Genomic DNA, 56241 nt, shown 5'->3' on the forward strand with positions numbered 1-56241 from the left:
GTGCACGACGCGGCCGAGCTGGCGCGGGCCCGGGCCGACGACGACCTGCGGCGGGCGCTCGAGGAGCGGCGCGCGTCCCAGGCCGAGCGCACGGCGGCACGCGCCGAGCTCCGCGCCGCCCGCAAGCTGGCCGACGTGCGCGTCCGGCTGCTGTTGGACACGATCGTCGACGCCGCGAGCGGGCTGCGGTCGGAGCTCGCCCTGCCCCCGGTAGCGGACCTGCCCGCGGACCTGGTGGGGCCGACGGCGACCCCGGACGCGGTCCGGCGCGGCTCGCGCGGGCGGTCGGTCGACGACCCGGCCCTGCTGGACGAGCTGCTCCGCCAGCCGTGGGCGCACCTCCTCGTCGACGGCTACAACGTCTCCAAGACCGGCTTCGGCGAGCTCTCGCTGGCCGAGCAGCGACGGCGGCTGGTCGACGGCCTGGCCGGCGTCGCCGCCCGCACGGGCGCCGAGATCACGTGCTGCTTCGACGGCAAGGAGGGCCAGCAGGGTCCTCCCGGTGGGTACGCGCGCGGGGTGCGGGTGCTGTTCGCGGTGGGGGAGATCGCCGACGACCTGATCCGGCGGCTCGTGCACGCCGAGCCACCCGGCCGCGTGGTGGTCGTGGTGACCAGCGACCAGGAGGTCGTGCGCGACGTCGAGGCCGACGGCGCCTGGGTGGTGCCGTCGAGCACGCTCGTCGCGCGGCTGCAGCACCTCTGAGGCCGTCAGGCCGCCCTGTCAGTGGGCCCCGCTAGCGTCCGCGACATGATCATCGACTGCGACACCTGCATCCAGCGTGCGACCGCGTGCGCGGACTGCGTCGTGACGTTCCTGACCATCCCCGTGCGCTCCCCGGCCCCGGTCGCCGTGACGACGGGGGAGACGACGGCAGGGGCGGTCGAGCTCGACGCCGCGGAGCAGCACGCCATCGGCGTGCTCGCGGCGTCGGGTCTCGTCCCGCCCCTGCGCCTGGTGCGCGCGGTGTGAGCCGTCAGTCGCGCGCCGGGCCGTCGTAGAGGGCGTCGACCTCGCCCGCGAACGCCTTGAGCACCTCGTTGCGGCGGATGCTGAGCTTCGGCGTGAGGTAGCCGTTGGCGATCGTCAGGTCGGTGTCGAGGATCCGGTACTTGCGGATGGACTCGGCCCGCGACACCGCCTTGTTGGCTTTCTCGACCGCCTTGTCCAGCGACGCGAGGACGTCCGCGTCCTTGGCAGCCTCGGCGAGGGTCATCTCGGGCTTGCCATGCGCCGCCAGCCACCCCGGAACGCCCTCAGGGTCGAGCGTCACGAGCGCGCCGATGAACGGGCGCTGGTCGCCGACCACGACCACCTGGCTGATCAGCGGGTGCGCACGGAGACGGTCTTCCAGCACGGCGGGCGCGACGTTCTTGCCGCCGGCGGTGACGATGATCTCCTTCTTGCGCCCGGTGATCCGCAGGTAGCCCTCGTCGTCGAGCGAGCCGAGGTCGCCGGTGCGGAACCAGCCGTCGTGCATCGACTCCGCCGTGGCGGTGTCGTTGTTGTGGTAGCCGCGGAACACCTGGATGCCCTTGACCTCGACCTCGCCGTCCTCGGCGATACGGACCGCGCTGCCGGGCAGGGGGAGCCCGACGCTGCCGATCTTGGTGCCGCGACCCGGGCGGTTGACCGTGGCCGGCGCCGTCGTCTCGGTCAGGCCGTAGCCCTCCAGCACGTTGAGGCCCAGGCCGCGGTAGAAGTGACCCAGGCGCTCACCGAGGGGCGCACCGCCCGAGATGGCCCAGCGCGCCTGGCCGCCGAGCGCGTTGCGCAGGCGGTGCAGCACGAGGACGTCCGCCACCTTGTGCTGCAGGCGCAGCCACGGGCTGGGGCCGCGCGGGTTGTCCAGCGCCCGCGAGTAGACGATCGACGTCTTGGCGGCCCGCTGGAAGATCGATCCCTTGCCCGACGCCGCGGCCTTCTGCTCGGCCGAGTTGTAGACCTTCTCGAAGACGCGGGGGACGGCGAGGATGAACGTCGGGCGGAACGACGCGAGGTCCTCGAGCAGGGTGGCGGTGCTGGGGCTGTGGCCCAGCACGGCGCCGGCCGGGACGCAGAGCACCTCGATGAACCGGGCGAACACGTGCGCGAGCGGCATGAACAGGAGCGTCCGCGCGCCGGGCTCGCTGACCACCTCGTTGAGGTCGGCGACCGCGTTCACGGTGAGCTCGTAGAAGTTGCCGTGCGTGAGCTCGACGCCCTTCGGCCGGCCGGTGGTCCCCGACGTGTAGATGATGGTGGCGACGTCCGAGAGCACCGCGAGCCCGCGGCGCCGCGTGATCTCGGCGTCGGGCGTCGCGGACCCGCCGGCCACGATCGCGTCGACGGCCCCGTCGTCCAGGATCAGGACCTCGCGCAGGTGCGGTGCGTCCGCACGCACCTCGTCGACGACCGCCGCGTGCGTGGCCGTCTCGACCACGAGCACCGAGACGTCGGCGTCGGTGAGGATCCACAGGACCTGCTCGGCCGAGGACGTCTCGTACAGCGGGACCGGCACCGCGCCGGCGGCCCAGACCGCCCAGTCCAGCAGCGACCACTCGTAGCGGGTGCGGGACATGATGCCGACGCGATCGCCCGGCTGGATGCCGCGGGCGACCAGGCCCTTGGCGACGGCGACGATCTCGGCGTCGAACTCGCGCGCGGTCAGCGGGATCCAGGGGCCGTCCTGCTGGGTCTTGTGCTCGACGACCACGCGGTCGGGGGTCCCCGTGACACGCTCGGCGAGCAGGTCGTTGAGGTTGTTCGAGGGGTCGACCTCGAGACGCAACGGCGTATGGAACTCGTCCATGCTGGCTCCAGTGACAGAGGGGCGAAGTGTGCCCCGAGGATACGGGACGCGAGGTGCCGCGCAGGCAGCACCCGAATGGGTACGCTCTGCGGCGGACCGGGTGCGGCGACGTCGGCACGTGACGTCACGGGCACGCGCAGCCGGATAGCGTGGGAGCCCGCACCGGACGGTAGCGAGCACGGTACGAGCGCGTAGGAGCACACACGAACATGCACGCCATCGGTGTGGACATCGGCGGGACGAAGATCGCGGCAGGTGTCGTCGACGAGGACGGCACGATCCTCGCGAAGACGCGTCGTGACACAGCTCCCGACGACGTCGCCGGCATCGACAAGGCCATCGCCGAGGTCTACCAGGAGCTGAGCGGCTCCTACGAGGTCGGCGCCATGGGCGTCGCCGCGGCCGGGTTCGTCTCCGCCGACCGCTCCTCCGTGCTCTTCGCGCCCAACATCGCGTGGCGCGACTACCCGCTGCGCCAGAAGGTCCAGGCGATCCTCGGCGAGGACGACGTGAAGATCGTCGTGGAGAACGACGCCAACGCGGCCGGCTGGGCCGAGTTCCGGTTCGGTGCGGCGCGCGACGTCGACGACATGCTCATGCTCACCGTCGGCACGGGTCTCGGCGGCGCGATCGTCTCCAACGGCGAGCTCGTGCGCGGCGCCTGGGGCGTCGCGGCCGAGGTCGGGCACATGCGCGTGGTCCCCGGCGGCCACTACTGCGGCTGCGGCCACGAGGGCTGCTGGGAGCAGTACGCCTCGGGCAGCGCGCTGGTGCGCGACGCCCAGGCGACGGTGATCATCCAGCCCGAGCGCGCGGCCCGCCTGCTCCAGCTCGCGGGCGGCGACGTCGACAAGCTCACGGGCCCGCAGGTCACCCAGGCCGCCCAGGAGGGCGACCCGCTCGCCGTCGAGCTCCTCACCGAGCTGGGCCGTTGGCTGGGGGAGGGCGCCGCGTCGGCGACCGCCCTGCTGGACCCGGCGCTCATCGTCATCGGCGGCGGCGTCGCGGACGCCGGCGACCTCCTGCTCGCACCGGCGCGAAACGGCTTCGCGGAGCAGCTCTCCGGTCGCGGGCACCGACCCGAGGCGACGATCGTCGTCGCGTCGATGGGCAACGACGCGGGCATGGTCGGTGCGGCCGACCTCGCGCGTCTCTGACCGCGTGCCGGTCACGTCCGACCGGGTCGGTCAGACGACGGCGCCGGTGTCGTGGTCGTCGGGGTCCCGACGATGCGGCATCCGCCACACGAGCACCGCGATCCCGATGACGAACACCACGGCCGCGGCCTGCACGAGCGCGGCCGGGGCGTCCCGCCAGGCGACGAGCACCACGAGCAGGAAGATCGGCATGCCCGCCGCGGCGAACCACGCCATGGTCAGCAGCGGGTCACCGCCGAGGACAGGTCCGGGATCGGGTGGCACGAAGTGCGCCTCGGCGTCGACCGCGGCCTCGGCGTCGTCGTACTGCGACGTGCCGTCCCAGTCTCGGCCGCTGGGCTCCGGCGCCGGGGGCGTGGGTTCCTGGGCCGGGCGCACGACCCGACGCTCCGCCACCCACGGGGCGACGGGGAACGTCAGCCCGCTGCTCGGAGCCGTCGGTTCCGGCTCCGTGGGCGCCGGCGGGTCGTCCGTCCCGTCGTACCCGTCGAGCTCGCTGAGCTGGGCGACGATCGCCGCCCAGGCCTCGTCGTCCGTGGGCGCCGCGTGATCGGGCACCTCGTCGGGCGTCGGCGGCGGGACGTCCGCGCCCGCCGGCGGGACGCCGTCGTCGGGGTCGTCGGGGCGAGGTGCCATAAGAGCACTCTAGAGTCGGACCGAGCAGTCGGGGTGGCACGTGCTCGGCCCCGCCTGCCGCAGGGGGTCGTCGGGTACGAGCACAGGGGCTCGGGTGGACGGACAGTCCGTGTGTCGGGTCGAGAGGTGAACCGTTGTTCTACTGGTTGATGAAGCGGATCTTCGTCGGTCCGCTGCTGCACCTGGTCTACCGGCCGTGGGTGCGCGGCGCGGAGAACGTGCCCGAGGAGGGTGCGGCGATCTTGGCGAGCAACCACCTCGCCGTGATCGACTCGTTCTTCCTGCCCCTGGTCCTCGACCGTGAGCTCGTGTTCATCGGCAAGCAGGAGTACTTCACGGGCTCGGGCGTCAAGGGACGGCTCACCGCGGGCTTCATGCGCGGCGTCGGGACCATCCCCGTGGACCGTGGCGGCGGCAAGGCGAGCGAGGCGGCGCTGCGCACCGGCCTGCGCCGGTTGGCGGACGGCGACCTGTTCGGCATCTATCCCGAGGGCACCCGCAGCCCCGACGGTCGCCTCTACCGCGGCAAGACGGGGATCGCGCGCCTCGCGCTCGAGTCCGGCGCCCCCGTGATCCCGGTCGCGATGGTGGGCACCGACGAGGCGCAGCCCCCCGGCCGGCGGATCCCGAAGGTCATGCGCATCGGCGTCCTCATCGGCGAGCCGCTGGATTTCAGCCGGTACCAGGGCATGGAGAACGACCGGTTCATCTTGCGGTCCGTCACCGACGAGATCATGTACGCGGTGATGAGCCTGTCCGGGCAGGAGTACGTCGACGTCTACGCGGCGACCCAGAAGGCGCGCATCGCCACCGGCCACCCGGCCGTCGCCGGCGACGCGGTCGACCACCTGCCCGCGGCCCCGGGCGGGCGTCCCGTGCCGGACGTCCAGGTTCCGGTCCCGCCCGAGGGCGAGTCCGAGACGTCAGTAGGATGACGCGGTCGGCCTGAGCGCCGACTTGGGGGCGCGCCGTCGCAACGTGCGTGCCGAGGGTGTCAACGAGAGGTGTTTCTCATGTCGGTTCGTCGCGTCGCCCTCCTGACCGCAGGTGGCTTCGCCCCGTGCCTGTCGTCCGCCGTCGGCGGGCTCATCGAGCGGTACACGGAGATCGCTCCCGACATCGAGATCATCGCGTACGAGCACGGCTACTACGGGCTGCTCCGCGGCGACAAGATCGTCATCGACGACGAGACGCGCGCGAAGGCCRGCCTCCTGCACAAGTTCGGCGGCTCGCCCATCGGCAACTCGCGCGTCAAGCTCACCAACGCGGCCGACTGCGTGAAGCGCGGCCTGGTGAAGGAGGGCGAGGACCCGCTGCAGGTCGCGGCCGAGCGGCTCAAGGCGGACGGCGTGGACGTGCTGCACACCATCGGTGGCGACGACACGAACACCACGGCGGCCGACCTCGCGGCCTACCTGCACGAGAACGGCTACGAGCTGACGGTCGTCGGGCTGCCCAAGACCATCGACAACGACGTGGTGCCCATCAAGCAGTCGCTGGGCGCCTGGACCGCCGCCGAGGAGGCCGCCGGCTTCGCCGCGAACATCATCGGCGAGCATCGCTCGGGCCCCCGCATGCTCATCGTGCACGAGGTCATGGGCCGGCACTGCGGGTGGCTCACCGCCGCCGCCGCGGCGGACTACCGCACGTGGCTGGACACGCAGGAGTGGGTGCCCGGCATCGGCCTCACGCGCGAGCGCTGGGACATCCACGCCGTGTTCCTGCCCGAGCTCGCGCTGGACATCGACGCCGAGGCCGCGCGCCTGAAGCAGGTCATGGACGCGCAGGGCAACGTCAACATCTTCCTGTCCGAGGGCGCCGGCATGCACGAGATCGTCGAGCAGCTCGAGTCGTCCGGCACCGAGGTGCTGCGCGACGCGTTCGGCCACGTGCGGCTCGACACGATCAACCCGGGCCAGTGGTTCGCCAAGCAGTTCGCCGAGAAGCTGGGTGCCGAGAAGGTCATGGTGCAGAAGTCCGGCTACTACTCGCGCGCCGCGGCCGCGAACGCCGAGGACCTGCGGCTCATCAAGTCGATGACCGACCTGGCCGTCGAGTGCGCGCTGCGCGGCGAGTCCGGCGTCATCGGGCACGACGAGGAGCAGGACGACGTGCTGCGCGCCATCGAGTTCCCGCGCATCGCGGGCGGCAAGGCGTTCGACGTCTCGCAGCCGTGGTTCGGTGCGCTTCTCGAGGACATCGGCCAGCCCCTCGTCCCGGCGAGCCACTCATGAGCGTCGAGCCGGACCCGCAGGTCGTCGCGGGGCTGGACGCCTGGCGCTCGATGTCGGCGGTGCAGCAGCCGCGCTGGCCCGACGCGACCGCTCTCGAGGCCGTCACGACGCGCCTGTCAACGCTGCCGCCGTTGGTGTTCGCCGGCGAGGCGGACCACCTGCGCGCCCAGCTCGCGGCTGCCGGCCGGGGCGAGGCGTTCCTGCTCCAGGGCGGCGACTGCGCCGAGACCTTCGGCGAGGCGACGGCCGACAACATCCGCAACAAGATCAAGACGATCCTGCAGATGGCGGTCGTGCTGACCTACGGCGCCAGCCTGCCCGTCATCAAGATGGGCCGGATGGCCGGGCAGTACGCCAAGCCGCGGTCGTCCGACAGCGAGACGCGCGACGGGGTCACCCTGCCGGCGTTCCGCGGGGACATCATCAACGGCTACGAGTTCACGCCCGAGGCCCGCACGCCGGACCCGCAGCGCCTGCTCGAGGCGTACCACACGTCCGCGTCGACGCTGAACCTCATCCGCGCGTTCACCACCGGCGGCTTCGCCTCGCTGCTGCGCGTGCACGAGTGGAACCGCGGCTTCATGGCGAACCCCGCGTACTCGCGCTACGAGGAGATCGCGGCCGAGATCGACCGCGCCATCCGCTTCATGGCGGCCTGTGGGGCGGACTTCGACGCGCTGCGGTCGGTCGACTTCTTCGCCAGCCACGAGGGCCTGCTGCTCGACTACGAGCGGCCGCTGACCCGCATCGACTCGCGGACCGGCCTGCCGTACGACTGTTCCGGGCACTTCGTCTGGATCGGGGAGCGCACCCGGCAGCTCGACGGCGCGCACGTGGACTACTTCTCGCGTGTGCAGAACCCGCTCGGCATCAAGCTCGGGCCGACGACGACGGGCGACGACGCGCTCGCGCTCATCGACAAGCTGAACCCGCAGGGCGAGGCGGGGCGCATCACCTTCATCACGCGCATGGGCGCGGGCAAGGTCCGCGACCTCCTGCCCGCGCTCGTCGAGAAGGTGACCGCCGACGGGCGTCCCGTGACCTGGGTCTGCGACCCCATGCACGGCAACGGGATCACGTCGGCGTCCGGTTACAAGACGCGACGGTTCTCCGACGTCATGGACGAGGTGGCCGGCTTCTTCGAGGTGCACCGTGGGCTGGGCACCGTCCCCGGTGGCCTGCACATCGAGCTCACCGGCGACGACGTCACCGAGGTGCTCGGCGGCACCGAGGAGATCGACGACGAAGGCTTGGCGCGGCGCTACGAGACGCTCGTGGACCCGCGGCTGAACCACCAGCAGTCGCTGGAGATGGCGTTCCAGGTGGTGGAGCTGCTCCGCGCGTCCTGACGTCGCCGACCACGCCCCGGCCCGCCCCGTGCGGTCCGGGGCGTCGTCATCACCAGATGGTGACGACGACCGTGGAGCCCTTCGGGGCCTGCGAACCCGCCGCGGTGTCCTGGAAGCGGACCCGGTCGAGGATGCCGCCCAGGTACTTCTGCGCCTTGTAGATCAGCCCCGCGCCCTCGATCGCCTCCTTCGCGCCGGCGCCGTTCTTGCCCACGACGTCGGGCACGGTGACCAGCTCGGGGCCCTTGCTGACGACGACCTTGATGACGTCACCGCGGTGCCCCTCGGCGTTGGCAGCGGGGTCCTGGACGATGATCAGGCCCTTGGCCACGGTGTCGTTGAACGCCTCCGTGGGCTCGAGCGTGAGGGCGTCCGGCGCGAGCTGCGCTGTCGCGTCCTCGAGGGTCGCGCCGACGACGGACGTGATCGTCACGGGAGCCCGACCGCTGGAGATCGTGAGCTTGATGACGGCGTGGCGCAAGGTCTGCGCGCCGGGCTCGGCGGGGGAGCCGTCCGGGAGGGTCGCGCTGATGACCTTGCCGTTCTCGACGCTGTCGCTGAAGGCCGGGTCGGTGTAGTCCGTCTCGAGGTCGGCAGCCGTCAGGGTGGCCTCGGCCGCGGCCTGCATCTCGCCGACCACGCCGGCCGGGACCTGGACGTAGTCCGGGCCCTTGGAGATCGTGAACGTGACCGTGCCGTCCTTGCGGATGCGGTCGCCCTGACCAGGGTCGGCCTTGAACACCTCGCCGATCGGTGCGGTGCCGTCGAACTCGGAGACCGGTGACGCGCCGAGGCCCGCCTTGTCAAGGAGCTCCGTCGCGTGCGCCTCGTCCTGACCGATGATCGTCGGGACGGTCGTGAAGGCGCCCGGGCCCATCTGGAGGTACCACCACGCGGCGCCGCCGATCAGTGCGGCGAGCAGCGCGAGCAGGATGATCCAGCGCGCGCGGTGACGGCGCGGCGGAGCCTGCGGTGGACCACCCCGCAGCTCCGCGGCGCTGACACCGAGGCCGATCGGCAGTGCGACGGTGGAACCGCGGGCGTCGCCGGTCTCGAGGAGCGTGGTCTCGTCCTGGTCAGGGTCGGTCGCCGGTTCCGCGAGGTCGTCCGCCTCGAGGTTCTCCACCGACTCGGTCAGCTCGGCATCCAGGTCCGTCTCGGCCGGGTCGGTGGCCGCGGGCAGGACGATGGACGGTGCGACGTCCGCGTGACGGGCGAGCGTGTCCTCGTCCAGCGCGGCGCGCGTGCGGCGCAGGAGGGCGAGCGCGGCGGCGGCGTCGACGGGGCGGTCGTCCGGGTCGCGCGACGCGAGCGCGCGCACGGCGTCGTCGATCTCGATCGGGATCCAGTCGGCGAGCTCCGACGGCGCGGGGACGTCGTTGTTGACGTGCTGGAACGCGACCTGGATGGGGGTCTCGCCGGTGAAGGGCTGGCGGCCCGTGAGCATCTCGAAGAGCAGGATGCCGCACGCGTAGACGTCCGTGCGGGCGTCGCTGACGCCCCGCACGACGAGCTCGGGCGCGAGGTAGGCGACGGTGCCGAGCACGGTGCCGGTGGTGGTCGAGGTGACCTCCGTGACCGCGCGCGCCAGCCCGAAGTCGGCCAGCTTGACCCGGCCGTCGGTGGCCAGCAGGACGTTCTCGGGCTTGATGTCCCGGTGCACCAGGCCGACCCGGTGGGCCGCGGCGAGCGCGTCGAGCACGCTCTCGCCGATCCGCAGCGCCTCTCCGACGGTCAGCGCGCCCCGCTCGCCGATGTGCCGCCGCAGGTTCGCCCCGTCGATGTACTCCATCGTCAGGTAGCTGGTCTCGCCGTCGACGCCCTGGTCGTAGACGCCGACGAGCCCGGGGTGGGTGAGCCGGGCTGCGGTGCGGGCCTCGCGCCGGAAGCGGGCGACGAAGTCCGAGCCGGACGTGCCCTCCGCCAGGTGGGCGTGCATGACCTTCAGCGCGACGTCCCGGTCGAGGCGGCGGTCGACCGCCAGGTACACGGTCGCCATGCCACCGCGGGCGATGCGGGACACGACCTCGTACCGGCTGTCGACCAGGCGGCCGACGAGCGGATCGGTGACGGTGGCTCCCACGCCAGGGAGTCTACGGTCGGCGGCGCCGCGCGTCCCGCAGGCGCGACCTCAGTGGAAGCGCGTCATGTGGGTCTGGACGTTGGCGACATATCGCCGGGTGTCCGCGAACATGCCGTTCCTCTGCACCGACGTCGCGCCCTGGTAGTAGCCGGCGATCGCGGTCGGCAGGTCCGGGGCGTTGGACACGAGCGCGCGCAGGATGGCGACGCCCGCCGTCACGTTGTCGTCGGGGTCGACCAGGTTGAGCCGGCGCCCGACGAGGTCCGAGGCCCACGAGCCCGAGCTCGGGATGACCTGCATGGTGCCGATGGCGTTCGCGGGGGAGACGACGGCGTGGTTGAAACCCGACTCCTGGAACGCGATCGCCTGCGCGAGCGCCGGGTCGACGCCCATCGCCCGTGCCGTCGCGGCGATCTTGGACTGCATGGTCGCCTTCGACGGCACGCCCGAGGCGCGCAGCGTCGCCAGGTTGGCGTTGGCGGCGGCCACCACGGCCTCGGAGTACGTGCGGCCCTCGAACGTGTTGCCGACGGCCGCGGGGGCGGCGACGGGGACCGGGATCGCGAGCGTCTGACCGATCCGGATCATTGCGCGGGAGTCCAGACCGTTCGCGGCGACGATCGCGGCGACGGTGGTGCCCTTCGCGGCGGCGATCCCGATGACGGTGTCGCCCGAGCGGACCGTGTAGGCGATCGAGCTGGTGGACTGCGCGGGTGCCGCCGCGGCCGCGGCGGGTGCCGGTGCGGCGGCCGGTGCCGAGCCCCCGGGGATCGTCAGGGTCTGGCCGATGCGGATCAGGGCGCGCGAGTCGAGACCGTTGGCGGCGACGATCGCCGGCACGGACGTGCCGAGCCTCGCGGCGATGCGGCCGACGGTGTCGCCCGACACGACGGTGTACGAGCCCGCCGCGGGAGCCGCCGCGGGAGCGGGCGCGGCCGGTGCCGCGGACGACGCCGAAGGGATGGTGAGCACCTGGCCGATCCGGATGCGCGCGGCGTTGCCCAGGGCGTTGGCGCGCGTGATCGCGGCGACGGTGGTCCCGCTCCGGAGGGCGATGTGGCTGACCGTGTCGCCGGAACGGACGGTGTAGCTGTCGTCGGCGTGCGCGGCACCCCCGCTCGTGGTCACGGCGACGGCGGCGAGCGCCAGGGTCGCGCCGGTCCCGGTGGCGACGCGGCGCAGCCCGTCGGTGCGGGCGGTGGCGTGCTGCGGCATGGTGACCTCATGGTGCGAAAGTGAACGGATGGGGCCTGTGTGACTGGTGTGACAGAATGCGAACGTATCCGAATACCTCTGGTGTGGAAAGCGTGCGGGGGAATTGCGCCGGTGTAATTCCCGATTGCGTACTCTTGTCGGGTGAACGATTCCTCAGATGCCCTCGACCGACTCGTCGATGAGTGGCTCACGGTCCCTGATGTCGCCGAACGACTGGGCCTCGACACGTCGAAGGTCCGCCGGATCGTGCAGGAGCGTCGGCTCGTCGGCACCCGTCGGGGCGACCCGCGCGTGTTCTCGATCCCGGAGGCGTTCCTGGTGCCGGGCCACCTGGCCAACCCTGCTCAGCCGACCCATCCCGTCGCCGACCAGCCGTGGACCGTCCTCGCGTCCCTGCAGGGCACGCTGACGGTGCTGTCGGACGCCGGGTTCTCCGACGAGGCCGCCATCGAGTGGCTCTTCACCCCGGACGAGTCCCTGCCCGGGACACCGATCGACGCCCTGCGCGCCGGCCGCAAGACCGAGATCCGCCGACTGGCCGCCGCCGAGCTCTGAGAGACGGTCGACGCGTCCGCTGGCTCAGGCGTGGCGGTCGACCGCGGCGTGCGCCAGACCGATCAGCTGCGCCCGCGCCGGTTCGGGCCACGGCGCGTCGTCCATGAGCGCGAACGCGCGGCCGGCGAGGTCGTCGATGAGCGCCTCGACCTCGTCGGGCGCGCCCGTGTCTCGGATCGCGTCGGCGAGGACGGCGACGTCGGACTCCGTGAGCGAGCGGTCGCCGAGCCGGTCGCGCAGCAGCTTGACGGTGGTGTCGTCGGAGCGCGCCCGGGCCCCCGCGACCGCCCGCGCGGTGAGCACGGTCCGCTTCCCCTCGCGCAGGTCGTCCCCGGCCGGCTTGCCCGTGGTCGCCGGGTCACCAAACACCCCGAGCAGGTCGTCGCGCAGCTGGAACGCCTCGCCCAGCGGAAGGCCGAGCGACCGGCAGGCCTCGAGCTCGGCCTCGCCCGCGTCGGCCAGCGCCGCGCCGAGGACGATCGGGTGCTCGACGCTGTAGCGCGCGGCCTTGGCGCGGATGACCTCGCGCGCGCGCGTCTCGTCACGCTCCGGGTCGTCGCCCCACGGCAGGGCCTGGGCCAGCACGTCGAGGTACTGGCCCACGGTGACCTCGGTCCGCATGAGGTCGAACACCACGCGAGCGCGCTCGGCGCGCGCGAGCGGCTGCAGCGCGAGGGCGCCCGCGAACTCCTGCTCGCTGGCGATGAGCGTGAGGTCGCCGAGCAGGATGGCGGCGGACATGCCGAACCGGTCGGCGTCCCCGGTCAGCCCGTGGCGGGTGTGCAGGCCGGCGAACGCACGGTGCGCAGCGGGAAATCCGCGCCGCGTGTCGGAGTCGTCCATCACGTCGTCGTGGAACAGCGCCGCGGCCTGGAAGAGCTCCAGCGCCGCCCCGACACGCAGCACGGCCTCGGCCTCCGGCGTCCCCGGCACGCCGCCGTGTGCCCGCCACGACCAGTAGCAGAAGGCCGCGCGCAGGCGCTTGCCGCCCGTGAGGATCTGCGCCACGGCGTCGGCGAGGACGTCCGCGTCGTCGCTCGCCGCGGCGAGCACGGTGCGCAGCTGGGCGACGTGCCTGGTCAGCAGCGCGTCGATGCGGGGTCGGACGCCCTCGACGTCGACGAGGGTGGGGGTCGCGGCGCTCACGCGGGCAGCCTACGGCGCCGCTGCTCGCACCCGCCCACCGAGCGTCATGGTGCGCTCGTCGTCCCGGTCGAGGATGCCGACGACGAGCAGCTCCGAGCCGTCGCCGCGCGAGAAGGTCGACTGCGCGGCGAGGCCGGGCTCCGGTGCGGGCGGCGTGCCCTCGGTGAACCCGGCGGCGACCAGCGGCGCCCGGACGGCCGCGAGCAGGCCGGCGGCGTCCTGCCCCGTCCGCAGGTTGAGGCTGATCTCCGTGAGGTCCGTGCCCTCGACCGGTTCGGCCGAGGACACGAGCACGACCGCGCCGTCGGGCACGGGGACCAGCGCGGCGGGGAAGCCGGGGGCCAGCTCGCCGACGGCCGAGAGCGTGCTGTCGTCCTCGGGCAGCAGCGTCTCGGTCGGCGTCGGGGCGGGGGTGGCGAGGGCGGCTGCGCTGCCCGAGGGCGTCTCCCGGCCCGGCCCGCTGGTCGTGCACGCCGCGGCCGACGCACCGACCGCGAGCACGACGAGGACGGCGGCGAGGCCGGATCGGGCGCGCGCGCGGAGGGGCGCTGGGCGAGGCATCGGGTCAGGGTAGCCGTCGGGCGCGGCGCCTCGAGCCGCCCACATGCCCCGCGACGGGCCGTCCGGTGCACAGAACCGACGGTGCGCGTCCCGGGCCGCACCGCGGTCGGGTGGGCTGACGCCATGCAGACCACGACGCTCCGGGTGAGCGAACCTCAGGAGATCCTCGCGCTCGTGCCGCACCGGCTCGGGTTCCGGCCTCGGGACAGCGCCGTCGCGGTGAGCCTTCGACCACCACGGGGCGCGGTGGGGCTGGTCGTCCGGGTCGACCTGCCCCACCTCGCGGACGGCACCGACGGTCCGACGCTGGCTCGCGGGCTCGTCTCCCTCCTCGACCGGGACGCCGCGCGGCACGTCATCGTCGTGCTGTACACCGACCGCGACCCGCGCGGCGAGGACGGACCGGCCCAGCGCGCCGTCCGCCACTTCCGCGAGGCCGCCGCGGCGGCGTTCGGCGAGGTCCTCGTCTGGGTCGTGACACCGGAGGGCTATCTCGCCCTCGACTGCACGGACGACTGCTGCCCGCCGGGTGGACGGCCCCTGCGTGACCTCGACGGGACGCAGGTCGGGGCCACGCTCGTGCTCGCGGGCTCGGTGGTCGCCGACTCCAGGGAGGACATCGCCCGGATCCGTCCCGTGCACGGGGAGGTTCGCCGCTCGGTCGCCCGGGTGCGCCGCCGCTGGGAGCGTCGCTGGGCGGACGCGCTCGTCGCCGGGCCGGACGAGGTGACGCACTGGCGGCAGGAGTCGCTCGTCGCCTGGCGGTCTGCCGTGGCCCTCGTGTCGGCTGACGGGCCCGGATCGGGTGGCGCCCCGTGGGGTCGCCTGGAGGCTGGTCTCGCGGACACCCGGGTGCGCGACGGCGTCCTGGTGACCCTCGTCCCCGGGACGGGGGACCTTGCCGAGCGGTGCGTCCGGGAGCAGGGTCCGTCGACCGAGCTCGATGCCGCGCTCGGTGGCGCCATGTCCCTGATCATCGACCCGCGCCGCGGCGTGGTTCCCCCGGAGCGAGCCACCGCCCTCCACGAGGCGGTCCTCGAGGCGGTGGTCGCTCGCGGGCGCACCGGAGGCCAGGCGCCGGCGCTGACCCTGCTGGCGCTGCTCGCGTGGTGGCGCGGCGACGGCGCGCGTGCTCGCCTGCTGGTCGACGGATCGCTCGACGCCGAGCCCGAGTACCGCCTGGCCGGGCTGCTCGACGACGCGCTGCGGGCCGCGATCCCGCCCGGTTGGGTCCGCCACGTCGACTGACCTGCGACGAGATCCTCGCCGGTGCGCTCGTCGCGGCCCCCGCCCTCCGGTAGCGTCACGGTCACGGCGGTGTTGCCGCGGGACGAGGGGAGGACCGATGGGCATCGTGGTCGGCTATCTGGCCACTCCGGAAGGTCGGGCGGCCCTCGAGGCGGCGGTCCAGGAGGCACGGCAGCGTGACGTCCGGGTGGTGGTCGTCGTGAGCGCGCGACCTGACGAGCCGGACGAGCAGCGACGTGCGGTAGAGGAGGAGCTCGACCGGGTGCGTGCGAACCTCGCGTCGGCGGGGGTGGACCACGAGGTCCGGCTCCTGAGCGGTGGAGACGTCGCGGACGACCTCATCGCGACGGCGGAGGAGGTCGGCGCGCAGCTGGTCGTCCTGGGCCTGCGCCGGCGGAGCCCGGTGGGCAAGTTGATCCTCGGCGCCAACGCGCAGCGCGTGCTCTTCGACGCCCCGTGCCCGGTGCTCACGGTCAAGCCCGGTCCCGGCTGACGGCCCCCATCACGTCTGCCTGACGGTCGCTGCGGTCGTGCCGCGCGGCCGTTCGAGTGCGCGGGAATCTCTGGTGGTTCCCGTTCGTTGAGCACGAAGACCCCCTGAGAGCCGTCCCTGACGGGCCTGTCGTCGTGCCCATGATCGCGCCGAGCGGTCCGCGGGGTCGTTACAATGTCTATCTACCTCCCGGCCCCGTTCCGGGTGTCGCGCTGCCGAAAGGTCGTTCGTGTCGTCCCAGACCCCGCATCCCGCTCTTCCGCGTGAGTTCGAGCACCCTGCACTCCAGGACCTCGTCCTGCGTGGGCGCACCCACGGCACCGTGGGCGCCGAGGAGCTGCGCACCGCGTGCGAGCAGGCAGACGTGCAGGACGCCAAGCGTCTGCGCGCCGTGGTCCGTGGGCTCGCGACCGCCGGCATCGGCGTGCGTGAGCCGGCAGCCCCCGCCGCGCCCGCTCGTGCCGTCGCCGCCGCCGTCACCCGCTCGTCGGCCAAGACCGTCGCGAGCACCGACGAGGCACCCGCGAAGACCACCACCTCGCGCGCCGCCAAGACGACCGCACCCAAGACGGCCGCCGCCGCCAAGCCCGCCGCGGCGAAGACGGCCGCCGCGAAGACGGCCGCCGCCAAGAAGCCGGAGGCCAAGGTCGCCGGCGCCGAGCCCGTCGAGGACGAGGTCGTCGAGGGCGAGGAGATCGACATCGAGGCGATCGAGGAGGTCGTCGTCGAGGCCGTCGAGGTCGTCGAGGACACCGCAGCGGACGCCGATGACGACGACTCCGAGGACGGCGACGAGAAGAAGCCGGCGGCCAAGGAGGAGGAGTCCGAGGACAGCGGCTTCGTCTACTCCGACGCGGACGACGACGACGCTCCCGCCCAGCAGGTCGTCACGGCCGGCGCCACCGCGGACCCCGTCAAGGACTACCTCAAGCAGATCGGCAAGGTCGCGCTGCTGAACGCCGAGCAGGAGGTGGACCTCGCCAAGCGGATCGAGGCCGGCCTGTTCGCCGAGGAGCGGTTGAACGCGGGCATCACGATGGAGCCCAAGATCAAGCGCGAGCTCGAGTGGATCGCGAACGACGGCCGTCGGGCCAAGAACCACCTGCTCGAGGCCAACCTGCGCCTCGTCGTCTCCCTGGCCAAGCGCTACACGGGCCGCGGCATGCTGTTCCTGGACCTGATCCAGGAGGGCAACCTCGGTCTGATCCGCGCCGTCGAGAAGTTCGACTACACCAAGGGCTACAAGTTCTCGACGTACGCGACGTGGTGGATCCGTCAGGCCATCACGCGCGCCATGGCCGACCAGGCCCGCACCATCCGCATCCCGGTGCACATGGTCGAGGTCATCAACAAGCTCGCCCGCGTCCAGCGGCAGATGCTCCAGGACCTGGGCCGCGAGCCTACGCCCGAGGAGCTCGCCAAGGAGCTCGACATGACCCCCGAGAAGGTCGTCGAGGTCCAGAAGTACGGTCGCGAGCCCATCTCGCTGCACACGCCGCTCGGTGAGGACGGCGACAGCGAGTTCGGAGACCTCATCGAGGACTCCGAGGCCGTCGTCCCCGCGGACGCCGTGAGCTTCACGCTCCTGCAGGAGCAGCTGCACCAGGTGCTCGACACGCTCTCGGAGCGCGAGGCCGGCGTGGTGTCGATGCGGTTCGGCCTGACGGACGGGCAGCCCAAGACCCTCGACGAGATCGGCAAGGTCTACGGGGTCACGCGCGAGCGGATCCGCCAGATCGAGTCGAAGACCATGTCGAAGCTGCGCCACCCGTCGCGCTCGCAGGTCCTGCGCGACTACCTGGACTGACAGCCACCACGAAGGCCCGGACCGGACGGTCCGGGCCTTCGTCGTACCCGGGCGGTCCCGTAAACCTGCTCCGCAAGTATTGACTAACGGTTAGTGGTGGCTGACGATAGACGAGTCAGTCCGGCAGACCGGAGGTGGATCATGGGCAGTCCCGTCATGTGGTTCGAGATCACGAGCAAGGATCCCGACCGTGCGCGCACGTTCTACACACAGCTGTTCGGCTGGACGGGGGAGGCGCCGCCCGAGCTCGGCGGGTACACGCTCCTCGACACGGGCGCGCCCGCCGAGGCGGTCGGCGGCGGAATCGGTGCTGCGGACCCGGACGGACTGCCGCCGGGGATCCTGATGTACGTCCGGGTCGCCGACCTTGGTGCGACCTTGGCCAGGGCGGAGGAGCTGGGCGGATCGACCCTGACGCCGCCGACCGCGCTCCCCGCGGACAACGGGAGCATCGCGGTCCTCGCCGACCCGGAGGGACATGCGGTAGGACTGTGGGCGTGAGTCAGACGGACACGGTCCTGCGCGCGCTCGCCGAGCCGCGGCGCCGCGAGATGCTCACGCTGCTGGCCCACGACGAGCTCCCCGTGGGCCGGCTCGCGGAGGCCTTCGACGTGACCCGCTCCGCCGTGAGCCAGCACCTCAAGGTGCTCGAGGACGCGGGACTGGTCACCCGCCGGAGCGCGGGCACACGCAACTTCTACCGGTCGCGGCCGGAGGGGCTGGCCGGGCTGCGGTCCTACCTCGACGAGACGTGGGCGGCATCGCTCGACGTGGCGCGGCGGCTCGTCGAGGTCGAGGTGGGGGTCCTCGACCCCGACGGCGCCGAGAGGGACGACCGTGCGACGGCCTGAGCTCGCCCTGGCCGCCCCGCCGGTGCACCAGGCGACGACCGTGCGCGCGGACGTGACCAGGACCTTCGACGTCTTCGTCCGCGAGATCGGGGTCTGGTGGCCGGTCGAGCCGTTCTCCTCCGGCGGCGACCGGGTCCGGGACGTGACGATGGAGCAGCGCCTCGGGGGGAGCGTCGTCGAGACCTGGGACGACGGGACCACGCGCGAATGGGGCCGGCTCGTCGCGTGGGACCCGCCGCACGGCTTCACCATGTCGTGGCTGCTGACCCCGGAACCGACCGAGGTCGAGCTGCGCTTCCGGGCCCTCGGCGTCGGGCTCACGCGTGTCTCGGTCGAGCACCGGGGCTGGGAGCGGATGACCGAGGAGCAGCTCGGCGGCGCGTGCGCGCTGCCGGAGGGGTACCGCGGCGGCTCCTACGTGCGTGGCTGGGGCATGATCTTCGACCGGCTGGTCGCGCACGTCGACGCGGGATCGTCGTGACCGAGGTCAAGTACGTCGTGCTCTACGAGTCCGCACCGGACGTGCTCGCGCTGGCTCCCGTGCACATGGAGGCGCACACGGCGCACTACCTCGACTTCGCCGCGCGGGGTCTGCTGACGGCGATCGGCATGTTCGAGCAGCCCGAGGCGAACGGGTCGATGGGCGTGCTGGTCAGCCGCGAGGCCGCGGAGCAGTTCGCCGCGACGGACCCGTTCGTCGTCAACGGCGTGGTGCGGTCCTACCGGGTGCTTGCCTGGAGGGACGTGCTGGCCTGAGGGGTGACGACGGACGAGGCCCGGACCATCAGGTCCGGGCCTCGTCGCTGTCGTGGGTGGTGCCGTGGCGTCAGCTCGCGGCGCCCGCACCCGCTCCGTGCTCGGCCAGCAGGCGGTCGGTCTCGTCCTGGACGTGGGTCGCCAGCTCGGCGAACTTCGGGGCGTGCTCGCGCGCGTGGTGCGCGCAGAAGAGGAGCTCTCCCACCGGGAGGACAACTCGGACATAGGCCTGTGCGCCGCAGCGGTCGCAGCGGTCGGCCGCGGTCAGTGGATGCGTCATGGTCCCGGTCACGAATACATAGAACCATCCCGGCCGCGGATCCATCGCACCCGGAGAGGGTGGTTCGCTCACCGCGTAGCGGACTGTAACCGGCCCGCAACACGGCCGTTGCCGGCGGCATGGTGCCGCGGGGCTGTCAGGCCCGACGACTACCATCAGGGCCGTGACGACGACCTCCTCGCAGTCCGGCTACACCGCCCGGCACCTGTCCGTGCTGGAAGGGCTCGAGGCGGTGCGCAAGCGCCCGGGCATGTACATCGGCACGACCGACAGCCGCGGCCTGATGCACTGCCTGTGGGAGATCATCGACAACTCCGTCGACGAGGCCCTCGGTGGCCACGGCGACCGCATCGAGATCGTGCTGCACGCCGACGGTTCGGTCGAGGTGCGTGACAACGGACGCGGTGTGCCGGTCGACGTCGAGCCCAAGACCGGCCTGACCGGTGTCGAGGTCGTCTACACCAAGCTGCACGCGGGCGGGAAGTTCGGTGGCGGCTCGTACGGTGCCTCGGGCGGCCTGCACGGTGTCGGTGCTTCCGTCGTGAACGCCCTGTCCGCCCGTCTCGACGTCGAGGTCGACCGCAACGGCCGCACGCACACCATGACGTTCCGGCGCGGTGAGCCGGGGACGTTCGACGACCGCGGCGGCATCGGCCCGGACAGCCCGTTCGAGCCCTTCGTGTCCGGCTCGGAGCTGGCCGTCGGCGCCAAGGTTGCCCGCGCCCGCACCGGCACGCGCGTCCGCTACTGGGCGGACCCGCAGATCTTCCCCAAGACGGCCGTGTTCGGCTACGACGAGCTGGTCACGCGCGCGCGGCAGACGAGCTTCCTGGTCCCCGGCCTGACCCTGGTGGTCCGCGACGAGCGCGGCATCGCGGGCACCCCGGGCGCCGACGGGCCCCACGAGGAGACGTTCCTGCACAGCGGGGGCGTCGTCGACTTCGTCGACCACCTGGCGCCGGACACCGCCGTGACGGACACCTGGCACCTCACCGGGTCCGGCACCTTCACCGAGACCGTGCCGGTGCTCGACGACCGCGGGCACATGACCGCGCAGGAGGTGTCCCGGACCTGCGAGGTCGACATCGCGATGCGGTGGGGCACCGGCTACGAGACCGAGGTGCGCAGCTTCGTCAACATCATCTCGACGCCCAAGGGCGGCACGCACCTGGCCGGGTTCGAGGCGGGTCTGCTGCGCACGATGCGCAAGGCGGTCGACGCGAACGCCCGGAGGCTCAAGATCTCGGCGCGCGACACCTCGGAGCGGATCGAGAAGGAGGACGTGCTCGCCGGGATGACGGCGGTGGTCACCGTCCGGCTGGCCGAGCCGCAGTTCGAGGGCCAGACGAAGGAGGTGCTCGGTACCGGACCGGTCCGCGCCATCGTCGCCAGGGTCCTCGACACCGAGCTCGGCGCGATCTTCGTGTCGCCCAAGCGTGACCACAAGGCGCACTCGTCGCTGCTGCTGGACAAGGTCGTCGGAGAGATGCGCGCCCGACTGTCCGCCCGCAAGCAGAAGGAGATCTCGCGGCGCAAGAACGCGCTCGAGACGTCCTCGCTGCCCGCCAAGCTGGCCGACTGCCGCAGCGACGACGTGGAGCGCAGCGAGCTGTTCATCGTCGAGGGCGACAGCGCGCTCGGCACGGCCAAGCTCGCCCGCAGCTCGGACTTCCAGGCGCTGCTGCCCATCCGCGGCAAGATCCTCAACGTCCAGAAGGCGTCCATCACGGACATGCTGAAGAACGCCGAGTGCGCCGCGATCATCCAGGTGGTCGGTGCCGGGTCGGGTCGCTCGTTCGACCTGGAGGCCGCGCGCTACGGGAAGATCGTGCTGATGACGGACGCCGACGTGGACGGCGCGCATATCCGCACCCTGCTGCTGACGCTGCTGTTCCGGTACATGCGCCCGCTGGTGGAGGCGGGGCGGGTCTACGCCGCCGTGCCGCCGCTGCACCGCATCGAGGTCATCGGCGGTGGCGGTCGCAAGAACGAGTACGTCTACACGTACTCCGAGGCCGAGCTGGCGGCGACGCTGAAGAAGCTCGACCGGGCGGGCAAGCGCTACAAGGACGACATCCAGCGGTACAAGGGTCTGGGCGAGATGGACGCGGACCAGCTGGCGGAGACGACCATGGACCCGCGGCAGCGCACGCTGCGCCGGGTGACGGTCGAGGGTGCGCAGCGGGCCGAGGAGATCTTCGAGCTGCTCATGGGCTCGGACGTCGCCCCGCGCAAGGACTTCATCGTGGCCGGCGCCGAGGGACTGGACCGCAGCCGCATCGACGCGTGAGCGCTCCGCTCAGGGGGCGGGGTCGTCGAACAGGCGCAGCTCTTCCTCGTCGGGCGGTTGGAAGGTCGTCGCCCACGTCGCGAAGTGCTCCCGCGTGATCGGTGCGGCGGTCCACTCGCCGGTCGCGGTGCGCCGCTCGGCTCGCCGGACGAGCTCGTCGATCGGTGCGGAGAGGTAGTGCAGCTCCACCTCGGCTCCGAGGGCGCGCGCCCCGTGTCGCTTCTCGTCCCTCTCGGCCCGGGCCCAGTGTCCCCACTCGAGGATGACGCTCTGCCCCTGTCCGAGCAGGTCCTGCGTGAGGTCCCACAACAGCCGCTCGACACGCGCGCGCAGGTCGTCGTCCCACACGTCGCCGAGCCGGGTCACCCAGGTGTCCTTGTCGAGCCTGATCGCGGGCAGCTGGGCGGCCAGCCGTCGGGCGAGCGTGGACTTGCCCGTAGCAGGCAGCCCGCAGATGAGCACGAGCCGGGCAGAGGTCGTCGACACGCGAGCCATCGTGCCCGTTCCGGTGGACGGGAGTACCACCTTTTCGGTTGCCGTGACGGGGCGGCGGCGGGGAGGCTGGTCGTCGTGACCGCCACCGATCTCGCGCCCATCGCCGTGCGCGCCGCAGCGCCCGCCGACGCTCCCTTGCCGACCGACACGCCCGGCATCGCGTGGCGTCCCCTCACGCGGGACGACGTGCCGGCCCTGACCAGGCTCGTCACGGCGGTCGAGGAGGCCGACGACACGCCGTACCGAACCTCCGCCGAGGAGATCGACGAGGAGTTCGACGGCGACTGGAAGGACCCTGCGCGCGACACGCTCGCGGGCGTCGATGCCGACGACGTCATCCGGGCCTTCGCGCGCGTGAACCAGCCGCCGGGCGACGCGCGGGTCGTCCGCGCCTTCCTCGACGGCGCCGTCGACCCGCAGTGGCGCGGGCGGGGGATCGGGCGCCAGGTGCTCGCCTGGGAGGAGGCGCGCGGTCGCCAGCTGCTCGCCGCGTCGGGCAAGGACCTCCCGGGACGCCTCGCGGTGTTCACCGACGACGCGGCCGAGGCGACCGTCCGGCTCCTGAGGGCGGGCGGGTTCACGCCCGCGCGGTACTACGCCGAGATGCGGCGCCCGCTGGACGTCGAGCTCCCCGCGATCGAGGTGCCCGACGGGCTGAGCATCGTGCCGTGGAGCGCGGAGCTGGACGACCCTGTGCGGCTCGCGCACAACGAGGCGTTCGCCGACCACTGGGGGAGCGAGCCGCGCACGGCCCAGGACTGGGCGCAGGGGCGCAGCATGTTCGCCCCAGCGTGGAGCTTCGTCGCGATCGACGACGCCACGGGCGAGGTCGCCGGGTACCTGGTGTCGGGTCGGTACGAGCAGGACTGGCCGGTGATCGGCTACAAGGCCGGCTACACGGACCTGCTCGGCGTGCGGCGCGCGTGGCGGGGCAGGCGGCTCGCACCGGCGCTGCTGGCCACGGTGATGGCGGCGTACCGGGCGGACGGCATGGACATGGCCGAGCTGGGCGTCGACACCGCGAACCAGTCCGGCGCGCACCGGCTGTACGAGGGCCTGGGGTACGCCGTCTTCCACAGCTCGACGATGTTCTCGATCGAGCTCTGAGCGCGCCCGTCGAACCGTCTCGCCGGGGCGCCCGCGCGGGTTAGCATCGGCGCGGCGGGACGACGACGTCCGGCCGAAGGTGTCGCCGGACGAGGACGTCCGGCCTCGAGGAGGTCGCCGTGGGACGCTCGTTGTCCATGGCCGCGCGCACGTGGGTCGCGGTCTTCGTCGTGCTGGTGCTCGTGCAGCTCTCCGCCGAGTGGACGGGGGCGCAGGACGTCGCCCGGGTCGCCCAGTGGCTGCTCATGCCCACGCTCGCCGCCGTGGTGGCCTCCGCGACCCGCTGGCCCCGGGGTCACCTGGTGACGTGGGTGCTGGTCGCGCTGGGGTTCTCGTGGCTCGGGGACCTGGTGCCGTCCCTAGTCGGCGACGACGCCGCGTTCCTCGTGATGGTTGGCTTCTTCCTGCTCGCGCAGGTGGCCTACGTCGTGGCGTTCGCCCCGCACGTCCGGCGCTCCGTGGTCTACCGCCGCCCGCTCCTGCTGCTGCCGTACGCGGCGGTGCTCGTCGGGCTGGTCGCGGCCTGCGCGCCCGGCGCCGACAGCCTGCTGGTGCCCGTCGCGATCTACGGCGGCGTGCTCGCGGCGATGGCCGTGCTCGCCACGGGTCTCGGCCGCCTCGCGACGGTCGGCGGGGCGATCTTCCTGCTCAGCGACAGCCTCATCGCCCTCGACGCGTTCGTGCCGTCGTGGGACCTCGCGGAGCAGGGCTTCTGGGTCATGCTGACGTACGTCGTCGGGCAGGGGCTCCTGGCGTCCGCGGTGATCGTCCGGAACGCCGCCGAGCGCCGCGCGCCGGCACCGCGGCCGGTCCGCACCTACGTCCAGCGGCCGCCGGTGCCGGACAACGTGGTCGCCCTGGTCTGACGCGGCTGACTCAGCCGATCGCGTGCACCGGTGCCGCCAGCGCGGTGCCGGACATGTCCCGACGAGGGTCGAGGGGCGGCAGCTCGACGGGCTGACCGGCCGAGCCGGTGGCCCAGGCCGGCGCCGCGCCCACCCACGCAAGGATGAGCGCGTCCTCGTTGCGCAGGAACCGGTGCGCCCGGACCCCACCCGTCGCGCGGCCCTTGCCCGGGTAGACCTCGAACGGCGTGACCTTGGCCGAGCCGGCCTGGGTACCGGGCAGGGCCCCGGAGGCTCCGGCGACGGTCACGACCACCGCGTCCGCAGCCTGCTCGGCTCGGACGGCCCCGAAAGCCACCACGCGTTGGCCGGCGGCGAGCTTGATGCCCGCCATGCCACCCGCGGCCCGGCCCTGCGGCCGCACGGCGGAGGCCGGGAAGTGCAGGAGGGAGGCGTCGGAGGCGACCAGCACCAGCTCGTCGGTGTCGGTGACCGCGGCGACGCCGACCACCTCGTCGCCGTCCTTGAGCGAGATGGCCTCCCACGCGTCGCGGTTGCCGGGCACGTCGCCCGACGAGACCCGCTTGACGGTGCCCTGCACGGTGGCCAGAGCCAGCGTCGGGGCGTCCGCGGCGAGCGACGTGAGCCCGAGGACGCGCTCACGGGGCAGCAGCGTCACCACCTCGCCGAGGGGCACACCGCCGGACAGCGACGGCGCGCCGTCGGTCGGGGGCAGGCCCGGCAGGTCCAGCACCGAGACACGCACGACGCGTCCCTGCGACGTCACCACACCGATCTCGGCGCGCGCGGTCGCGGCCACCGCCGCCGAGACGACGTCGTGCTTGGCGCGACGGGCGCCCTCGACGCGGGGCGGCAGCTCTTCCGACGCCGTCCGGGCCAGCAGGCCCGTGCCGGACATGAGCACCCAGCAGGGGGTGTCGGCGATCTCGAGCGGAGCGGCGGCGCCGCGAGCGGCGGGAGCGCCGGTGATCGACGTGCCGCCGGCCGACTCGAGCAGGATCGTGCGGCGCGGCGTGCCGTAGGTCGCGGCCACCTCGGCCATCTCGTCCGAGACGAGCGCCCGCAGCCGTGCGTCGTCGGCCAGGATCTCGCGCAGCTCGGCGATCTCCTCGGCGAGCTGCTGCTGCTCCTTCTCCAGCTCGATCCGGGAGAACTTGGTCAGGCGTCGCAGGCGCAGCTCGAGGATGTACTCGGCCTGCGGCTCGGAGAGGTCGAACACGCTGCGCAGGCGCGCGCGGGCCGTGTCCGCGTCGTCGGACGTGCGGATGACCTGGATGACCTCGTCGATGTCGACGATCGCGACGAGCAGTCCCTCGACCAGGTGCAGGCGCTCGAGCCGCTTGGCCAGCCGGTACTCGGAGCGCCGCCGGACGACGACCAGGCGGTGCTCGACCCACACGACCAGCAGCTCGCGCAGGCCGAGGGTTCGGGGCTGGCCGTCGACGAGCGCGACGTTGTTGATGGAGAACGAGTCCTCGAGCGGCGTGTAGCGGTAGAGCTGCTCGAGCACGGCCTCAGGGTGGAAGCCGGTCTTGATCTCAATGACCAGGCGCAGCCCGTGCTGGCGGTCGGTGAGGTCGACGGCGTCGGAGATGCCGGAGAGCTTCTTGTTCTGGACGCCCTCCTTGATCTTCTCGATGACCTTCTCCGGGCCGACCGTGTACGGCAGCTCCGTGATGACGATGCCCTTGCGCTTGGGCGTGACGTTCTCGATCCGCGCGGTCGCCCGGGTGCGGAAGGCGCCCCGGCCGGTGCGGTAGGCGTCGCGGACGCCGTCGAGACCGACGATCTTGCCGCCGGACGGCAGGTCCGGTCCGGGCACGAACCGCAGCAGGTCCTCGAGCGTGGCGTCCGGGTGCATGACCAGGTGCCGGGCGGCCGCGACCACCTCGACCAGGTTGTGCGGCGCCATGTTGGTCGCCATGCCCACGGCGATGCCGGCCGCGCCGTTGACCAGCAGGTTCGGGATCGCGGCGGGCAGGACCTCGGGCTGGGTCAGCTTGTTGTCGTAGTTGGGCACGAAGTCGACGACGTCCTCGTCGAGCCCCGTCGTCATGGCCATCGCCGCGGGCGCCATGCGGGCCTCGGTGTACCGGGGCGCGGCGGGTCCGTCGTCGAGCGAACCGAAGTTGCCGTGGCCGTCGACCAGCGGAAGGCGCAGCGAGAACGGCTGCGCCAGGCGGACCATCGCGTCGTAGATCGCCGCGTCGCCGTGCGGGTGGAGCTTGCCCATGACCTCGCCGACGACGCGCGCCGACTTCACGTACGGGCGGTCCGGGCGCAGACCCATGTCCGACATCTGGAAGAGGATGCGGCGCTGCACGGGCTTGAGGCCGTCGCGGGCGTCGGGCAGCGCGCGCGAGTAGATGACCGAGTAGGCGTACTCGAGGAACGAGCCCTCCATCTCGGCGGCGACGTCGATGTCGACGATGCGCTCGACGAGATCCTCGGGCGGGAGGTCGGGGGTCGCGGGGCGACGCGCCATGGGTGCTGCTCCTCGGGGGCCGGTCTGCGGTGCGGCGACCATTGTGGACCGTGCGGGAGCCCGACCGGGCCGCGGCGCGCGGCATGCCGCACTACCGTGACTGACATGGTGGACGTCACGGCTGACGACCTCCCGCGACCGGTGCCTGCGTACCCGGCCTCGTGGGAGGCCGACGTCGTGCTGCACGACGGCTCGACGACGCACGTGCGACCGATCCGGCCGCAGGACGCCGCGGCGCTCCAGGCGTTCCACGTCGGTCAGTCCGAGCGGTCGACGTACCTGCGGTTCTTCGCCTCGCTCGAACGACTGCCGGAGCGCGACCTCGAGCGGCTGGTCACCGTCGACCACGTGGACCGCGTCGCCCTGGTCGCGGTGTCGAGCGGCCCGCCCACCGGCGCGGACGAGGACGCCGTCGAGCAGATCATCGGCGTCGCGCGCTACGACCGGATCGGCGACGACGAGGCCGAGGTGGCGTTCAACGTCGCCGACGCGCACCAGGGCCGCGGGCTCGGATCGGTGCTGCTCGAGCACCTCGCCGCGGCCGCGCGCGAGCGGGGGGTACGGCGGTTCGTCGCCGAGGTGCTGCCGCAGAACGGCCGGATGATCTCGGTGTTCCGCGACGCGGGGTACGCGGTGCGGCAGGTCACCGAGGACGGCATCGTCGCGGTGGGGTTCGACATCGACCCGACGGACCGGTCGCTCGCCGTGATGGCCGACCGCGAGCACCGGGCCGAGGCGCGCTCGATGCGGGATCTCCTGGACGCGAGCTCGGTGGTGGTCGTCGGACCGGGTGCGGACCCCGGGGGGACGTTGGCCGGGCTGCTGGCCGCGAGCGTGCTGGCGAACCTGCTGGCGGGCGACCCGTCCGTCGTCGTGCACGCGGTCGGGGTGCCCGGCGCGGCAGGGGACCTGCGGCTGGCGGACGTGCCTGCGCCGGTCGAGCTCGCGGTCGTCGCGGTGCCGGCGGGGGAGGCGACCGACGTGGTGCGCGAGCTGTCCCGGCTCGGCGTGCGGGGGATCGTGCTGCTCAGCGCCGGGTTCGCCGAGCAGGGTCCCGACGGGCTGGACCGGCAGCGCGCGCTGCTGCGGGCGGCGCACGGCGCCGGCATGCGCGTCGTGGGACCGAGCTCCTACGGGATCGTCGCGACGAGACCGGGCGGGCTGCAGCTCAACGCCTCGCTGGCGCGCACGCCCCCTGCGCCGGGACGCGTGGGCCTCTTCTGCCAGTCGGCCCCGCTCGCGGTGGCCGTGCTGGGGGCGGTGCGTCGCCGGGGGCTCGGGCTCTCGCAGTTCGTCTCCGCCGGGCACCGGGCGGACGTGTCGGGGAACGACCTCATGCAGTTCTGGGCCGACGACGACGGCACGGACGTGGTCGGGCTCTACCTGGAGTCGCTGGGCAACCCGCGCAAGTTCTCGCGCGTCGCGCGGCGCCTGTCGCTCATCAAGCCGGTGATCGTGGTGACCGCCGGACGGTCGGGCCAGGTGGTGCCGCCCGGCCACGCGGTCCGGCCGACGCACGCCCCGCCCCGCACGCTCGCCGAGATGCTGCGCCAGTCGGGAGTGATCCGCGTCGAGAACACGCACCAGCTGCTCGACGTCGCGCAGGTGCTCGCGCACCAGCCACTGCCCGCCGGTCGACGCACCGCCATCCTGGCCAGCTCCGCCTCGGTCGCGGCGCTGGTCGCCGAGGCATCGGCGGCCGCGGGCCTCGTCGTCAGCGGGCACGTCCAGCTCCTGCCGGAGGACGCGACGCCCGAGCGGGTCCACGCCGCCGTCGACGAGCTCTACGCAGACCCGGACAGCGACGTGGTCGTCGTCGTGCGCATCCCGACCGTCGGGGGTCCGGACGTCGCGCTGCAGCGGGCCGTGGCTGAGGCCGCCGCCCGGTCGGGACGGACCACGGTGGCCTGCATCTACGACCTGCACGGGATCACCCCGGAACTGTCGGCCGACGACCCGGCTGGCCGGTCGTGGACGGTGCCCGCCTACAGCACGCCGGAGGACGCGGCGCTCGCCCTCGGGCACGCCGCGCGCTACGCCCGGTGGCGAGCCGGTGACCGCGGGCGCCCGCTGCACCCGGTCGGTGCCGAGACGCGGGCCGCGCGCCGCCTCGTCGCCGGCTGGCTCGCCGCGGAAGCGTCGGGGGAGACCGCCCTGGCTCTCGACAGCACGCGGACCGCGGAGCTGCTCGCGACCGTCGGCGTGGCGGTCCTGCCCTCGACGCGCGTGCGCGACGCCGACGACGCCGTCGCGGCCGCGGAGCGGATCGGCTGGCCGGTCGCCCTCAAGACCACGGTGTCTGCCCTGCGGCACCGCGCGGACCTGGGTGGGGTGCGCCTCGACGTCGCCGACGAGGCGGAGCTGCGCGCGGACGTGGCCCAGGTGCTCGAGCTGGCGGCCGGCCAGGAGCCGGCGGACGGCGACGAGCCGCTCKAGGTGCAGGCGATGGCGCCGCACGGCTCGGCGTGCGTCGTGCGGTCCGTGGAGGACCCGCTCTTCGGCCCGATCATCAGCTTCGGGCTCGCCGGCGACGCCTCGGACCTGCTCGGCGACGTCGCCTACGGCGTCCCCCCGCTGACCGACGTCGACGTGGCCGAGCTGATCCGCTCGGCGCGGGCGGCGCCGCGGCTGTTCGGGTACCGCGGGCTGCCTGCGCTCGACGTCGCTGCCCTCGAGGACCTCGTCGCGCGCGTGGCGGTGCTTGCCGACGACCTGCCCGAGCTGCGCTCGCTCGAGCTCAACCCGGTCGTGGTCTCCGAGCACGGCGCGGTGGTGCTGGGCGCGCGCGTGGCGGTCTCCCGCGCGGACCGTGCCGACGCGACCCGACGCCTGTCGAGGGTGTGAGCCTGTGCACGCTCGCAGGACACGACCCTCGGGGTGGGAGGATAGGCGGGTGCCCGCTGCTGCTCCCGCCCTGCACCATGACCTCCACCGTGCCGGCTACTACCCGGAGCTCGTCGTCGACGTGCTCGACGTAGCCCTAGCCGACGAGGAGGTCGTGGCTCACCTGGTCCACCCCGAGACGACGTTCGACGCCGCCGAGGTTCGCCGCCACGTCACCGTGCTGGTGCTGACCCCCACGCGTCTGGTCGTCGCCCACGTCGACGACCACCCGGCGGACTCCGAGCACCCGTCGGCGTCCGCGTCGGCGACCACCGAGGCGGTACCGCTGGCGGAGCTGACCTCGGTCGCGCTCACCCACGTGGTGCCGCTGCCCGAGAAGCACGTGCCCGGCCAGCCGGCGCAGGAGCTGACGCTCGTCATCGGCTGGGGCGCGGTGTCCCGGGTCGACCTCGAGCCGGCCACGTGCGGCGACCCGAGCTGCGACGCCGACCACGGTCTGACCGGGACCCTGGCGCCCGACGACGTGGTCGTGCGGGTCAGCTCGGCGGCCGAGGGCGTCGACTCGGTCCGCGCCGCCACGGCCTTCGCGCGGCAGCTGTCGGCGGCGAGCGCGCGGGTCCGATGACCGACCTCGAGGTGCCGACCGCCCTGACCACCGCGTCCGCGCGGGCGCGCGCCGTGTTCGAGGCCGCGGACCTCGTCGCGCCGAGCTCGGAGTACCCGTGCCTCGGTCGGGTCCTGCCCGCGATCGCCGGCGCGGTCGGTGTCGACGCTGTCGCCGAGGCCGGGCTGGCGCAGGAGCTGCTCGGTCTGCCCTCGGCCTCGCGGGTCTGCGTCGTGCTGGTCGACGGGCTCGGCCACACCAACCTCGCCGAGCGCGCGGGGCACGCGCCGTTCCTGCGCCGTCGGCTCGGCGGCTCCACGCCGCTGACCAGCACGTTCCCGTCGACGACCGCCACCGCGATGGGAACGTTCGGGGTCGGCATGCCGCCCGGGCGCACGGGGATGCTGGGCTACACCGTCCGCGATCCCGCGACGGGCGAGCTGGGCAACCTGGTCAGCTGGACCGGGCTGCCGCCGGCCCGGCAGTGGCAGCGGGAGACGACCGTGTTCGAGCAGCTGGTCGCCGCCGGGACGACCGTCACCAGCATCGGGCCGGCCCGGTTCTCCGGGTCCGGGCTGACCGAGGCCGCCCTGCGCGGTCCGACGTACCGGGCGGCCGAGTCGCTCGCCGCCCGGGTGGACGCCACGGTCGACGCGCTCCGCAAGCCGGGCGTCGCGTACCTGTACTGGGGTGAGGTCGACAAGGCCGGGCACCACCACGGCTGGGGCTCCTGGCAGTGGGGCGACGCCCTGGCCGAGCTCGACTCCGAGCTGGGCCGGCTCGCACGGATGCTGCCCCGCGACACCGTCCTGGTGATCACCGCCGACCACGGCATGGTCGACGTGGACCGCGCCGCGCGCTGGGACGTGGCGACCGACCCGGCACTCGGCAACGGCGTCGACCTCGTCGCCGGGGAGCCGCGGGCCCTGCACCTGCACCTGGCCGCCGGCGTCGAGGCGACCGCGGTCGCGGACCGGTGGCGAGGCGTGCTCGGCGGGTCCGCGGTCGTCGCGACCCGCGACGAGGCGGCGGCGGACTCGTGGTTCGGCGAGATCTCGGAGCACGTGCTGCCCGTGATCGGCGACGTGGTGGTCGCGATGACCGGGCGGGCGACCGTGGTCGACTCGCGCACCCAGAGCCCCGCGTCCCTCGACCTGGTCGGCGTCCACGGCTCCCTGACGCGCCACGAGATGCTCGTGCCGTGCGTGGTGGTCGCCTGATGGCCGAACTGGTCTTCTTCTCGGGCACCATGGACAGCGGCAAGTCGACGCTCGCGCTGCAGATGCACCACAACCACGCGGCGCGCGGGCGAGACGGGGTGCTGTTCACGCGGCACGACCGGGCCGGCTCGGCGACCATCTCCTCCCGGCTCGGGCTCACGCAGCGCGCCCACGAGGTGGACGACTCCACCGACTTCTGGTCCGACGTCATCTCGCGCCGCACGCACGGCCGTCCCGTCGACTACCTCATCGGCGACGAGGCGCAGTTCTACACCGCCGACCAGGTGGAGCAGCTGGCCCGGGTGGTCGACGAGCTCGGCGTCGACGTCTTCGTCTTCGGCATCTCCACGGACTTCCGCGCCCGGCTCTTCCCGGGCGCCGCCCGGCTGGTCGAGCTGGCCGACCGCGTCGAGGTCCTGCAGGTCCGTGCGCTGTGCTGGTGCGGCGCCCGTGCCACCCACAACGCCCGCACGATCGGCGGTGCGATGGTGGTCGAGGGTGCCCAGGTGGTGGTCGGCGACGTCCAGCCCGGTGCCGACGAGGTCGCGTACGAGGTGCTGTGCCGTCGGCACCACATGCGCCGGATGACGGCGGCGGCCGCCCGCGCGTCCTCGGTGACCGCGCAGACCCTGACGACGTCGGTCGACGAGCTGAGTCTCTAGGTCCGACGACCTACTCGGGCTTGGCCCCGAACACGATCTCGTCCCAGCTGGGCACCTTCGCCCGGCCGCGCCGCGCTCGAGGGCGCTCGTCGTCGTCGTGCTCGGCCGCGGAGGCCGCCGGCGTCGTGACGGGCTCGGGGACGGCCGCCGGCGGGGGATAGACGACGGCCTCGTCCTGCGCGTCGGCGGGGTGGGCCCCGGGAGCCGACGTGTCCAGCCGACCGAAGTCGAAGGCGTGCTGCGGACCGAAGCCCTCGAACGCCTCGGTGTCGTCGTCATCGTCGCCCAGCTCGACCGCCTGCCGCACACCGCGGCGGCTGCGTAGGTCGTCGAGCAGGGATGCGGTCTGCTCGTGCGGGTCCGGCGTCGGCTCGACGACCTCCATAGCGGCGTCGTCGGCGCGCAGCGTCGGCCCGTCGCCACCCTGGAAGTCGAACACGACGTCGCGGACGGCTGCGAGGTGCCGCCGGGACACCGGCTCGTCCGCGATCTCGGTCTCCGACAGCCAGCGCGCCTCGTCCTCGTCGGCGACCACGGTGCGCTTCGCCGGGTCGAACGTCCAGCGGGCCTCGCGCTCGACGTCGTCGACCGCGAACCGCGCGAGCACGACCCACGGACCGGAGGCGTCGCGGGCGGCGTCCCACGCGAGCGAGGCGTGATCGACGCCCCGGGCGGCGAGCCGGTCGGTGACCAGGTCGCCCAGGGTCGGCGCACCGACGTCGCGGCCGACGCGCGTGCCTCGGGCCTGCTCGGCGATGTGCTCGCGCTCCGCCAGCACCGGGCCCTCGTACCGGCGGACGCGCTCGACGGGGAGGCCCGCGTCGTCCGCGACCTCCTGCGTCGTCGCGCCCGCGCGGATGCGGGCCTGGATCTCGCGGGGGCTCAGCGTCCCCGCGCTCTCCGCGCGCAGCTGCTCGAGCTGCGGGCGGTCCCGGCGCACGGCCGCGCGCAGCGGTTCGTCGATGCGCAGGCGGAAACGCGCCCCGTCCGGGGCCACCAGGACGAGATGCTCCCCGTCCTCGTGCAGACCCACCAGCTCCAGCTCACCCATGCGACCTCCCGGTAACTCGGCACGAGCCTGCCACCGATCGGCCGTAAGGGCGCGCACCCGGGTCGGTGCGCCGCGGAACGGCGCACCGCGAAGGTGCGCCGGGTGCCCGCGAGGCGCTGCCATGATCGCCCGCGTGGACACGGACATCCCCCTCGAACCCGTGCTCGAGCTCATCGGCGTCTTCGTCGGCGCGATGTCCGGCGCCCTGGCCGCCGTGCGCAAGCAGTTCGACGTGTTCGGCATCCTCGTGCTCGGCTGGGCCGCCGGCCTGGGCGGCGGCATCCTGCGCGACGTGCTCATCGGCGCGGTCCCGCCGGTCGGCATCTCGAACTGGCGGTTCATCGTCACGGCGGTGGCGGGCGCGACCCTCATCTACTTCTTCCACCCGCGCCTCGAGCGCGCGCGACGGTTCATCGTCGTGCTGGACGCCGGTGCGCTGGCGCTGTTCAGCGTCGTGGGCACCACCAAGGGGCTGGAGTACGGGACGACGCTCACCGCGGCCGTCGTCGTCGGCGTGATGAGCGGGGTGGGCGGGGGAGTGCTGCGCGACCTGCTCTCGGGCGAGGTCCCGGTGGTGCTGCACCACCGGCAGCTGTACGCGATACCCGCGCTGCTCGGCTCGACGGCGACGGCCGTCCTCTGGTGGCAGGACGCGCTGAGCACCGCGACGAGCGTCACGGTCGTGGTCGCGATATTCGCCCTCCGCGTCCTCGCCCTTCGCTACCAGCTCAAGGCACCCGGCCCGTGGCGCGGCACCGTCCGCTGACAGGATGGGCGCCGTGAACTCCGTTGCTCCCGACCAGGTCGGCTCGCTTGTCGACATCGCCGAGACGCTGGCTCGCGAAGCCGGTGCGCTGATCCTCGACGGCCGGCGCCGGCACGTGTCCGTCGCGGCGACGAAGTCCAGCGCGCAGGACGTGGTGACGGCGATGGACCTCGCCTCGGAGGCGCTGCTGCGGCGGCGGCTGGCCGAGCTGCGGCCCGACGACGGGATCCTGGGGGAGGAGGAGGGGTTCAAGGCGGGCACGTCGGGGATCACGTGGGTGGTCGACCCGATCGACGGCACCGTCAACTACCTCTACGGGCTGCCGGCCTACGCGGTGTCGGTCGCCGCGGTCGTCGGTCCTCCCCAGCCCGCGACCTGGACCGCGCTGGCCGGGTGCGTGTTCGCCCCGGAGGACGGCCGGACGTACACCGCCGGACGCGGGCTGGGCGCGCGGCTCGACGGGCGGCTGCTGCAGGTGAACGCGGCGCGAACGTTGATCGACTCGCTGGTGGGCACGGGCTTCGGATACACCGCGTCCCGGCGTACGTCGCAGGCGCGGATCGTGGCAGAACTGTTGCCGCGGGTACGTGATATTCGTCGCGTCGGATCGGCCGCGCTGGACCTGTGCACGCTCGCCGCAGGGGGCCTCGACCTCTACTACGAGCGCGGCCTGCAGCCGTGGGACATGGCCGCCGGCGCGCTCGTCGCCCAGGAGGCGGGTGCGCAGGTCACAGGCCTGCGGGGGCAGCCGGCGCAGGAGGCGATGACGGTGGCCGGTTCGGCCGAACGGGTGACGGAGCTGATCGCCCTGCTGGAGGGCCTCGGGGCCGATTCCGACGACTGAAAACGCTCTCACGGGTGGTGTGACGAAAATGGTCGCGCGTCCGGTTCGCTCAGGGATCGAAAGTGGTGCAGAATCCACCGCGCCGGGAACAAAAAGCACGTCGAGTGCATTGATCCGCGTACGAGATTCCATCCAGACCACGGAGTGTGACGCCACACATGGCTACCGACTACGACGCCCCGCGCAAGACCGAGGAGGACCTGAGCGAGGACTCGCTCCAGGAGCTCCAGGCTCGGCGCTCCGACAAGAACTCGGGCGTGGTGGACGAGGACGAGACCGAGGCCGCCGAAGGGTTCGAGCTCCCGGGCGCGGACCTCTCCGGCGAGGAGCTCTCCGTGCGCGTGCTGCCTCGGCAGGCGGACGAGTTCACTTGCTCGAGCTGTTTCCTGGTGCACCACCGCAGCCAGCTCGCCTACGAGCGCGACGGCCGCCCCGTGTGCTCGGAGTGCGCCGCCTGAGCGCGTTCCCTGCACCACGACCGACCTGAGGGCCGGTCACCCCGCAACCCGGGGTGACCGGCCCTCCGGCGTCGGTGCCCGCGGCGCTCAGGCCCTGAGGGCGGCGGCGAGCTCGGCCGGGTGACGGGTCGAGACCACCCAGTACGGGGTCGGGTCCTGCGGGTCGCGCAGCTCGACCCGGACCGCGGTGTGGATCCAGCCGCGCAGCACCAGGTGGGCCCGCGCGTCGAGGCGCGGCCCGAGCTCGGCCTTGGTCTCCGCGGCGTCCAGCGCCACGACGGCCCCGAGCAGGGCCGTCGGGATGTGGGCGCCGCCCGCGCGGAACGTGCCGTCCCGCACGTCGATCCGGGGCGCGGCCACCACCAGGACCGCCGCGCCGGCGACGACGACAGCCAGACCGACGACCGCGGCGAGGCGGACGTCGACGGGGACGAACGCGATCGACATCATCACCGCGAAGACCACCAGCAGCACCCAGCCGAGCGGGCCGAGCCAGAGCCGCTCGGCGTACGGGGTGGCGGGGGCGTGCCCGTCGGCGGGGGTGGGCAGCCGGGAGCGGTGGGGAGCGTCGGGCATGCACCCAGCATCCCATCCGGCGGGTAGGGTCTGGCCCCGTGACGGCCGACCCCAGCACCGAGGTGCTCCTGCTGCGCCTCGACCCCGACCTTCCCGCGCCCGCGTACGCGCACCCCGGCGACGCCGGCGCCGACCTGGTCTCCAGGATCGACGTCGTCATCCCGCCGCAGGGGCGTGTGACGGTCCCCACAGGGGTGGCCATCGCCCTGCCGGACGGGTTCGCTGCGTTCGTGCACCCGCGGTCCGGCCTGGCCATGCGGCACGGGCTCACCATCGTCAACGCGCCGGGCACCGTCGACGCCGGCTACCGCGGCGAGATCGCGGTGACGCTGCTGAACACCGACGTCGAGCACGCGCTGGAGCTTCACCGGGGCGACCGGATCGCGCAGCTGGTGGTGCAGCGCGTCGAGCGGGTGCGCTTCGTGGAGGTCGAGCACCTGCCCGGGTCGCACCGCGGCGAGGGCGGCTTCGGCTCCAGCGGCGGGTGGAAGGCTGCACCGACCGCGTAGGTCGGGACTACTGTCGACTGGTAGGCAACTGATGCGCGCGAGCGCGTCGAAGAGGAGTGAGCACGTGGCGCTGTTCCGGCGTGGTGGGAAGGATCCCGCCACCGATGACGCGGTGGAGAACGAGACCGCGAGCGACGCGGCCGTCGACGGGGTGAGCACAGACGAGCCCGAGGTCGAGGCCCCGGTGGTGGTCGAGCGGACCGGTGGTCCGTGGGACGCCTCGCAGGTCGACGACGACGTGCCGCGCGTGGACCTCGGCGCGATCCTGCTGCCGGGCGTGCAGGGCATGGAGCTCCGGATGGAGATCGACAAGGCGACGGAGGTCGTGTCCGCGGCGTCGATCCTGCTCGACGGGTCCTCGCTGCAGGTGCAGGCCTTCGCCGCGCCGCGCACCGAGGGCATCTGGGACGAGATCCGGGCGGAGATCGCGGAGTCGGTCACGCAGCAGGGTGGGTCGGCCGACGACCTGCCCGGCCCGTTCGGCCGCGAGCTGCTGGCCCGCCTGCCCGTCCGGACGCCCGAGGGGCGCACCGGTCACCGGCCCGCCCGGTTCATCGGCGCTGACGGGCCGCGGTGGTTCGTGCGCGGCGTGATGACGGGGCGCGCCGCGGTGGACCCGGCAGCCGCGACCGCTCTCGAGCAGCTCTTCGCCGGCATCGTCGTGGTGCGCGGCACCGACGCGCGCCCGCCCCGGGACCTGCTCACGCTGCGGCTGCCCGGGCCGGGCACGCCCAACCTCGAGGAGGCCGAGCCCGTCGAGGAGGCGCCGGCCACCCCCGACTTCGACCCCCTGACCCGTGGGCCCGAGATCACGGAGACCCGATGAGCCTCAAGGAACGGCTGAAGAAGGCCGTCGCGTCCCAGGCCGAGATCGAGGCCGACGAGGAGCGCGCCGACGCCCACCGGTCGGTCGGCTGCACGCCCGTCGACCAGCTGACGGACCGTTCGCGCGCGAGCGTCTCCGGCGTCATCCGGTCCGTCACGCTGCGCCCGCGCGAAGGCGTCCCCGCGCTCGAGGCGGAGCTCTACGACGGCAGCGGTTCGCTGGACCTGGTCTGGCTCGGTCGCCGCGAGATCGCCGGCGTCACCCCGGGTCGGCGCCTGAAGATCGAGGGCCTCGTGTGCCTGATCGACGGTCGGCGCACCGTGTTCAACCCGCGCTACGAGCTGCGGCCGCGTCCCGGTGAGTGAGCCGGACCAGGGATCCGACGCCGGGCCCCTCGACGCCATCGACGACGTCGTCCCGCCCGAGGAGGGCGGCCTGCGCGGGATGCGCGCGCTCACGGCCGAGCAGTTCTCCGCCGCCGACGCGGTCGGCGGCGTCCGGGGGGTCGTCGAGTCCGTCGCGCCCGGCCTGCTGTTCGTGGTCGTGTTCATCGCGTCCGGCCAGAGCCTGGCACCGGCGCTGATCGCCGCCGCGGCCGCGGCGGTGGTCGCCGTGATCGTCCGGCTGGTGCAGCGCACGCCCGTGACCCAGGCGTTCTCGGGGMTGCTGGGCGTGGGCATCGGGGTCATCTGGGCCTGGCGGTCCGGGGACGCCTCGAACTACTTCGCCTACGGGCTCTGGATCAACGTGATCTACCTCGTCGGCACGCTGGCCTCGATCCTCGTCGGCTGGCCGCTCGTCGGCCTCGTGATGGGGCTCTTCCGACCCGAGGGTCCGCTGTCGAGCAACGGCTCGTGGGGCGCAGCCGTCGCGTGGCGCGCCGATCCCGCGCTGCGTCGTCGGTATGCGCTGGCGACCTGGCCGTGGGTGGCGATGTTCGCGCTGCGGCTGGTCGTGCAGGTGCCGCTCTACCTCGCCGACGAGGTCGCGTGGCTGGGCACCGCGAAGCTCGCCATGGGTCTGCCGCTCACGGCTCTGACCCTGTGGCTCAGCTGGTCGCTGGTCCGTGGGTCAGCAGCGCTTCCAGCTCGGCCTCGTCCGCTTCCCGAGCCGTGACGAACAGCAGCTCGTCCCGGCCCTCGAGCGTGTCGTCGGGGCTGGGCGCGATCGGTCGCGCGTCGCGCACGATGCACGCGAGCACCGTGTCGGCCGGCCACTCGATCTGACCGACGCGGACGCCCGCCAGGGGCGAGTCCTCGGGCAGCGTGAGCTCGAGGATGTCCGCGCGGGACTGGTGGAACGTGAAGATCCGCACGAGGTCGCCGACGGTCACGGCCTCCTCGACCATCGCCGTCATGATCCGCGGCGTCGACACGGCGACGTCCACGCCCCAGGCCTCGTCGAACATCCACTCGTTCTTCGGGTTGTTCACGCGGGCGACCGTGCGGGGGACGCCGAACTCGGTCTTGGCCAGCAGCGAGATGACGAGGTTCGCCTTGTCGTCGCCCGTCGCGGCGACGACCACGTCGGCCTCGTCGGCCTTGACCTGGCGCAGCGTGGGGAGCTCGCACGCGTCGGCGAGCAGCCAGTCGGCGTCGGCGACCTGCGAGACCCGCATGGCGGACGGCTGCCGGTCGATGAGCGTGACCTCGTGGCCGTGCCCGAGCAGCTCGCGCGCGATCGAGCGGCCGACCGAGCCGGCGCCCGCGATGACGACCCTCACGCCTCCACCACCGGCGGCGTCGTGAGGATGCGTTCGACCTGGGCGGACGCATCCGCCCGCATGAGCACGTGCACGGTGTCGTTCTCCTGCAGGACGGTGGTGGACGTCGGCAGGATGCCGTCGCCGTAACGGGTGACGTACGCGACGCGGGCGCCGCTGGCCTCTTCGAGCGCACGCAGCGGCTTGCCCACCCAGCCGTCGTGCACGTCGATCTGCGAGAGCTGGATCTGGCCGGACGCGTCGCGGTACTCGTCGGAGGTGCCCATGGGCAGCAGCCGGCGCAGGACCTGGTGGGCGGTCCAGGTCACCGTCGCCACCGTGGGGATGCCGAGCCGCTGGTAGATCTCGGCGCGGTGGGGGTCGTAGATGCGCGCGACGACGTTCTCGATGCCGAACGTCTCGCGCACCACCCGGGCGGCCAGGATGTTCGAGTTGTCGCCGTCGGAGACCGCGGCGAACGCGAACGCGTCCTCGATGCCGGCCTGCGTGAGCGTGTCGCGGTCGAAGCCGAGGCCCGTGACCTTGTTGCCGCCGAAGTCGACCAGGCGCCGGAACGCGTCGGGGTTCTGGTCGATGACCGAGACGGAGTGTCCGTTGTCCTCGAGGCTCTTGGCGAGGGTCGCCCCCACCCGGCCGCATCCCATGATCACGAAGTGCACAGTGCGGCACGCTATACCGTGACGGGGCTCGCCGGTGCCTGTCGTGTGATGGGCCCCCGGCGGGCCTAGCATTGCGCATCGTGTCGGACCTCTCGGATGCCGCCAAACGCCTGTTGCTCGGACGTCCCGTCCGCAGCGACCTGCTCGGCCACACTCTCCTGCCGAAGCGCATCGCGCTGCCGGTGTTCGCGTCGGACGCACTCTCCTCGGTGGCCTACGCGCCCGACGAGATCCTGCTGACGCTCTCCCTCGCGGGTGCGGCCGCCCTCGTCGTCTCGCCGTGGGTCGGTCTCGCGGTCGTCTTCGTCATGGTGGTCGTGGTCGCGTCGTACCGGCAGAACGTGCACGCGTACCCCTCCGGCGGCGGCGACTACGAGGTCGCGACGACCAACCTCGGCCCCAACGCCGGCGTCACCGTGGCCAGCGCGCTGCTGGTCGACTACGTGCTCACGGTGGCCGTGTCGATCTCGTCGGGTGCCCAGTACGCCGCCACGGCCTTCCCGCCCCTACGAGGGCACGAGGCGGCGTTCGCGGTGGGGCTGGTGGTCCTGCTGACGGTGGCCAACCTGCGCGGGGTGAAGGAGTCGGGGAGCCTCTTCGCGGTCCCGGTCTACCTCTTCATGTTCGCGATCGGCGCCGTCGCCGTGGTCGGCGCGATCCAGATGGTCACGGGCAACCTGGGGATGGCGGAGAGCGCGAAGTTCGAGCTGGAGCCGTCCGCGGCCTTCGACCAGGGGCTCACGGGCATCGCCGGCTTCTTCCTCATCCTGCGCGCGTTCGCGTCGGGCTGTGCCGCCCTGACCGGTGTCGAGGCGATCAGCAACGGCGTGCCCGCGTTCAAGAAGCCCAAGTCCAAGAACGCCGCCACCACGCTGGCGCTGCTCGGTGGGCTGTCGATCACGATGATCATGGCGATCCTGCTGCTGGCGCGCGCGACGGGCGTGATGTTCGCCGACGACCCGCAGACCCAGCTGCTGGAGAACGGTGTGCCCGTCGGCGAGTCCTACGTCCAGCACCCCGTGATCAGCCAGCTCTCGTCCACCGTGTTCCACAGCGCGCCGTGGATGGCCGTGTTCGTCGCCATCGTCACGGGCCTGATCCTGGTGCTCGCGGCCAACACGGCGTTCAACGGCTTCCCGGTGCTGGGCTCGATCCTGGCGCGTGACGGGTACCTGCCCCGGCAGCTGCACACCCGCGGCGACCGGCTGGCGTACTCCAACGGCATCGTCACCCTCGCGCTGGTCGCGATCGTGCTCATCATCGCGTTCGACGCCGAGGTCACCCGCCTGATCCAGCTGTACATCGTCGGCGTGTTCGTGTCGTTCACCGTGAGCCAGCTCGGCATGGTCCGGCACTGGACCCGGCACCTGCGCACCGAGCCGGACCCCGCGACGCGCGCGCAGATGAAGCGGTCGCGCATCATCAACTCGGTCGGCCTGGTGATGACCGCKACCGTCCTCATCGTCGTCCTCATCACCAAGTTCACGCACGGCGCCTACATCGCGATCCTGGCCATGATCGTCGTGTTCGTGCTCATGCAGTCGATCCACCGGCACTACGCCCGGGTGCGGGAGGAGCTGGCTCTGGGCGCCGACGCGGAGTCCGCCCGCGCGCTGCCCAGCCGCGTGCACGCGATCGTGCTGGTCTCGCACCTGCACCGGCCGACGATGCGGGCGCTGGCGTACGCCCGCGCGTCGCGGCCGCAGGTGCTCGAGGCGGTCACGGTGGGGGTGGACCCGGAGGACGTCGTCGCGCTGCGCGAGCAGTGGGAGGCGCTGAGCATCCCGGTGCCGCTGCGCGTGCTCGACTCGCCGTTCCGCGAGATCACCCGGCCGGTGCTCACGTACGTCCGCTCGATCCGACGCGACAGCCCGCGCGACCTCGTGGTCGTCTACATCCCCGAGTACGTGGTCGGGCACTGGTGGGAGCAGCTGCTGCACAACCAGAGCGCGCTGCGGCTCAAGGGCCGCCTGCTGTTCACGCCGGGCGTCGTCGTGGCCTCCGTGCCGTGGCAGCTGGCGTCCTCCGAGGGGCAGACAGGGCTCGAGGATCCCGTCCGGGGTACCGTTCCGCGTGGCTACTGAGACTGCAGACGACCGCTCGCTCGACCTCGTCGAGCTCGAGATCGGGCCGGTGGCCCACGGCGGGCACTGCGTGGCTCGGCACGACGGGCGCGTGATCTTCGTCCGGCACACGCTGCCCGGCGAACGGGTCCGGGCACGGCTCACCGACGCCGGCGAGACCGCCAAGTTCTGGCGGGCCGACGCGGTGGAGATCCTCGAGGCGTCCCCGGACCGGGTGGAGTCGGCGTGGGCGGCGGCGGGTCCCGGCGGCGTCGGCGGGGGAGAGCTCGCGCACGTCGCGCTGCCCGCGCAGCGCGCGTGGAAGGCCGCGGTGCTGGCCGAGCAGCTGCGCCGGCTGGCCAAGCTCGACCTCGACGTGCCCGTGCAGGCGGCACCGGGCGACGACGAGCGCGGCGGCCTCGGCTGGCGCACCCGGATCGACCTGGTGACCGACGCCGAGGGTCGCGCGGGCATGCACGGCTTCCGGTCGCACGACATCCACCTGCTCGACTCCATGCCGCTGGCCAACGAGGCGATCGCGGCGCTCGACCTCTTCGGTCGGCGCTGGACCGGTGGCGCCCGTGTCGAGGCGATCGCGCCTTCCAGCGGCGACGCGCCGCTCGTCCTCGTCGACGGCGCCCCGTTCGACCTGGGCCGCGGACGCATGGACGGCCGCACCAACGCCCGCACGGCCGTCAAGGAGCACGTGCAGCGCGGCGAGGTCGGCTACGACTTCCGCGTGGCCGGCGCCGGGTTCTGGCAGGTGCACCGGGAGGCCCCGGAGCTGCTGGTCGGCGCGGTGCTGGCGGGGCTCGGGGACGTCGAGGGCGCGGCAGTGCTCGACCTCTACTCGGGCGCGGGCCTGTTCACCGCACCCCTGTCCGACGCCGTGGGCGAGACCGGCGAGGTCGTCTCGGTCGAGGGGGACGCCCGTGCCGTCAAGGACGCGCGGCGCAACCTGCACTCCCGCTCGAACGTCGAGCTGCACGCCGGCGACATCGCCCAGGTGCTCTCCGGGCGGGTCGACGCCGACTCCGACGTCGTGCACGCCGACGCGGTCGTCCTCGACCCGCCGCGCACGGGCGCCGGGCGCAAGGTCGTCGCCGGGATCACCGAGCTGCGGCCCGAGCGCGTCGTCTACGTGGCGTGCGACCCGGCGGCGCTCGCGCGGGACATCGCCCTGTTCGCCGACGCGGGATACGCCCTGGCGGACCTGCAGGCGTACGACCTGTTCCCCATGACCCACCACCTCGAGGCGGTCGCCGTCCTGACCCGTTGACTGGGTGCATGCGGGGTGGCTCCGGGCTAGCGTGGAACGCGTAGCCGGACCCGGATCGGCCCGGCAGAGGGGAGCGGCACGGTGAGCGACAAGGACGCGGTGAGCCGGCTGGCGGAGGCCAAGCGGTTGGTCACCCAGGAGCTGCACAAGCAGGGCACGCCCGACTACGACCCGCGCTCGCACCAGCGCGCGATCGAGGCCGAGCGCAAGGCGCAGGACGCCGTCGACGCCGAGCGGGCAGCCCAGAGCTGAGCTCCGCCCGCGGGCCCCGCGCACACGCGCCACGCCGAGGTGGACGCGCGTGCGCGAGGGCCCGCGAGCATGTATCTTGATGTCGAGATAAATCGCGACCCGCGGCCACCTAGGCTGAGAGGTCGCACCCCCAGCGGTCCGGGTGACTACCCATCCCCGGCAGCACCACCGGCAGACTCGCCAGCGAAGGAGCCCCCGTGAGCAGCGTCGACAGCTTCGGTTCGAAKGGAACACTCGAGGTCGGTGACGCCTCGTACGAGGTGTTCCGTCTCTCGGCCGTGCCGGGCGTGGAGAAGCTCCCGTTCAGCCTCAAGGTGCTCGCGGAGAACCTCCTGCGCACCGAGGACGGCGCCAACATCACGGCCGACCACGTGCGCGCGCTCGCCGAGTGGGACCCGGACGCCCAGCCCGACACGGAGATCCAGTTCACGCCGGCGCGCGTGATCATGCAGGACTTCACCGGCGTGCCCTGCGTGGTCGACCTGGCCACCATGCGCGAGGCCGTGGTCGACCTGGGTGGCGACGCCAGCCGCATCAACCCGCTCGCCCCGGCCGAGCTGGTCATCGACCACTCCGTGCAGATCGACGTGGCCGGCCGCGCCGACGCGTTCGAGCGCAACGTGGCGCTGGAGTACGAGCGCAACCGCGAGCGCTACCAGTTCCTGCGTTGGGGCCAGACGGCGTTCGACGACTTCAAGGTCGTCCCTCCGGGCACCGGCATCGTGCACCAGGTCAACATCGAGTACCTGGCCCGCGTCGTGATGGTCCGCGACGGTCGCGCCTACCCCGACACGTGCGTCGGCACCGACTCCCACACCACGATGGTCAACGGTCTGGGCGTGCTTGGTTGGGGCGTCGGCGGCATCGAGGCCGAGGCGGCCATGCTGGGCCAGCCCGTGTCGATGCTCATCCCGCGCGTCGTCGGCTTCAAGCTCACGGGCACCATCCCGCTCGGCGTCACCGCGACCGACATCGTGCTCACCATCACGCAGAAGCTGCGTCAGCACGGCGTCGTCGGCAAGTTCGTCGAGTTCTACGGCGAGGGCGTCGCGGCCGTGCCGCTGGCCAACCGCGCCACCATCGGCAACATGAGCCCCGAGTTCGGCTCGACCGCCGCGATCTTCCCGATCGACTCCGTGACGATCGAGTACCTGCGCCTGACCGGGCGCTCCGAGGAGCAGCTCGCGCTCGTCGGGGCGTACGCCAAGGAGCAGGGCATGTGGCTGGACCCGACCCTGGACAGCTATGTCCAGCCGGTGTTCTCCGAGTACCTCGAGCTCGACCTGTCCACGGTCGTCCCGTCGATCGCCGGCCCGAAGCGCCCGCAGGACCGCATCGAGCTGTCGCGGGCCAAGGAGCAGTTCCAGCGCGACCTGCCCACCTATGCGCCCGAGGTCACCAACGGGGTCGACGAGGCCGAGCGAGAGTCGTTCCCCGCGTCCGACTCGCCCGCGATCACGTCGTCGGCCATGCGCGTGTACCCGACGACCGACACGCAGGGCCGGTCGTTCGACCTGTTCCACGGCGCGGTCGCGATCGCGTCGATCACGAGCTGCACCAACACGTCGAACCCGTCGGTGATGATCGCCGCGGCGCTCGTCGCCAAGAAGGCCGTCGAGAAGGGCCTGACCGCCAAGCCGTGGGTCAAGACGTCGATGGCGCCCGGCTCGCAGGTGGTGACGAACTACTACGAGAAGGCAGGCCTCTGGCCGTACCTCGAGAAGCTGGGCTTCCACCTGGTCGGCTACGGCTGCGCCACCTGCATCGGCAACTCGGGCCCGCTGGACGAGAAGGTCTCGGAGACCGTGCAGGAGCACGACCTCGCCGTGGCCGCCGTGCTCTCGGGCAACCGCAACTTCGAGGGTCGCATCAACCCCGACATCAAGATGAACTACCTGGCGTCCCCGCCGCTGGTCATCGCGTACGCGCTGGCCGGGACCATGGACTTCGACTTCGAGTCGGACCCGCTGGGCCGCGACGAGGCCGGGCAGCCGATCTTCCTGCGGGACATCTGGCCGTCGCCGGACGAGGTGCAGACCACGATCGACTCGTCGATCGACCGCGCGATGTTCACCAAGGACTACGCCGACGTGTTCACCGGCGACGACCGGTGGCGCGCGCTGCCGACGCCCGAGGGTGACACCTTCGAGTGGGACACCGAGTCGACCTACGTGCGCAAGCCCCCGTACTTCGACGGCATGCAGGCCGAGCCGTCGCCGGTCGTGGACTTCCACGGCGCGCGGGTGCTGGCCAAGCTGGGCGACTCGGTGACCACCGACCACATCAGCCCGGCCGGCTCGATCAAGGCCGACAGCCCCGCCGGGCTGTACCTGGCCGAGCACGGCGTCGGGCGTCGCGACTTCAACTCCTACGGCTCGCGCCGCGGGAACCACGAGGTCATGATCCGCGGCACGTTCGCCAACATCCGGCTGCGCAACCAGCTGGTCCCCGGCGTCGAGGGCGGTTTCACCACCAACCTCCTGACGGGCGAGCAGTCGTCGATCTACGACGCTGCGCAGGCCTACCAGGAGGCCGGCATCCCGCTCGTCGTGCTCGGTGGCAAGGAGTACGGCTCCGGGTCGTCGCGCGACTGGGCCGCCAAGGGCACCAGCCTGCTGGGCGTGAAGGCCGTCATCACCGAGAGCTTCGAGCGGATCCACCGCTCCAACCTCATCGGGATGGGCGTGCTCCCGCTGCAGTTCCCGGAGGGGGAGTCGGCCGACTCGCTCGGCCTGGACGGCACCGAGACGTTCGACATCACGGGCGTCACCGCGCTGAACGAGGGCACCACGCCGAGCACCCTGGCCGTCACGGCGACCAAGGCCGACGGCACGGTCGTCGCGTTCGACGCGGTGCTGCGCATCGACACCCCCGGCGAGGCGGACTACTACCGCAACGGCGGCATCCTGCAGTACGTGCTGCGCTCGCTCGTCAAGGCCTGACGCACTCGTTCGCGAGCCCGGTCCCCGCGTGGGGTCCGGGCTCGCGGCGTTCACGGGTGGGACAGGCCTGTGACGGCCCGCCGAGCGCAGCACGCCACCGCGCTGCGCGACCTCGACGACGCCGCCGTGTGGCGGATTGGACGCGCACAGCGGGCTGCCCTGCCCCCGACGAAGAAGCGGATGCCGACGCTGCCGGGCCGGTGACTTTGTGACGGCCGTGGTCCGCGGCCTAGCCTCGGTCCATGACCGATGTGCGCCACGTCCCGTTTGGTCCCGCCCCGCGGCCCACCAGCGACGCAGAGATCGCGACTCGCGTCCGAGAGCTCCTCGTGACCGCGGGGCCGCCTGACGTCCGCGGTCTGGACCAGGTCGACATCGCGGCTCACCTGGACGGCGCCGACATCGCGTCCCTGGTCGTGGACGCCACGGGTGTCGCCGTCGGGGTCGACCGAAGCCACCCGGTGCGCCTCGGGTCGGTCGAGGTCGCGCACCGCGAGCCGGCGGTCGTCCGCACGTTCGAGCTCGCCGCGCACCCGGTATTCGTCGCGGATGTTCCCGTGGACGTCGACATCACCGCGAACAACCTGCACTTCGCCTGGGCCACGACCTCGGACGACCAGCTCGTCATCGAGATACGGCCCGCCTCCGACGACGAGCCCGTCGTGGGCTCAGTCAAGATCTCCGCACCGCGCAAGGACATCGAGAGTGCAGCGCGCACGGCACTCGGCGACGCGCTCAGGGCGAAGGGCCTCAAGCTGACGGCCCTCGACATCGAGCTCGAGAACCGTGGACCACGCGCGCTGTCTCTCCGGGCGTCCGCCAAGGTGCAGAAGAGCGTCATGCGCGCCGCCGTCACGGCGACGGCCACGGCATCCATCGACGACGCCCTGGTGCTCTCGATCAGCGACACGAGGCTGGTGGGCAGCAACCCGCTCGTGGACGGACTCCTCGCGCCGTTCCGGTCGAGGATCGCGGCCGAGGGAGAGCGCACGATCGACCTCGCCGCCCTGCTCCCCGCGGGGGTGACCGTGTCCGACGTGAGCGTCGTGGCAGGCGCCGAGAGCGTCGTCGTCTCGGTGACGCTCGGGTAGGAGTCGGGTCGTCAGGTGAGGCGGGTGCCGAACACGCCCGCCGTGACCGCGGCGTACGAGCGGCGCACGACCTCCTCGAGGACCGCGAGGTCGACGGCCTCGAGGTCCTTGACGTACAGGCAGCCCTTCCCGAGCGTGTGCGGCCCGAGGGTCGCCAGCAGGTCGGCGTGCGCCTCGACGCCGTCCGGGAAGTAGATCGTCGTCGCTGGCTTCCGGGGCGAGAAGCCCGCCGCTGCCATGTCGCCCTCGCGGCCCGACGGGTAGCGGTAGTGGTAGGTGCCGAAGCCGACGATCGTCGGTCCCCACATCACCGGAGGTTCGCCCGTCACGCGCGTCATCAGCGCGACCAGGCGCTCGGCATCGCGGCGACGCACCGGGTGCTCGACCCCCGCGAGGAACGCGGCGGCGTCGGCGTCCGTGGCGGTCGTCCTGTTCGGCTCGTCGGCCACGGTCAGACGCCCGGTCCGACGTCGATGCCGGCCGCGGCGAGCTCGTCGAGGGCGGCGACGGACGAGGCCGGCGCCACGCCGGCGACCAGGTCGGCAAGCACCCGGACCTCGAACCCGGCGTCGCGGGCGTCGAGCGCGGTCGCGCGCACGCAGTAGTCGGTCGCCAGCCCGGCGACGTCCACGCGGTCGACCCCGCGGCTGCGCAGTGTTTCGGCCAGGTCCGTGGTGCCCGCCCGTTCTGCGGCTGCGCCGAGGGACCGGCCTTGGAACCCGGAGTAGTCCTGGCGGGACTCGCCCTTGAGCACCTCGACGAGGCGGTCGGCCGGGATGTGCAGGTCGGGGTGGTACTCGGCCCCCGGCGTGCCGGCGACGCAGTGCACCGGCCAGGTGTGCACGTAGTCGGGGTTGCCGTCCGCGGCGAAGTGGCCGTCGTTGGTGTCGGGCAAGGGGGCGTGCCAGTCGCGGGTGGCGACGACGAGGTCGTACGCGTCGGGGTGCGCGGCGAGATGCCTGGTGATGCCGGCCGCGACGCCTGCACCACCCGCGACGGCGAGGGACCCGCCCTCGCAGAAGTCGTTCTGCACGTCGACGACGATCAGTGCGGTGCTCATGACGACCGGCTCCGTTCCCTCGATCCGACGATAGGCCGGTTCACTCGTCCGCGAGCCCCTGCACGACCCCGTGACGGCCGATCTCGGCGAGCGTGGGGTGATCGACGGGGTGCATCTGCAGCGTGACGGACAGGTGCAGCGCCCACGCCTGCGCCCGCCGCCACGTCGCGTCGTCGTACGTCAGCCGGTCGCGAAACGCCGCGCGCCCCTCGGGGTCGAACGTCAGCCACGCGGTCGAGAGGTCCGACGCCGGGTCGCCCGAGGTCACGTCCCCGAAGTCGATGACCGCGCGCAGGCGTCCGTCGTGGACCAGCAGGTTCGCGGGGTGGGGGTCGCCGTGCAGCCAGAGCGCGGGCCCGTCCCAGCCGGGTGCCGCGGCCAGCTCGCGCCAGCGCTCGAGGATGCGGTCGCCGTCGGGCAGCGCGAGCGCGTCGAGGCGCTCGCGCAGCGCGGGCTCGCGCGGCGCGATCGGGACGCCGCGGAACGGGTTGACAGGGGCGTTGTCGGGGGCCGGACGGTGCAGCGCGACGAAGACGTCCGCCAGGTGCGTKGCCCACGCGGTCCGGCCCGGCACGGGGGTGCGGTGCGCGGCGACGGCGTCGAACCACGGCACGACGCTCCACGCCCACGGGTAGGTCGCCGACGGCACGCCGACGCGGACCGGGACGGGCACGTCGACGGGCAGGCGCGGGCCGAGCACCGGCAGCCACTGCTGCTCGTGGCTGACCAGCGGTGCGGCCATCTCGCGCACGGGGAACCGAGCGGCCAGGCGGTCGCCCACCCGCCACAGGGCGTTGTCCCAGCCGGTGCCCGCCCAGGTCAGGGGCAGGTCGGCCAGGTCGGGGTGCTGCTCGGCCAGGAGCGACCGGACGAGGTCCGCGGTGACCTCGACCTCGGGAACGGGGTGGACCACGTCAGCGCGCCGACACGGTGCGACGGACGTCGTACGGCACCGCCCAGCCGAGCGCGTCGAACATGCGGGCCAGCACGATGCCCGTGAACCCCCACACCAGCGTCCCGTCCACCGTGAAGGCCGGGGTGCGGACCGTGCGACCCCAGCGCGAGTGCTCGACGCTGGCCCGGTTCGCCGGGTCGAGCAGGTCGGCGACGGGCACCCGGAACACGTCGACGGTCTCGGCGTGATCGACGGCGGCGACCACCGACGGGTGGGTCCACCAGGCGGGCACGGGCGTGACCAGGTGGTTGCTCACCGGGACCGGGAGCGGCGGCAGGGTGCCCAGGACCTCGACGCCGGACGCGTCCAGCCCTACCTCCTCGACCGCCTCGCGCAGCGCGGCCTCCCGCGGGCCGGCGTCGGTGGGCTCCAGTCGACCGCCCGGGAACGCGATCTGGCCGGCGTGGTGACCCAGGGTGCCCGAGCGGCGCTGCAGCAGGACGTCGAGGTCGCTGGCCACGGCGGGTGCGGCGGTCCGGGCGGGCAGCGCGTCCAGCTCCCCGAAGAGCACGAGCACCGCCGCCGGGCGCGCCGTCGAGGGGTCCTCGAGCACGCGCACGGGGTCGACGCGCCAGTCGAGGCCGCGCGCGCACAGGTCGACCAGCTCCGCGCGCGCCCCACGGACCTCCTGCGTCGGTTCCGTCATCCGCGGGTCCGCACGAGCTCCCCGAAGCCGGCGAACAGCTTCTCGGCCGCGGGGATCAGGCCGGGCAGATGCCGCGCACCCGCGGAGCGGATCTCCTCGATCTCGTCCTGCGAGAGGCCGCCGACCATGTCGGGCGTCGTGAGCCACAGGTCGAGCATCCCGGCGTCGAGCTCCGGGTGGAACTGCAGGCCAAGGGCGCTGCCCGCCCGGAAGGCCTGCACCGGGGTGGTCTCGGTCGAGGCCAGCAGGGTCGCGCCCGGGGGGAGCTCAACGGTGTCGGAGTGCCAGTGCAGTACGGTCGGTCGCGTGCCGAGGGCGCCGAGCAGCGGGTCCTCCACGTCGATGTCGACGGGCGCGAAGCCGATCTCCGTCGCGGTGCGCAGGTGCAGCCGGGCACCCAGCGCGAGCGCGAGCAGCTGCATGCCGAGGCACACGCCCAGCACGGGGACGTCGGCGTCGACCGCGGCCGCGAGCAGTGCGCGCTCGGCCGCGAGGCCCGGGTGACCCGGCACGTCGTCGGCGTCCATGGGCCCGCCCATGACGACGACGCCCGAGACCTCGTCGAGCGACGGGAGGCGCGCGTCCTCGAGGTCGAGGACGGTGCGCACCCTGATCGGCGCGTCGAGCCCGCGCGCGATCAGCCCGGGGCCCTCGTGCGGCGCGTGCATGATCACCAGAACGGGACGCATGCCGGTCACCACCCGTCGGGCAGCGGGCGCCCCTCCTCGTAGCCCGCGGCCGACTGGATGCCGACGACCGCACGCTCGTGGAGCTCGTCGATCGACGAGGCGCCGACGTACGTGGCCGCGGAGCGGACGCCCGCGGTGATGGTGTCGATGAGGTCCTCGACGCCCGGCCGGCGGGGGTCCAGGAACATGCGGGAGGACGAGATGCCCTCCTCGTACAGCCCCTTGCGCGCCCGGTCGAACGCCGAGCCGCCGCGGGTGCGGGCGGCGACGGCGCGCGCGGACGCCATGCCGAAGGACTCCTTGTAGAGGCGGCCGTTGCCGTCCTCGTGCAGGTCGCCGGGCGACTCGTGCGTGCCCGCGAACCAGGAGCCGACCATGACCTGCGACGCGCCGGCGGCCAGCGCGAGCGCGACGTCGCGGGGGTGGCGCACGCCGCCGTCGGCCCACACGTGCTTGCCCAGCTCGCGCGCCGCGGCGGCGCACTCGAGCACCGCGGAGAACTGCGGCCGGCCGACCGCGGTCATCATGCGCGTGGTGCACATGGCGCCGGGGCCGACGCCGACCTTGACGATGTCCGCGCCGGCGGCGATGAGGTCGCGCGTGCCCTCGGCCGTGACGACGTTGCCCGCGACGACCGGCACCTGCGGGTCGAGCGAGCGGACCGCGCCGAGCGCGTCGAGCATCTTGCGCTGGTGACCGTGCGCGGTGTCGACCACGAGCACGTCCACGCCGGCCTCGAGCAGCTCGAGGGCCTTCTGCTTGACGTCGCCGTTGATGCCGACGGCCGCCGCGACGCGCAGGCGCCCGTTCGCGTCCACCGCCGGCTGGTAGATCGACGAGCGCAGCGCGCCGACCTGCGTGAGCACGCCGACGAGCTCGCCGTCGCGGACCACGGGCGAGAACTTGCGGCGCGAGGCGTGCAGCTGCTCGAACGCCGCCTCGAGGCCGCGCAGGCCGGCCTGCTCGACGACCGCGAGGTCGACCGTGGTGGGCTGGGAGCTCATCACCTCGGACACCTGCGTGAACCGGTCGACGCCGCCGCAGTCGGCCTCGGTAACCACGCCGACGGGCTTGCCGTCCTCGACGACGACCGCGGCGCCGTGGGCGCGCTTGCCGATGAGCGTCAGTGCCGTGTGCACGGTGTCGTGCGGGCTGACGACGACGGCGCTCTCGATGACGGTGTGCCGGGCCTTGACCGAGGCGACCACCTCGGCGACGACGTCGGTGGGGACGTCCTGGGGCAGGACGGTGATGCCGCCGCGTCGGGCGACCGTCTCCGCCATCCGACGGCCGGCGACGGCCGTCATGTTGGCGACGACGATGGGGACGGTGGTGCCGGTCCCGTCGACGGCCGTGAGGTCGACGTCGAAGCGGGAGGCGACCTCGGAACGCGACGGGACGAGGAAGACGTCTCCGTACGTGAGGTCTGAGGTGGCCGCGTGGCCGGGCAAGAAGCGCATGGGTATACCCCTTTCCGGTCCATGGTAGTCGCTCCGCGGGCCGTCTTCACGGGGCCTCCACACCGGCCTGACCTGCGCGAGAGGGTGTCGGATGCCCGGTCGGCCTACAGTGTGGTCACAGCTTTCGGCGTCCGCACGGTGCGGCACAGTCGCCGCACCCGGAGGAGGAGGCACCACCATGGGTCTGCTCGACCACATCAGCTCCCCGGACGACGTGCGCCGGCTCACCCCGAGCCAGGCCGACGACCTCGCCGCGGAGATCCGCGCGTTCCTGGTCGACCAGGTCTCGCGCACGGGCGGCCACCTCGGGCCCAACCTCGGCGTCGTCGAGCTCACCATCGCCATGCACCGCGTGTTCGAGTCTCCGCTGGACACCATGGTGTTCGACACCGGCCACCAGGCCTACGTGCACAAGCTGCTCACGGGTCGTCGCGACTTCTCCCAGCTCCGCAGCAAGGGCGGGCTGTCGGGCTACCCCAGCCGCGCCGAGTCCGCGCACGACGTCGTCGAGAACTCGCACGCGTCGACCGCGCTCAGCTGGGCCGACGGCATCGCGAAGGCCAACCAGCTCCAGGGGCGTGCCGACCGACACGTGGTCGCGGTGATCGGTGACGGCGCCCTCACGGGTGGGATGGCCTGGGAGGCGCTCAACAACATCGCCGCCGGCCAGGACCGCAGGCTGGTGGTCGTCGTCAACGACAACGGCCGCTCGTACGCCCCGACCATCGGCGGCCTGGCGCACCACCTCGACACCCTGCGCACCACGCGCGGCTACGAGAACGTCCTGTCCTGGGGCAAGCGCACGCTGCGCCGGTCGGGCACGCCGGGACGGATGACGTACGACGCGCTGCACGGGATGAAGCAGGGCCTCAAGGACGTCCTGGTGCCGCAGGGCATGTTCGAGGACCTCGGCATCAAGTACCTCGGCCCGGTCGACGGGCACGACGTGCCGGCGGTCGAGCGGGCGCTGCGCAACGCGAAGGCGTTCGGCGGTCCCGTGATCGTGCACGTCATCACCGAGAAGGGCCGCGGCTACGTCCCGGCCGAGCAGGACGTCGCGGACCGGTTCCACGCCGTCGGCAAGATCCACCCCGAGACCGGCCTGCCGGTCGCCCCGTCGCGGTTCGAGTGGACCAGCGTGTTCGCCGACGAGCTGCTGCGGATCGGGCGTCGCCGCCCGGACGTCGTCGCCATCACGGCCGCGATGCTCCAGCCCGTCGGTCTCGCGCCGTTCGCCGCCGAGTTCCCCGAGCGCGTGTTCGACGTCGGGATCGCCGAGCAGCACGCCGCGACGTCGGCCGCCGGCATGGCGTTCGGTGGCCTGCACCCCGTCGTGGCCGTCTACGCGACGTTCCTCAACCGCGCGTTCGACCAGGTGCTCATGGACGTCGCGCTGCACAAGGCCGGCGTCACGTTCGTGCTCGACCGGGCGGGCCTCACGGGCTCCGACGGCGCGAGCCACAACGGCATGTGGGACATGGCGATGCTCGGGGTGGTGCCGGGGCTGCGGCTGGCGGCCCCGCGCGACGAGGAGACGTTGCGCGACGCGCTGCGCACCGCGGTCGACGTCGACGACGCCCCGACGGTCGTGCGCTACCCCAAGGGTGCGCTGGTCGACCCGGTGCCGGCGATCGACCACCTCGACGGCGTCGACGTCCTGGCCCGGCACGAGGGGCCCGCCGACGCGCCGCACGTGCTGGTCGTCGGGTACGGAGCCATGGCATCGACCGCGCTGGAGACGGCCGAGCTGCTCGCCGCCCACGGCGTGCGCGTCACCGTCGCGGACCCGCGGTGGGCCCTGCCGGTGTCGGCCGCTCTCATCAAGCTCGTGGGCGACCACGACCACGTCGTCACCATCGAGGACGGGATCGTGGACGGGGGCCTCGGCTCGCACGTCGCCCAGCGGGCCCGCGAGGCCGGCATCGGGACGTCCGTGCAGGCCGTCGGGATCCCGCGCACGTTCCTCGACCATGCCACCCGCGAGCAGCTGGTCACCGAGCTGCGGCTGCACCCGGCGGACATCGCTCGCGACACGATCGCCGCACTCGGGCGCACGCCCTGACCCACGTGGGGCCTTAGGTCCCGTGCTCCGTCCCCTCCACCTCCGTAGCGTCGAGGTATCGACTACGTCGGAGGAGCACGAGATGTCCACCAGCACCCTGTCCGCCAGCCAGCGCCACGAGTCAGGCGCGAACCCCGCGTGGTACGGCTTCGCCGCGGGACCGTGGGCGGACCGGATCGACGTGCGGGACTTCATCCAGCGCAACTACACGCCGTTCACCGGTGACGCGGACTTCCTCGCTGGCCCGACGGACCGCACGACCGCTCTCTGGGGGCGGCTGACGGCCATGTTCCCGGCGGAGCGCGCCCGCGGCGTCTACGACATCGACCCGCACACGCCCTCGACGATCACCTCGCACGAGCCCGGCTACATCGACCGCCACCACGAGCTGATCGTCGGCCTGCAGACCGACGCGCCGCTCAAGCGCGCGATCATGCCCAACGGCGGCTACCGGATGGTCGAGAAGGCGCTGGAGACCTACGGCGTCGCACCCGACCCGATCGTCGGCGAGATCTTCACCAAGTACCGCAAGACCCACAACGACGGCGTGTTCGACGTCTACCCGCCCGCCGTCCGCGCGGCGCGTTCCGCGCACCTCATCACGGGCCTGCCCGACGCCTACGGCCGTGGCCGGATCATCGGCGACTACCGCCGCGTCGCGCTGTACGGCGTCGACGCGCTCATCGCGGCCAAGCGCGAGGACCGCGCCGACCTGGACCGCGAGCGCTCGTCCGAGCACGTCATCCGGGACCGTGAGGAGAACGCCGAGCAGATCCGGGCCCTGCAGGAGCTCAAGGTCATGGCCGCGTCCTACGGCTACGACATCTCCGGACCCGCCGCGACGGCGCGCGAGGCCGTGCAGTGGCTGTACTTCGCCTACCTGGGCGCGGTGAAGGAGCAGAACGGCGCGGCGATGTCGCTGGGCCGGACCTCGACCTTCCTCGACGTCTACCTGCAGCGTGACCTCGAGGCCGGGACCCTCACCGAGCAGGACGCGCAGGAGCTCATCGACGACCTGGTCATCAAGCTCCGCATTGTGCGCTTCCTGCGCACGCCCGAGTACGACGAGCTGTTCTCCGGCGACCCCACGTGGGTCACCGAGGCCATCGGCGGCATGGGTGAGGACGGGCGACCGCTGGTCACCAAGAACTCGTTCCGCTACCTCCAGACGCTCTACAACCTGGGTCCGGCCCCCGAGCCGAACCTCACCGTGTTCTGGAGCGACCGCCTCCCCGACGGGTTCAAGCGCTTCTGCACGCAGGTCTCCATCGACACCTCCGCGCTGCAGTACGAGTCGGACGACCTCATCCGCGATTCCTGGGGTGACGACGCGGCGATCGCCTGCTGCGTCTCGCCGATGCGGGTGGGCAAGCAGATGCAGTTCTTCGGCGCGCGGGTCAACCTGGCCAAGGCGCTCCTGTACGCGATCAACGGCGGTCGCGACGAGCTGACGGGCAAGCAGGTGGCCCCGCCGGCGGCGGCCGTCGTGGGTGACGTGCTCGACTACGACGACGTCGTGGCCAAGCTGGACGGGACGCTCGACTGGCTGGCCGAGACGTACGTCGACGCGCTCAACTGCGTGCACTTCATGCACGACAAGTACGCGTACGAGCGCCTCGAGATGGCCCTGCACGACCGCGAGATCCTGCGGACGATGGCGTGCGGCATCGCCGGCCTGTCCGTCGTCGCCGACTCGCTCTCGGCCATCAAGCACGCCCAGGTGCGCCCGGTGCGGACCGTCGACGGGCTCGTCACCGAGTACGAGGTCGAGGGCGACTTCCCGACCTACGGCAACGACGACGACCGTGCCGACGACATCGCGGTGTGGCTGGTGCAGACCTTCATGGCCAAGCTCCGCACGACACCGACGTACCGCGACGCGCTGCACACGCAGTCCGTGCTGACCATCACCTCCAACGTCGTCTACGGCAAGTCCACCGGGTCGACCCCCGACGGACGCCGGGCCGGGCAGCCGTTCGCTCCTGGCGCCAACCCCATGAACGGGCGCGACGCCCACGGGATGCTCGCCTCGGCGCTCTCCGTGGCGAAGCTGCCCTACGCCGAGGCGATGGACGGGATCTCGCTGACCTCGTCCGTCGTCCCGGCAGGGCTCGGACGGACCCGCGAGGAGCAGGTGACCAACCTGGTCGGGCTGCTCGATGCCTACACGATGTCGTCGGGGTACCACCTCAACGTCAACGTGCTGAACCGCGAGACGCTCGAGGACGCCATGGAGCACCCGGAGGACTACCCGCAGCTCACCATCCGGGTGTCGGGGTACGCCGTGAACTTCGTGCGGCTCACGCGTGAGCAGCAGCTCGACGTGCTCTCGCGGACGTTCCACGGCTCGGTGTGAGCGAGATGACGACGGTCCAGGCGGACGTGCCGGCATCGATGCCGACCGTTCGCCTGGGCCTGCCCCGGGCGCGGGCCGGCACGGACGGCCTGTCCACGGTCGAGCTCGACCACTCGGCCAAGATGGCCGCCGTGCGGGCGGGCGCCCTCGGCTCGGTCCACTCCTGGGAGCTCGTCACGGCCGTCGACGGGCCCGGCACGCGGCTCACGGTCTTCCTGGCCGGGTGCCCACTGCAGTGC

General features: G+C 72.8%; 56 protein-coding genes (1 of these 56 only partly in view). 37 read left to right on the forward strand and 19 right to left on the reverse strand.

The genetic code is table 11. The features are described 5' to 3' along the window. The coding region (locus tag AC1DYZ_RS11530) for an NYN domain-containing protein (RefSeq protein WP_477065334.1) at positions 1-705 on the forward strand (705 nt) is incomplete at its 5' end. Between the two features lie 45 nt (positions 706-750). Continuing rightward, a complete protein-coding gene (locus tag AC1DYZ_RS11535) occupies positions 751-972 on the forward strand; it encodes a hypothetical protein (RefSeq protein ID WP_477065335.1) in 222 nt (73 codons plus the stop codon). Positions 973-976: 4 nt separating this feature from the next. Here the strand turns inward: AC1DYZ_RS11535 and AC1DYZ_RS11540 are convergent, their stop codons facing one another. Next, positions 977-2791: an AMP-dependent synthetase/ligase gene (locus tag AC1DYZ_RS11540; RefSeq protein WP_477065336.1), complete on the reverse strand. Its 1815-nt coding sequence runs from the start codon at positions 2789-2791 to the stop codon at positions 977-979. A gap of 209 nt (positions 2792-3000) precedes the next feature. Here AC1DYZ_RS11540 and AC1DYZ_RS11545 point away from each other — a divergent pair, with 209 nt between their 5' ends. Beyond that, positions 3001-3948: an ROK family glucokinase gene (locus AC1DYZ_RS11545; RefSeq protein ID WP_477065337.1), complete on the forward strand. Its 948-nt coding sequence runs from the start codon at positions 3001-3003 to the stop codon at positions 3946-3948. A gap of 30 nt (positions 3949-3978) precedes the next feature. Here the strand turns inward: AC1DYZ_RS11545 and AC1DYZ_RS11550 are convergent, their stop codons facing one another. Next, positions 3979-4584 carry a hypothetical protein gene (locus AC1DYZ_RS11550; RefSeq protein WP_477065338.1) on the reverse strand — a complete coding sequence of 202 codons (606 nt, stop codon included), beginning with the start codon at positions 4582-4584 and terminating at the stop codon, positions 3979-3981. Positions 4585-4733: 149 nt separating this feature from the next. On the opposite strand from AC1DYZ_RS11550, the gene AC1DYZ_RS11555 reads away from it, so the two are divergent. The 3 genes from AC1DYZ_RS11555 (at position 4734) to AC1DYZ_RS11565 (ending at position 8167) form a co-directional block, all read left to right on the forward strand. Further along, complete coding sequence (locus tag AC1DYZ_RS11555; protein ID WP_477065500.1) at positions 4734-5519, forward strand: lysophospholipid acyltransferase family protein; 786 nt, start codon at positions 4734-4736, stop codon at positions 5517-5519. Positions 5520-5597: 78 nt separating this feature from the next. Continuing rightward, entirely contained in the window at positions 5598-6818 is a 1221-nt protein-coding gene (locus AC1DYZ_RS11560) for a pyrophosphate--fructose-6-phosphate 1-phosphotransferase (RefSeq protein WP_477065339.1), read from the forward strand. Next, positions 6815-8167, forward strand: coding sequence for a class II 3-deoxy-7-phosphoheptulonate synthase (locus tag AC1DYZ_RS11565; RefSeq protein WP_456824250.1), 1353 nt, complete (start codon positions 6815-6817; stop codon positions 8165-8167). Before AC1DYZ_RS11560 ends, AC1DYZ_RS11565 begins: the two co-directional genes overlap by 4 nt. A gap of 49 nt (positions 8168-8216) precedes the next feature. Here the strand turns inward: AC1DYZ_RS11565 and pknB are convergent, their stop codons facing one another. Together pknB and AC1DYZ_RS11575 are read right to left on the reverse strand one after the other, a co-directional pair. Further along, positions 8217-10250, reverse strand: a complete 2034-nt coding sequence (pknB, locus tag AC1DYZ_RS11570; protein WP_477065340.1) for a Stk1 family PASTA domain-containing Ser/Thr kinase — start codon at positions 10248-10250, stop codon at positions 8217-8219. A 48-nt stretch (positions 10251-10298) separates the two neighbouring features. Then, entirely contained in the window at positions 10299-11465 is a 1167-nt protein-coding gene (locus tag AC1DYZ_RS11575) for a lytic transglycosylase (RefSeq protein ID WP_477065341.1), read from the reverse strand. Between the two features lie 141 nt (positions 11466-11606). Here AC1DYZ_RS11575 and AC1DYZ_RS11580 point away from each other — a divergent pair, with 141 nt between their 5' ends. After that, positions 11607-12020, forward strand: a complete 414-nt coding sequence (locus AC1DYZ_RS11580) for an Rv2175c family DNA-binding protein (protein ID WP_477065342.1) — start codon at positions 11607-11609, stop codon at positions 12018-12020. A gap of 24 nt (positions 12021-12044) precedes the next feature. On the opposite strand, the gene AC1DYZ_RS11585 is transcribed toward AC1DYZ_RS11580, so the two are convergent. Both AC1DYZ_RS11585 and AC1DYZ_RS11590 read right to left on the reverse strand, forming a co-directional pair. Further along, positions 12045-13166 carry a polyprenyl synthetase family protein gene (locus AC1DYZ_RS11585; protein ID WP_477065343.1) on the reverse strand — a complete coding sequence of 374 codons (1122 nt, stop codon included), beginning with the start codon at positions 13164-13166 and terminating at the stop codon, positions 12045-12047. Between the two features lie 9 nt (positions 13167-13175). After that, complete coding sequence (locus AC1DYZ_RS11590; protein ID WP_477065344.1) at positions 13176-13727, reverse strand: hypothetical protein; 552 nt, start codon at positions 13725-13727, stop codon at positions 13176-13178. Positions 13728-13850: 123 nt separating this feature from the next. Between AC1DYZ_RS11590 and AC1DYZ_RS11595 the strand changes: the two genes are divergently transcribed. From AC1DYZ_RS11595 to AC1DYZ_RS11625, 7 genes are all read left to right on the forward strand, one after another. After that, positions 13851-14975, forward strand: coding sequence for a DUF4192 domain-containing protein (locus AC1DYZ_RS11595; RefSeq protein WP_477065345.1), 1125 nt, complete (start codon positions 13851-13853; stop codon positions 14973-14975). A gap of 97 nt (positions 14976-15072) precedes the next feature. Continuing rightward, complete coding sequence (locus tag AC1DYZ_RS11600) at positions 15073-15468, forward strand: universal stress protein (RefSeq protein WP_477065346.1); 396 nt, start codon at positions 15073-15075, stop codon at positions 15466-15468. 229 nt (positions 15469-15697) lie between these two features. Further along, positions 15698-17275 (forward strand): RNA polymerase sigma factor, encoded by a 1578-nt coding sequence (locus tag AC1DYZ_RS11605; RefSeq protein WP_477065347.1) that lies wholly within the window; start codon positions 15698-15700, stop codon positions 17273-17275. 141 nt (positions 17276-17416) lie between these two features. After that, on the forward strand, positions 17417-17776 hold the full coding sequence (locus AC1DYZ_RS11610) for a VOC family protein (protein ID WP_477065348.1): 360 nt from the start codon (positions 17417-17419) through the stop codon (positions 17774-17776). Continuing rightward, positions 17773-18126 carry an ArsR/SmtB family transcription factor gene (locus AC1DYZ_RS11615; protein ID WP_477065349.1) on the forward strand — a complete coding sequence of 118 codons (354 nt, stop codon included), beginning with the start codon at positions 17773-17775 and terminating at the stop codon, positions 18124-18126. Before AC1DYZ_RS11610 ends, AC1DYZ_RS11615 begins: the two co-directional genes overlap by 4 nt. Beyond that, positions 18113-18607 (forward strand): SRPBCC family protein, encoded by a 495-nt coding sequence (locus AC1DYZ_RS11620; protein ID WP_477065350.1) that lies wholly within the window; start codon positions 18113-18115, stop codon positions 18605-18607. The genes AC1DYZ_RS11615 and AC1DYZ_RS11620 overlap by 14 nt, the downstream gene beginning before the upstream one ends. After that, on the forward strand, positions 18604-18882 hold the full coding sequence (locus AC1DYZ_RS11625) for a YciI family protein (RefSeq protein WP_477065351.1): 279 nt from the start codon (positions 18604-18606) through the stop codon (positions 18880-18882). Before AC1DYZ_RS11620 ends, AC1DYZ_RS11625 begins: the two co-directional genes overlap by 4 nt. A gap of 70 nt (positions 18883-18952) precedes the next feature. On the opposite strand, the gene AC1DYZ_RS11630 is transcribed toward AC1DYZ_RS11625, so the two are convergent. Then, entirely contained in the window at positions 18953-19207 is a 255-nt protein-coding gene (locus tag AC1DYZ_RS11630; RefSeq protein WP_456824263.1) for a DUF7455 domain-containing protein, read from the reverse strand. A gap of 118 nt (positions 19208-19325) precedes the next feature. On the opposite strand from AC1DYZ_RS11630, the gene AC1DYZ_RS11635 reads away from it, so the two are divergent. Next, on the forward strand, positions 19326-21452 hold the full coding sequence (locus tag AC1DYZ_RS11635; protein ID WP_477065352.1) for a DNA gyrase/topoisomerase IV subunit B: 2127 nt from the start codon (positions 19326-19328) through the stop codon (positions 21450-21452). 9 nt (positions 21453-21461) lie between these two features. Here AC1DYZ_RS11635 and AC1DYZ_RS11640 read toward each other — a convergent pair whose 3' ends face one another. Then, entirely contained in the window at positions 21462-21938 is a 477-nt protein-coding gene (locus AC1DYZ_RS11640) for a P-loop nucleotide/nucleoside kinase family protein (RefSeq protein WP_477065353.1), read from the reverse strand. Positions 21939-22022: 84 nt separating this feature from the next. Between AC1DYZ_RS11640 and AC1DYZ_RS11645 the strand changes: the two genes are divergently transcribed. Further along, entirely contained in the window at positions 22023-23054 is a 1032-nt protein-coding gene (locus tag AC1DYZ_RS11645; protein WP_477065354.1) for a GNAT family N-acetyltransferase, read from the forward strand. Between the two features lie 119 nt (positions 23055-23173). Beyond that, positions 23174-23920: a lysoplasmalogenase gene (locus AC1DYZ_RS11650; RefSeq protein WP_477065355.1), complete on the forward strand. Its 747-nt coding sequence runs from the start codon at positions 23174-23176 to the stop codon at positions 23918-23920. A 10-nt stretch (positions 23921-23930) separates the two neighbouring features. Here the strand turns inward: AC1DYZ_RS11650 and AC1DYZ_RS11655 are convergent, their stop codons facing one another. Continuing rightward, positions 23931-26405, reverse strand: a complete 2475-nt coding sequence (locus tag AC1DYZ_RS11655; RefSeq protein ID WP_477065356.1) for a DNA gyrase/topoisomerase IV subunit A — start codon at positions 26403-26405, stop codon at positions 23931-23933. 105 nt (positions 26406-26510) lie between these two features. Between AC1DYZ_RS11655 and AC1DYZ_RS11660 the strand changes: the two genes are divergently transcribed. The 4 genes from AC1DYZ_RS11660 to AC1DYZ_RS11675 are packed head-to-tail and all read left to right on the forward strand — an operon-like array spanning position 26511 to position 31735. Continuing rightward, positions 26511-29249, forward strand: coding sequence for a bifunctional acetate--CoA ligase family protein/GNAT family N-acetyltransferase (locus AC1DYZ_RS11660; protein ID WP_477065357.1), 2739 nt, complete (start codon positions 26511-26513; stop codon positions 29247-29249). 49 nt (positions 29250-29298) lie between these two features. Further along, on the forward strand, positions 29299-29874 hold the full coding sequence (locus AC1DYZ_RS11665; RefSeq protein WP_370503395.1) for a DUF5998 family protein: 576 nt from the start codon (positions 29299-29301) through the stop codon (positions 29872-29874). Beyond that, positions 29871-31073, forward strand: coding sequence for an alkaline phosphatase family protein (locus tag AC1DYZ_RS11670; RefSeq protein WP_477065358.1), 1203 nt, complete (start codon positions 29871-29873; stop codon positions 31071-31073). Before AC1DYZ_RS11665 ends, AC1DYZ_RS11670 begins: the two co-directional genes overlap by 4 nt. Further along, on the forward strand, positions 31073-31735 hold the full coding sequence (locus AC1DYZ_RS11675; RefSeq protein ID WP_477065359.1) for a thymidine kinase: 663 nt from the start codon (positions 31073-31075) through the stop codon (positions 31733-31735). The genes AC1DYZ_RS11670 and AC1DYZ_RS11675 overlap by 1 nt, the downstream gene beginning before the upstream one ends. 10 nt (positions 31736-31745) lie before the next feature. Here the strand turns inward: AC1DYZ_RS11675 and sepH are convergent, their stop codons facing one another. Next, on the reverse strand, positions 31746-32786 hold the full coding sequence (sepH, locus tag AC1DYZ_RS11680; protein ID WP_477065360.1) for a septation protein SepH: 1041 nt from the start codon (positions 32784-32786) through the stop codon (positions 31746-31748). 133 nt (positions 32787-32919) lie between these two features. Here sepH and AC1DYZ_RS11685 point away from each other — a divergent pair, with 133 nt between their 5' ends. From AC1DYZ_RS11685 to AC1DYZ_RS11695, 3 genes are all read left to right on the forward strand, one after another. Continuing rightward, positions 32920-33552, forward strand: coding sequence for a trimeric intracellular cation channel family protein (locus AC1DYZ_RS11685; protein WP_477065361.1), 633 nt, complete (start codon positions 32920-32922; stop codon positions 33550-33552). A gap of 4 nt (positions 33553-33556) precedes the next feature. Further along, positions 33557-34396 carry an inositol monophosphatase family protein gene (locus tag AC1DYZ_RS11690; protein ID WP_477065362.1) on the forward strand — a complete coding sequence of 280 codons (840 nt, stop codon included), beginning with the start codon at positions 33557-33559 and terminating at the stop codon, positions 34394-34396. Between the two features lie 158 nt (positions 34397-34554). Then, complete coding sequence (locus tag AC1DYZ_RS11695) at positions 34555-34854, forward strand: DUF4193 domain-containing protein (RefSeq protein ID WP_056090713.1); 300 nt, start codon at positions 34555-34557, stop codon at positions 34852-34854. A gap of 87 nt (positions 34855-34941) precedes the next feature. Here AC1DYZ_RS11695 and AC1DYZ_RS11700 read toward each other — a convergent pair whose 3' ends face one another. After that, on the reverse strand, positions 34942-35430 hold the full coding sequence (locus AC1DYZ_RS11700; RefSeq protein WP_477065363.1) for a DUF3093 domain-containing protein: 489 nt from the start codon (positions 35428-35430) through the stop codon (positions 34942-34944). 38 nt (positions 35431-35468) lie between these two features. Between AC1DYZ_RS11700 and dut the strand changes: the two genes are divergently transcribed. From dut to AC1DYZ_RS11720, 4 genes are all read left to right on the forward strand, one after another. Further along, on the forward strand, positions 35469-35939 hold the full coding sequence (gene dut / locus AC1DYZ_RS11705) for a dUTP diphosphatase (protein WP_477065364.1): 471 nt from the start codon (positions 35469-35471) through the stop codon (positions 35937-35939). 64 nt (positions 35940-36003) lie between these two features. Continuing rightward, positions 36004-36765, forward strand: coding sequence for a DUF3710 domain-containing protein (locus AC1DYZ_RS11710; protein WP_477065365.1), 762 nt, complete (start codon positions 36004-36006; stop codon positions 36763-36765). After that, positions 36762-37130: an OB-fold nucleic acid binding domain-containing protein gene (locus AC1DYZ_RS11715; RefSeq protein ID WP_456843918.1), complete on the forward strand. Its 369-nt coding sequence runs from the start codon at positions 36762-36764 to the stop codon at positions 37128-37130. Before AC1DYZ_RS11710 ends, AC1DYZ_RS11715 begins: the two co-directional genes overlap by 4 nt. Before the next feature lie 79 nt (positions 37131-37209). After that, a complete protein-coding gene (locus AC1DYZ_RS11720) occupies positions 37210-37881 on the forward strand; it encodes a DUF3159 domain-containing protein (RefSeq protein ID WP_477065501.1) in 672 nt (223 codons plus the stop codon). Here the strand turns inward: AC1DYZ_RS11720 and AC1DYZ_RS11725 are convergent. Together AC1DYZ_RS11725 and AC1DYZ_RS11730 are read right to left on the reverse strand one after the other, a co-directional pair. Further along, positions 37814-38488 carry a potassium channel family protein gene (locus AC1DYZ_RS11725; RefSeq protein WP_477065366.1) on the reverse strand — a complete coding sequence of 225 codons (675 nt, stop codon included), beginning with the start codon at positions 38486-38488 and terminating at the stop codon, positions 37814-37816. The two genes, AC1DYZ_RS11720 and AC1DYZ_RS11725, sit on opposite strands and share 68 nt — an antisense overlap. After that, positions 38485-39132: a potassium channel family protein gene (locus tag AC1DYZ_RS11730; protein ID WP_477065502.1), complete on the reverse strand. Its 648-nt coding sequence runs from the start codon at positions 39130-39132 to the stop codon at positions 38485-38487. Before AC1DYZ_RS11730 ends, AC1DYZ_RS11725 begins: the two co-directional genes overlap by 4 nt. A gap of 95 nt (positions 39133-39227) precedes the next feature. On the opposite strand from AC1DYZ_RS11730, the gene AC1DYZ_RS11735 reads away from it, so the two are divergent. The 6 genes from AC1DYZ_RS11735 (at position 39228) to AC1DYZ_RS11760 (ending at position 46774) form a co-directional block, all read left to right on the forward strand. Next, positions 39228-41231, forward strand: a complete 2004-nt coding sequence (locus AC1DYZ_RS11735) for an APC family permease (RefSeq protein ID WP_477065367.1) — start codon at positions 39228-39230, stop codon at positions 41229-41231. After that, a complete protein-coding gene (locus tag AC1DYZ_RS11740) occupies positions 41221-42489 on the forward strand; it encodes a class I SAM-dependent RNA methyltransferase (RefSeq protein WP_477065368.1) in 1269 nt (422 codons plus the stop codon). The genes AC1DYZ_RS11735 and AC1DYZ_RS11740 overlap by 11 nt, the downstream gene beginning before the upstream one ends. 81 nt (positions 42490-42570) lie before the next feature. Continuing rightward, positions 42571-42741 carry a translation initiation factor 2 gene (locus AC1DYZ_RS11745; RefSeq protein WP_456824283.1) on the forward strand — a complete coding sequence of 57 codons (171 nt, stop codon included), beginning with the start codon at positions 42571-42573 and terminating at the stop codon, positions 42739-42741. Positions 42742-42938: 197 nt separating this feature from the next. Further along, the gene (acnA, locus tag AC1DYZ_RS11750) at positions 42939-45683 is read left to right on the forward strand and encodes an aconitate hydratase AcnA (protein WP_477065369.1); all 2745 of its coding nucleotides are present in this window, start codon (positions 42939-42941) and stop codon (positions 45681-45683) included. Positions 45684-45752: 69 nt separating this feature from the next. Continuing rightward, positions 45753-45887 carry a hypothetical protein gene (locus AC1DYZ_RS11755; protein WP_477065370.1) on the forward strand — a complete coding sequence of 45 codons (135 nt, stop codon included), beginning with the start codon at positions 45753-45755 and terminating at the stop codon, positions 45885-45887. A gap of 38 nt (positions 45888-45925) precedes the next feature. Further along, positions 45926-46774: a hypothetical protein gene (locus AC1DYZ_RS11760; RefSeq protein ID WP_477065371.1), complete on the forward strand. Its 849-nt coding sequence runs from the start codon at positions 45926-45928 to the stop codon at positions 46772-46774. Between the two features lie 11 nt (positions 46775-46785). Here the strand turns inward: AC1DYZ_RS11760 and AC1DYZ_RS11765 are convergent, their stop codons facing one another. From AC1DYZ_RS11765 to AC1DYZ_RS11790, 6 genes are read right to left on the reverse strand one after another with little or no spacing between them, the layout of a single operon-like run. Then, positions 46786-47223 carry a DUF1801 domain-containing protein gene (locus AC1DYZ_RS11765; RefSeq protein ID WP_477065372.1) on the reverse strand — a complete coding sequence of 146 codons (438 nt, stop codon included), beginning with the start codon at positions 47221-47223 and terminating at the stop codon, positions 46786-46788. A 2-nt stretch (positions 47224-47225) separates the two neighbouring features. Further along, the gene (locus tag AC1DYZ_RS11770; RefSeq protein WP_477065373.1) at positions 47226-47834 is read right to left on the reverse strand and encodes an isochorismatase family protein; all 609 of its coding nucleotides are present in this window, start codon (positions 47832-47834) and stop codon (positions 47226-47228) included. Positions 47835-47874: 40 nt separating this feature from the next. Further along, on the reverse strand, positions 47875-48747 hold the full coding sequence (locus AC1DYZ_RS11775) for an aminoglycoside phosphotransferase family protein (protein WP_477065374.1): 873 nt from the start codon (positions 48745-48747) through the stop codon (positions 47875-47877). A 1-nt stretch (position 48748) separates the two neighbouring features. After that, the gene (locus tag AC1DYZ_RS11780) at positions 48749-49435 is read right to left on the reverse strand and encodes an NUDIX hydrolase (RefSeq protein ID WP_477065375.1); all 687 of its coding nucleotides are present in this window, start codon (positions 49433-49435) and stop codon (positions 48749-48751) included. Next, positions 49432-50124: a type 1 glutamine amidotransferase gene (locus AC1DYZ_RS11785; protein ID WP_477065376.1), complete on the reverse strand. Its 693-nt coding sequence runs from the start codon at positions 50122-50124 to the stop codon at positions 49432-49434. Before AC1DYZ_RS11785 ends, AC1DYZ_RS11780 begins: the two co-directional genes overlap by 4 nt. Positions 50125-50129: 5 nt before the next feature. Next, positions 50130-51584 (reverse strand): GuaB1 family IMP dehydrogenase-related protein, encoded by a 1455-nt coding sequence (locus AC1DYZ_RS11790; RefSeq protein ID WP_477065377.1) that lies wholly within the window; start codon positions 51582-51584, stop codon positions 50130-50132. Between the two features lie 178 nt (positions 51585-51762). Here AC1DYZ_RS11790 and dxs point away from each other — a divergent pair, with 178 nt between their 5' ends. From dxs to pflA, 3 genes are all read left to right on the forward strand, one after another. Continuing rightward, positions 51763-53646: a 1-deoxy-D-xylulose-5-phosphate synthase gene (gene dxs / locus AC1DYZ_RS11795; protein ID WP_477065378.1), complete on the forward strand. Its 1884-nt coding sequence runs from the start codon at positions 51763-51765 to the stop codon at positions 53644-53646. 82 nt (positions 53647-53728) lie between these two features. Continuing rightward, positions 53729-56002 carry a formate C-acetyltransferase gene (gene pflB / locus AC1DYZ_RS11800; RefSeq protein WP_477065379.1) on the forward strand — a complete coding sequence of 758 codons (2274 nt, stop codon included), beginning with the start codon at positions 53729-53731 and terminating at the stop codon, positions 56000-56002. 5 nt (positions 56003-56007) lie between these two features. Further along, positions 56008-56241 carry the 5' portion of a pyruvate formate-lyase-activating protein gene (gene pflA, locus AC1DYZ_RS11805; protein ID WP_477065380.1) on the forward strand. It continues 633 nt past the right edge of the window, so the window shows 234 of its 867 coding nt (coding positions 1-234); it begins with the start codon at positions 56008-56010; its stop codon lies off the right edge, out of view.

The sequence above is a fragment of the Cellulomonas sp. P1_C4 genome, from assembly GCF_056406355.1.

Excerpts from the sequence above, each read along its gene's own strand:
- pflB (WP_477065379.1), top strand. The coding sequence starts at position 53,729 with ATGTCCACCAGCACCCTGTCCGCCAGCCAGCGCCACGAGTCAGGCGCG.
- AC1DYZ_RS11790 (WP_477065377.1), bottom strand. The coding sequence starts at position 51,584 with ATGCGCTTCTTGCCCGGCCACGCGGCCACCTCAGACCTCACGTACGGA.
- AC1DYZ_RS11610 (WP_477065348.1), top strand. The coding sequence starts at position 17,417 with ATGGGCAGTCCCGTCATGTGGTTCGAGATCACGAGCAAGGATCCCGAC.
- AC1DYZ_RS11550 (WP_477065338.1), bottom strand. The coding sequence starts at position 4,584 with ATGGCACCTCGCCCCGACGACCCCGACGACGGCGTCCCGCCGGCGGGC.
- AC1DYZ_RS11675 (WP_477065359.1), top strand. The coding sequence starts at position 31,073 with ATGGCCGAACTGGTCTTCTTCTCGGGCACCATGGACAGCGGCAAGTCG.
- AC1DYZ_RS11780 (WP_477065375.1), bottom strand. The coding sequence starts at position 49,435 with ATGACGGAACCGACGCAGGAGGTCCGTGGGGCGCGCGCGGAGCTGGTC.
- AC1DYZ_RS11540 (WP_477065336.1), bottom strand. The coding sequence starts at position 2,791 with ATGGACGAGTTCCATACGCCGTTGCGTCTCGAGGTCGACCCCTCGAAC.
- AC1DYZ_RS11545 (WP_477065337.1), top strand. The coding sequence starts at position 3,001 with ATGCACGCCATCGGTGTGGACATCGGCGGGACGAAGATCGCGGCAGGT.
- AC1DYZ_RS11760 (WP_477065371.1), top strand. The coding sequence starts at position 45,926 with ATGACCGATGTGCGCCACGTCCCGTTTGGTCCCGCCCCGCGGCCCACC.
- dxs (WP_477065378.1), top strand. The coding sequence starts at position 51,763 with ATGGGTCTGCTCGACCACATCAGCTCCCCGGACGACGTGCGCCGGCTC.
- AC1DYZ_RS11600 (WP_477065346.1), top strand. The coding sequence starts at position 15,073 with ATGGGCATCGTGGTCGGCTATCTGGCCACTCCGGAAGGTCGGGCGGCC.
- AC1DYZ_RS11595 (WP_477065345.1), top strand. The coding sequence starts at position 13,851 with ATGCAGACCACGACGCTCCGGGTGAGCGAACCTCAGGAGATCCTCGCG.
- AC1DYZ_RS11785 (WP_477065376.1), bottom strand. The coding sequence starts at position 50,124 with ATGCGTCCCGTTCTGGTGATCATGCACGCGCCGCACGAGGGCCCCGGG.
- AC1DYZ_RS11770 (WP_477065373.1), bottom strand. The coding sequence starts at position 47,834 with ATGAGCACCGCACTGATCGTCGTCGACGTGCAGAACGACTTCTGCGAG.
- AC1DYZ_RS11655 (WP_477065356.1), bottom strand. The coding sequence starts at position 26,405 with ATGGCGCGTCGCCCCGCGACCCCCGACCTCCCGCCCGAGGATCTCGTC.
- AC1DYZ_RS11590 (WP_477065344.1), bottom strand. The coding sequence starts at position 13,727 with ATGCCTCGCCCAGCGCCCCTCCGCGCGCGCGCCCGATCCGGCCTCGCC.
- sepH (WP_477065360.1), bottom strand. The coding sequence starts at position 32,786 with ATGGGTGAGCTGGAGCTGGTGGGTCTGCACGAGGACGGGGAGCATCTC.
- AC1DYZ_RS11565 (WP_456824250.1), top strand. The coding sequence starts at position 6,815 with ATGAGCGTCGAGCCGGACCCGCAGGTCGTCGCGGGGCTGGACGCCTGG.
- AC1DYZ_RS11555 (WP_477065500.1), top strand. The coding sequence starts at position 4,734 with ATGAAGCGGATCTTCGTCGGTCCGCTGCTGCACCTGGTCTACCGGCCG.
- AC1DYZ_RS11535 (WP_477065335.1), top strand. The coding sequence starts at position 751 with ATGATCATCGACTGCGACACCTGCATCCAGCGTGCGACCGCGTGCGCG.
- AC1DYZ_RS11670 (WP_477065358.1), top strand. The coding sequence starts at position 29,871 with ATGACCGACCTCGAGGTGCCGACCGCCCTGACCACCGCGTCCGCGCGG.
- AC1DYZ_RS11575 (WP_477065341.1), bottom strand. The coding sequence starts at position 11,465 with ATGCCGCAGCACGCCACCGCCCGCACCGACGGGCTGCGCCGCGTCGCC.
- AC1DYZ_RS11630 (WP_456824263.1), bottom strand. The coding sequence starts at position 19,207 with ATGGATCCGCGGCCGGGATGGTTCTATGTATTCGTGACCGGGACCATG.
- AC1DYZ_RS11690 (WP_477065362.1), top strand. The coding sequence starts at position 33,557 with ATGGGCGCCGTGAACTCCGTTGCTCCCGACCAGGTCGGCTCGCTTGTC.
- AC1DYZ_RS11695 (WP_056090713.1), top strand. The coding sequence starts at position 34,555 with ATGGCTACCGACTACGACGCCCCGCGCAAGACCGAGGAGGACCTGAGC.
- AC1DYZ_RS11700 (WP_477065363.1), bottom strand. The coding sequence starts at position 35,430 with ATGCCCGACGCTCCCCACCGCTCCCGGCTGCCCACCCCCGCCGACGGG.
- AC1DYZ_RS11730 (WP_477065502.1), bottom strand. The coding sequence starts at position 39,132 with ATGGGATGCGGCCGGGTGGGGGCGACCCTCGCCAAGAGCCTCGAGGAC.
- AC1DYZ_RS11715 (WP_456843918.1), top strand. The coding sequence starts at position 36,762 with ATGAGCCTCAAGGAACGGCTGAAGAAGGCCGTCGCGTCCCAGGCCGAG.